56 protein-coding genes, 2 tRNA genes and 2 rRNA genes (1 of these 60 running past the window's edge) are annotated in these 57,671 nt (G+C 34.5%); 59 read left to right on the forward strand and 1 reads right to left on the reverse strand.

What is annotated here, in order from left to right; translation table 11 throughout:
- The 12 genes from LC076_RS21760 to rsmI all read left to right on the forward strand — a co-directional run.
- Window positions 1-96: ribosomal RNA gene (locus LC076_RS21760) — 23S ribosomal RNA — on the forward strand; the annotation flags it as partial.
- A 344-nt stretch (window positions 97-440) separates the two neighbouring features.
- Window positions 441-556, forward strand: a 5S ribosomal RNA gene (gene rrf, locus LC076_RS21765).
- A 233-nt stretch (window positions 557-789) separates the two neighbouring features.
- Window positions 790-1,008, forward strand: coding sequence for a sigma factor G inhibitor Gin (locus tag LC076_RS21770; protein ID WP_226671302.1), 219 nt, complete (start codon window positions 790-792; stop codon window positions 1,006-1,008).
- A gap of 211 nt (window positions 1,009-1,219) precedes the next feature.
- Complete coding sequence (locus LC076_RS21775) at window positions 1,220-2,662, forward strand: aminotransferase class I/II-fold pyridoxal phosphate-dependent enzyme (protein WP_226671252.1); 1,443 nt, start codon at window positions 1,220-1,222, stop codon at window positions 2,660-2,662.
- Window positions 2,659-3,288 carry a dTMP kinase gene (gene tmk / locus LC076_RS21780; RefSeq protein ID WP_226671303.1) on the forward strand — a complete coding sequence of 210 codons (630 nt, stop codon included), beginning with the start codon at window positions 2,659-2,661 and terminating at the stop codon, window positions 3,286-3,288. The genes LC076_RS21775 and tmk overlap by 4 nt, the downstream gene beginning before the upstream one ends.
- Window positions 3,289-3,368: 80 nt before the next feature.
- Window positions 3,369-3,698, forward strand: a complete 330-nt coding sequence (locus LC076_RS21785; protein WP_226671253.1) for a cyclic-di-AMP receptor — start codon at window positions 3,369-3,371, stop codon at window positions 3,696-3,698.
- Window positions 3,699-3,738: 40 nt separating this feature from the next.
- Window positions 3,739-4,179 carry a YaaR family protein gene (locus LC076_RS21790; protein WP_226671254.1) on the forward strand — a complete coding sequence of 147 codons (441 nt, stop codon included), beginning with the start codon at window positions 3,739-3,741 and terminating at the stop codon, window positions 4,177-4,179.
- Between the two features lie 13 nt (window positions 4,180-4,192).
- Window positions 4,193-5,185 carry a DNA polymerase III subunit delta' gene (gene holB / locus LC076_RS21795; protein ID WP_226671255.1) on the forward strand — a complete coding sequence of 331 codons (993 nt, stop codon included), beginning with the start codon at window positions 4,193-4,195 and terminating at the stop codon, window positions 5,183-5,185.
- Window positions 5,186-5,187: 2 nt separating this feature from the next.
- Window positions 5,188-6,015 (forward strand): stage 0 sporulation family protein, encoded by an 828-nt coding sequence (locus LC076_RS21800; RefSeq protein ID WP_226671256.1) that lies wholly within the window; start codon window positions 5,188-5,190, stop codon window positions 6,013-6,015.
- 13 nt (window positions 6,016-6,028) lie between these two features.
- Window positions 6,029-6,406, forward strand: coding sequence for a DNA replication initiation control protein YabA (yabA, locus tag LC076_RS21805; RefSeq protein ID WP_226671257.1), 378 nt, complete (start codon window positions 6,029-6,031; stop codon window positions 6,404-6,406).
- 119 nt (window positions 6,407-6,525) lie between these two features.
- Window positions 6,526-7,272 carry a tRNA1(Val) (adenine(37)-N6)-methyltransferase gene (locus LC076_RS21810; RefSeq protein WP_226671258.1) on the forward strand — a complete coding sequence of 249 codons (747 nt, stop codon included), beginning with the start codon at window positions 6,526-6,528 and terminating at the stop codon, window positions 7,270-7,272.
- Window positions 7,273-7,440: 168 nt separating this feature from the next.
- Window positions 7,441-8,319 (forward strand): 16S rRNA (cytidine(1402)-2'-O)-methyltransferase, encoded by an 879-nt coding sequence (rsmI, locus tag LC076_RS21815; RefSeq protein WP_226671259.1) that lies wholly within the window; start codon window positions 7,441-7,443, stop codon window positions 8,317-8,319.
- 44 nt (window positions 8,320-8,363) lie between these two features.
- On the opposite strand, the gene LC076_RS21820 is transcribed toward rsmI, so the two are convergent.
- Window positions 8,364-8,645, reverse strand: coding sequence for an AbrB/MazE/SpoVT family DNA-binding domain-containing protein (locus LC076_RS21820; protein ID WP_226671260.1), 282 nt, complete (start codon window positions 8,643-8,645; stop codon window positions 8,364-8,366).
- A 761-nt stretch (window positions 8,646-9,406) separates the two neighbouring features.
- Between LC076_RS21820 and metG the strand changes: the two genes are divergently transcribed.
- From metG to lysS, 47 genes are all read left to right on the forward strand, one after another.
- Complete coding sequence (gene metG / locus LC076_RS21825) at window positions 9,407-11,392, forward strand: methionine--tRNA ligase (RefSeq protein ID WP_226671261.1); 1,986 nt, start codon at window positions 9,407-9,409, stop codon at window positions 11,390-11,392.
- Between the two features lie 406 nt (window positions 11,393-11,798).
- Window positions 11,799-12,569 carry a TatD family hydrolase gene (locus tag LC076_RS21830; protein WP_226671262.1) on the forward strand — a complete coding sequence of 257 codons (771 nt, stop codon included), beginning with the start codon at window positions 11,799-11,801 and terminating at the stop codon, window positions 12,567-12,569.
- 242 nt (window positions 12,570-12,811) lie between these two features.
- On the forward strand, window positions 12,812-14,005 hold the full coding sequence (locus tag LC076_RS21835; RefSeq protein WP_226671263.1) for a ubiquitin-like domain-containing protein: 1,194 nt from the start codon (window positions 12,812-12,814) through the stop codon (window positions 14,003-14,005).
- A gap of 484 nt (window positions 14,006-14,489) precedes the next feature.
- On the forward strand, window positions 14,490-15,047 hold the full coding sequence (gene rnmV / locus LC076_RS21840) for a ribonuclease M5 (protein WP_226671264.1): 558 nt from the start codon (window positions 14,490-14,492) through the stop codon (window positions 15,045-15,047).
- Window positions 15,047-15,928 (forward strand): 16S rRNA (adenine(1518)-N(6)/adenine(1519)-N(6))-dimethyltransferase RsmA, encoded by an 882-nt coding sequence (rsmA, locus tag LC076_RS21845; RefSeq protein ID WP_226671265.1) that lies wholly within the window; start codon window positions 15,047-15,049, stop codon window positions 15,926-15,928. Before rnmV ends, rsmA begins: the two co-directional genes overlap by 1 nt.
- 598 nt (window positions 15,929-16,526) lie before the next feature.
- Window positions 16,527-17,408: a sporulation peptidase YabG gene (yabG, locus tag LC076_RS21850; RefSeq protein WP_226671266.1), complete on the forward strand. Its 882-nt coding sequence runs from the start codon at window positions 16,527-16,529 to the stop codon at window positions 17,406-17,408.
- Between the two features lie 658 nt (window positions 17,409-18,066).
- Window positions 18,067-18,336, forward strand: coding sequence for a biofilm formation stimulator Veg (gene veg, locus LC076_RS21855; RefSeq protein ID WP_146950566.1), 270 nt, complete (start codon window positions 18,067-18,069; stop codon window positions 18,334-18,336).
- Between the two features lie 209 nt (window positions 18,337-18,545).
- The gene (locus LC076_RS21860) at window positions 18,546-18,731 is read left to right on the forward strand and encodes a small, acid-soluble spore protein, alpha/beta type (protein WP_226671267.1); all 186 of its coding nucleotides are present in this window, start codon (window positions 18,546-18,548) and stop codon (window positions 18,729-18,731) included.
- 380 nt (window positions 18,732-19,111) lie between these two features.
- Window positions 19,112-19,981: a 4-(cytidine 5'-diphospho)-2-C-methyl-D-erythritol kinase gene (ispE, locus tag LC076_RS21865; RefSeq protein WP_226671304.1), complete on the forward strand. Its 870-nt coding sequence runs from the start codon at window positions 19,112-19,114 to the stop codon at window positions 19,979-19,981.
- Window positions 19,982-20,040: 59 nt separating this feature from the next.
- On the forward strand, window positions 20,041-20,886 hold the full coding sequence (gene purR / locus LC076_RS21870; protein ID WP_226671268.1) for a pur operon repressor: 846 nt from the start codon (window positions 20,041-20,043) through the stop codon (window positions 20,884-20,886).
- A gap of 1 nt (window position 20,887) precedes the next feature.
- Complete coding sequence (gene ridA / locus LC076_RS21875; protein ID WP_226671269.1) at window positions 20,888-21,262, forward strand: 2-iminobutanoate/2-iminopropanoate deaminase; 375 nt, start codon at window positions 20,888-20,890, stop codon at window positions 21,260-21,262.
- A gap of 595 nt (window positions 21,263-21,857) precedes the next feature.
- Window positions 21,858-22,148, forward strand: a complete 291-nt coding sequence (spoVG, locus tag LC076_RS21880; RefSeq protein WP_046517517.1) for a septation regulator SpoVG — start codon at window positions 21,858-21,860, stop codon at window positions 22,146-22,148.
- A 266-nt stretch (window positions 22,149-22,414) separates the two neighbouring features.
- Window positions 22,415-23,791 (forward strand): bifunctional UDP-N-acetylglucosamine diphosphorylase/glucosamine-1-phosphate N-acetyltransferase GlmU, encoded by a 1,377-nt coding sequence (gene glmU, locus LC076_RS21885; protein WP_226671270.1) that lies wholly within the window; start codon window positions 22,415-22,417, stop codon window positions 23,789-23,791.
- 19 nt (window positions 23,792-23,810) lie between these two features.
- Window positions 23,811-24,764, forward strand: a complete 954-nt coding sequence (locus LC076_RS21890) for a ribose-phosphate diphosphokinase (protein ID WP_226671271.1) — start codon at window positions 23,811-23,813, stop codon at window positions 24,762-24,764.
- 346 nt (window positions 24,765-25,110) lie between these two features.
- Complete coding sequence (locus tag LC076_RS21895) at window positions 25,111-25,737, forward strand: 50S ribosomal protein L25/general stress protein Ctc (RefSeq protein ID WP_226671272.1); 627 nt, start codon at window positions 25,111-25,113, stop codon at window positions 25,735-25,737.
- A 313-nt stretch (window positions 25,738-26,050) separates the two neighbouring features.
- Entirely contained in the window at window positions 26,051-26,608 is a 558-nt protein-coding gene (gene pth / locus LC076_RS21900) for an aminoacyl-tRNA hydrolase (protein WP_226671273.1), read from the forward strand.
- Between the two features lie 350 nt (window positions 26,609-26,958).
- On the forward strand, window positions 26,959-27,189 hold the full coding sequence (locus tag LC076_RS21905; protein ID WP_226671274.1) for an anti-sigma-F factor Fin family protein: 231 nt from the start codon (window positions 26,959-26,961) through the stop codon (window positions 27,187-27,189).
- Window positions 27,190-27,360: 171 nt separating this feature from the next.
- Window positions 27,361-30,891 carry a transcription-repair coupling factor gene (gene mfd / locus LC076_RS21910; protein WP_226671275.1) on the forward strand — a complete coding sequence of 1,177 codons (3,531 nt, stop codon included), beginning with the start codon at window positions 27,361-27,363 and terminating at the stop codon, window positions 30,889-30,891.
- A gap of 216 nt (window positions 30,892-31,107) precedes the next feature.
- Window positions 31,108-31,644 (forward strand): stage V sporulation protein T, encoded by a 537-nt coding sequence (spoVT, locus tag LC076_RS21915; RefSeq protein ID WP_226671276.1) that lies wholly within the window; start codon window positions 31,108-31,110, stop codon window positions 31,642-31,644.
- A gap of 279 nt (window positions 31,645-31,923) precedes the next feature.
- Complete coding sequence (locus tag LC076_RS21920) at window positions 31,924-33,510, forward strand: polysaccharide biosynthesis protein (RefSeq protein WP_226671277.1); 1,587 nt, start codon at window positions 31,924-31,926, stop codon at window positions 33,508-33,510.
- 9 nt (window positions 33,511-33,519) lie between these two features.
- Window positions 33,520-34,989 (forward strand): nucleoside triphosphate pyrophosphohydrolase, encoded by a 1,470-nt coding sequence (mazG, locus tag LC076_RS21925; RefSeq protein ID WP_226671278.1) that lies wholly within the window; start codon window positions 33,520-33,522, stop codon window positions 34,987-34,989.
- A gap of 2 nt (window positions 34,990-34,991) precedes the next feature.
- Complete coding sequence (locus LC076_RS21930; RefSeq protein WP_226671279.1) at window positions 34,992-35,255, forward strand: RNA-binding S4 domain-containing protein; 264 nt, start codon at window positions 34,992-34,994, stop codon at window positions 35,253-35,255.
- Between the two features lie 108 nt (window positions 35,256-35,363).
- Entirely contained in the window at window positions 35,364-35,675 is a 312-nt protein-coding gene (gene yabP, locus LC076_RS21935) for a sporulation protein YabP (RefSeq protein ID WP_226671280.1), read from the forward strand.
- A complete protein-coding gene (yabQ, locus tag LC076_RS21940; RefSeq protein ID WP_226671281.1) occupies window positions 35,672-36,307 on the forward strand; it encodes a spore cortex biosynthesis protein YabQ in 636 nt (211 codons plus the stop codon). The genes yabP and yabQ overlap by 4 nt, the downstream gene beginning before the upstream one ends.
- 11 nt (window positions 36,308-36,318) lie before the next feature.
- Window positions 36,319-36,687: an FtsB family cell division protein gene (locus LC076_RS21945; RefSeq protein WP_226671282.1), complete on the forward strand. Its 369-nt coding sequence runs from the start codon at window positions 36,319-36,321 to the stop codon at window positions 36,685-36,687.
- A gap of 90 nt (window positions 36,688-36,777) precedes the next feature.
- Window positions 36,778-37,260 (forward strand): S1 domain-containing RNA-binding protein, encoded by a 483-nt coding sequence (locus LC076_RS21950; RefSeq protein WP_226671283.1) that lies wholly within the window; start codon window positions 36,778-36,780, stop codon window positions 37,258-37,260.
- 338 nt (window positions 37,261-37,598) lie between these two features.
- Window positions 37,599-37,675: transfer RNA gene (locus LC076_RS21955), tRNA-Met, on the forward strand.
- 12 nt (window positions 37,676-37,687) lie between these two features.
- Window positions 37,688-37,759: transfer RNA gene (locus tag LC076_RS21960), tRNA-Glu, on the forward strand.
- A gap of 572 nt (window positions 37,760-38,331) precedes the next feature.
- On the forward strand, window positions 38,332-40,803 hold the full coding sequence (gene spoIIE / locus LC076_RS21965) for a stage II sporulation protein E (RefSeq protein ID WP_226671284.1): 2,472 nt from the start codon (window positions 38,332-38,334) through the stop codon (window positions 40,801-40,803).
- 167 nt (window positions 40,804-40,970) lie between these two features.
- Window positions 40,971-41,708 carry a vWA domain-containing protein gene (locus tag LC076_RS21970; protein ID WP_226671285.1) on the forward strand — a complete coding sequence of 246 codons (738 nt, stop codon included), beginning with the start codon at window positions 40,971-40,973 and terminating at the stop codon, window positions 41,706-41,708.
- Window positions 41,692-42,714: a serine/threonine-protein kinase gene (locus tag LC076_RS21975; protein WP_319005578.1), complete on the forward strand. Its 1,023-nt coding sequence runs from the start codon at window positions 41,692-41,694 to the stop codon at window positions 42,712-42,714. The genes LC076_RS21970 and LC076_RS21975 overlap by 17 nt, the downstream gene beginning before the upstream one ends.
- A 189-nt stretch (window positions 42,715-42,903) precedes the next feature.
- A complete protein-coding gene (gene tilS / locus LC076_RS21980) occupies window positions 42,904-44,286 on the forward strand; it encodes a tRNA lysidine(34) synthetase TilS (protein ID WP_226671287.1) in 1,383 nt (460 codons plus the stop codon).
- 23 nt (window positions 44,287-44,309) lie between these two features.
- On the forward strand, window positions 44,310-44,849 hold the full coding sequence (hpt, locus tag LC076_RS21985) for a hypoxanthine phosphoribosyltransferase (RefSeq protein WP_226671288.1): 540 nt from the start codon (window positions 44,310-44,312) through the stop codon (window positions 44,847-44,849).
- 84 nt (window positions 44,850-44,933) lie between these two features.
- Window positions 44,934-46,862: an ATP-dependent zinc metalloprotease FtsH gene (gene ftsH, locus LC076_RS21990; protein ID WP_226671289.1), complete on the forward strand. Its 1,929-nt coding sequence runs from the start codon at window positions 44,934-44,936 to the stop codon at window positions 46,860-46,862.
- Between the two features lie 213 nt (window positions 46,863-47,075).
- Window positions 47,076-47,843 carry a type III pantothenate kinase gene (locus LC076_RS21995; RefSeq protein WP_226671290.1) on the forward strand — a complete coding sequence of 256 codons (768 nt, stop codon included), beginning with the start codon at window positions 47,076-47,078 and terminating at the stop codon, window positions 47,841-47,843.
- A 48-nt stretch (window positions 47,844-47,891) separates the two neighbouring features.
- On the forward strand, window positions 47,892-48,767 hold the full coding sequence (gene hslO / locus LC076_RS22000) for an Hsp33 family molecular chaperone HslO (RefSeq protein WP_226671291.1): 876 nt from the start codon (window positions 47,892-47,894) through the stop codon (window positions 48,765-48,767).
- Window positions 48,768-48,797: 30 nt separating this feature from the next.
- Window positions 48,798-49,709, forward strand: a complete 912-nt coding sequence (locus LC076_RS22005) for a peptidyl-prolyl cis-trans isomerase (RefSeq protein WP_226671292.1) — start codon at window positions 48,798-48,800, stop codon at window positions 49,707-49,709.
- Window positions 49,710-49,812: 103 nt separating this feature from the next.
- Entirely contained in the window at window positions 49,813-50,736 is a 924-nt protein-coding gene (gene cysK / locus LC076_RS22010) for a cysteine synthase A (protein WP_226671293.1), read from the forward strand.
- A gap of 292 nt (window positions 50,737-51,028) precedes the next feature.
- Window positions 51,029-52,453, forward strand: coding sequence for an anthranilate synthase component I family protein (locus LC076_RS22015; RefSeq protein WP_226671294.1), 1,425 nt, complete (start codon window positions 51,029-51,031; stop codon window positions 52,451-52,453).
- A gap of 10 nt (window positions 52,454-52,463) precedes the next feature.
- A complete protein-coding gene (gene pabA / locus LC076_RS22020; protein ID WP_226671295.1) occupies window positions 52,464-53,048 on the forward strand; it encodes an aminodeoxychorismate/anthranilate synthase component II in 585 nt (194 codons plus the stop codon).
- A 4-nt stretch (window positions 53,049-53,052) separates the two neighbouring features.
- On the forward strand, window positions 53,053-53,913 hold the full coding sequence (gene pabC, locus LC076_RS22025) for an aminodeoxychorismate lyase (RefSeq protein WP_226671296.1): 861 nt from the start codon (window positions 53,053-53,055) through the stop codon (window positions 53,911-53,913).
- A 13-nt stretch (window positions 53,914-53,926) separates the two neighbouring features.
- On the forward strand, window positions 53,927-54,781 hold the full coding sequence (gene folP, locus LC076_RS22030; RefSeq protein ID WP_226671297.1) for a dihydropteroate synthase: 855 nt from the start codon (window positions 53,927-53,929) through the stop codon (window positions 54,779-54,781).
- Window positions 54,774-55,136: a dihydroneopterin aldolase gene (gene folB, locus LC076_RS22035; protein ID WP_226671305.1), complete on the forward strand. Its 363-nt coding sequence runs from the start codon at window positions 54,774-54,776 to the stop codon at window positions 55,134-55,136. Before folP ends, folB begins: the two co-directional genes overlap by 8 nt.
- Window positions 55,133-55,660 (forward strand): 2-amino-4-hydroxy-6-hydroxymethyldihydropteridine diphosphokinase, encoded by a 528-nt coding sequence (folK, locus tag LC076_RS22040; protein ID WP_226671298.1) that lies wholly within the window; start codon window positions 55,133-55,135, stop codon window positions 55,658-55,660. Before folB ends, folK begins: the two co-directional genes overlap by 4 nt.
- Complete coding sequence (locus LC076_RS22045; RefSeq protein ID WP_226671299.1) at window positions 55,612-55,815, forward strand: helix-turn-helix domain-containing protein; 204 nt, start codon at window positions 55,612-55,614, stop codon at window positions 55,813-55,815. Before folK ends, LC076_RS22045 begins: the two co-directional genes overlap by 49 nt.
- Window positions 55,816-56,011: 196 nt before the next feature.
- Window positions 56,012-57,013, forward strand: coding sequence for a tRNA dihydrouridine synthase DusB (dusB, locus tag LC076_RS22050; protein ID WP_226671300.1), 1,002 nt, complete (start codon window positions 56,012-56,014; stop codon window positions 57,011-57,013).
- Between the two features lie 91 nt (window positions 57,014-57,104).
- On the forward strand, window positions 57,105-57,671 hold the beginning of the coding sequence (gene lysS / locus LC076_RS22055) for a lysine--tRNA ligase (RefSeq protein ID WP_226671301.1). It continues 933 nt past the right edge of the window; 567 of the gene's 1,500 nt are visible here — the first part of the coding sequence; its start codon is at window positions 57,105-57,107; the stop codon falls past the right edge of the window.

A 57,671-nucleotide genomic window follows, 5' to 3' on the forward strand; every position in this document is an offset into this window, starting at 1 on the left:
TAAGATCCCTGAAAGATGATCAGGTTGATAGGTCTGAGGTGGAAGCGCGGTGACGTGTGGAGCTGACAGATACTAATCGATCGAGGACTTAACCTAAATAGAAAAGCGGAAGAAGCCCGCTTAAATCCATAGGGAATTGGAGCGATCGAGTAGAAGTCGTTCTTTGACTTCGTCCGAGAGAGTGAAATTACCGTAGGATTTGGCTTCTGTAGCTGGACAAAGTAAGAGCGAAAACTCAGTGAATTGAATTGTACAATCGTTATCTAGTTTTGAAGGAATATATTATTCCTTTTACTCTGTATAGAGTAAAAGGGTTTCGAGGAACGAACAGTTCAAGGAATCGATCAAGGAGACACCGGAGCGTACTTCAGTACGTGAGGATGTTGACGAAGATCGATGACGCAGAAATGTGAAGTTCATCGGAAGCCGTAAACCAATTATTTGGTGATGATGGCGAAGAGGCCACACCCGTTCCCATGCCGAACACGGAAGTTAAGCTCTTCAGCGCCGATGGTAGTTGGGGGTTTCCCCCTGTGAGAGTAGGACGTCGCCAAGTAAAGAGTGGAAAAGATCAGTAGAGATACTGGTCTTTTTTGTATAGATAAAAGAAAAGCGCTCTGTAAAGGTAAAATTAAAGGTAATCATCAAGTCGATGTAGTTTTACTTTTATTAAAATAAACAAGCACAACGATTAGCACGTAACCATACAGTACTAATATCCATATTAACTTAAACTATTAATTAACCAAATTGTGTATACAATATAGGAAAATGGTAAAACTAAAGAGTATGGAGGTGGAGATTTTGAATTCTACTAGCTTAGCAAGATCAAAAGGGGAAACATGTATTATTTGTGATAAAGAAAAAACGATAGGAATTCATCTCTATACAAGTTTTATATGTGTAGAATGTGAAAATGAAATAACAAGTACACAAACATCTGATGAAAAGTATAAATTCTTTTTAGAAAAATTGAGAAGGGTCAAAAATCCCCCACTCTATTCATAATAGAATAAATATTGAAGGGCTGACATTTGGGTTAGCCTTTTTTATCGTTTAGGATGTTATAAGTTTTAATAGGTAATTGTATTGCACATTTCTTATATTTTTCATTATATATTGCTTTGAATAATTGAAATATATATAAGACTATGTATATACTGTTTCATTAAAGTATTGTTATAATCATTAATATAAATAAAAGGACGTTGATCTATATATGCAAACTCCTCTCTTTACGGCTTTAATGCAACATGCAAAGAGGAAATCTCTGTCCTTTCATGTTCCAGGACACAAAAATGGAAAGGTATTTATGAGACAGGCCGAACAGATTTATAAGGAAGTATTATCTTTAGACGTGACAGAATTAACAGGTTTAGATGATCTTCACCACCCTACTGACGTGATCGCCGAGTCGCAACAGCTAACTGCTGATTTATACGGTGTGAAAAATTCATATTTTCTTGTTAATGGATCAACAGTTGGTAATATGGCCATGATATTAGCCTGTTGTAATGAAGGTGATGAGGTTCTTGTACAAAGAAATTCCCATAAATCCATTATCAATGCTGTACAACTAGCTGGAGCAAGTCCGATATTTTTAACACCAAAAATAGATGCAAATTATCATGTACCAAGCTATGTGGATATGGCAACAATTGAACATGCTATTGATTGTTATCCGAATGCTAAAGCTCTTATTTTATCAAATCCCAATTATTATGGATTAACAGTTAACTTAAATAAAGTTATTCAGCTTGCACATGAGCACCATATACCCGTACTTGTAGATGAAGCACATGGTGCTCATTTCATAGCTGGTAAGGGATTTCCTGCTTCAGCAATTAATGAAGGAGCAGATGTTATTGTCCATTCTGCTCATAAAACGTTGCCTGCAATGACAATGGGTTCTTTTTTACATTATAATAGCAATCTTGTTGACAAAGAGAAGTTAGAATTTTATTTATCGGTGCTGCAAAGTAGTAGCCCCTCATATCCAATCATGGCATCACTTGACTTGGCGAGAGCATATCTTGAAGATGTCATAGGAAATAACGGGACGAATAAAATTTTGAATACAATAAAACTAATAAAAGAACAAATAGAAAAAATAGATGGAATTGAAATTGTTCAGTCAGCAGATCCACTTATTTATACAGATCCATTAAAGTTAACTGTACGTTCAACTACTGGTTTATCTGGATATGAACTTCAGGAATGGTTTGAATGTCAAAACATCTATATTGAACTAGCTGATTTATTCAATGCACTATTAGTTCTCCCATTTGATCATAAAAGAGTTAATTTAGAGCATTTGAATAAAAAAACTCCAAGTACCTCTATATCATTTACTACTAATAAACGGTTACAATTACAATATAAGCAACATAATGGTATGAATCGTTTAGAAAAGCCATATTCATATTTAAAAACATGTGAAAAAGAATGCATTAGATTAGAAGATGCTATTGGTCATATTTCAGCTGAATCAATCATTCCATATCCACCTGGTATTCCGTTCATTATTATAGGTGAGACGATCACAAAAGACGTAATAGAACAATTAAAGGAAATGCTTGAAATAGATATTAATATACAAGGCGATGAAAATATACGTAAAGGAAACATAACGATTTATAGAATAGAAGGTGAGAGATGTTGATGGGGAAATTCATTACCTTTGAAGGTCCAGAAGGTGCTGGAAAAACAACTGTATTAGAATTATTGATGAAGGAATTAACGGAGGCAAACTCTGATATTGTTTTTACTAGAGAGCCAGGTGGTATTCTTATAGCTGAAAAGATCAGAGATGTTATTTTAAATAAAGATCATATAGAAATGGATTCAAGAACTGAGGCCCTTTTATATGCTGCAGCAAGAAGACAGCACTTAGTAGAAAAAGTCATACCAGCTATTAATAGTGGAAGAAATGTATTTTGTGATAGATTCATTGATAGTTCTTTAGCATATCAAGGGTACGCAAGGGGCTTAGGAATTGATGAGGTGCACTCAATAAATGAATTTGCAATTAATGGAGTTATGCCTGATTTAACATTTTATTTTAAAATAGATCCGAAAATTGGACTTGAACGAATTGCTGCTAGTTCCGAAAGAGAGAAAAATCGTCTTGATTTAGAGGATCTTACTTTTCACCAAAAGGTCCAAGAAGGCTACGAAAAGGTAATAGAGAGATATCCAGAAAGAATTGTCATCATCAACGCGGAAAAATCAATTGAGGAAGTAGTAGCTGAAGTAAAACAAGTATTAAAGGAAAATCAATTAATTTAAGGAACTAATCCATTAAATTACCATTAAAGATGCAATGAATACCATAGATGAACGTGTTACAATATAAGGAGGTTTTAATTATGAAGTTAATTATTGTTGTTGTACAAGATCAGGATAGTAATAAGCTATTAAATGCTCTAACTGATCATAATTTTCGCGTAACAAAATTATCAAGTTCAGGTGGATTTCTTAAATCAGGAAATACTACATTTATGATAGGTACAGATGATATTAGAGTAGATAAAGCATTAGACATTGTTAAAGATAACTGTAAATCCAGAGATCAACTTGTTGCACCTGTTTCACCAATGGGTGGTAATGCGGATTCTTTTATTCCATATCCTGTTGAAGTTGAGGTCGGTGGTGCAACCGTATTTGTACTACCTGTGGAACAATTTCATCAGTTTTAGAATATCTGCTGATTTTGAATTGACCATGGAGGGTTAAGTGATGAAGGTAAGTCAGGATATACGCTCAACAATAGAGAAACGGGGATTGGAGCAAAAGATTACACAATCTACCTCTAAAGGATTTCAAGATATGGTTACAAAACAAGGTGATAAGCTTCAAATGGAGCAGCTTAATAAGCTTTTAGTGAATATTGAGGATGCTGGAAGAAGACTATCAAAATCTAGAAATTTCAGTGATCTTTCTAAATATAAGCTTTTAGTGAAGAAATTTATTCATGAAGCTGTTGAATATGGCATGAACATGAAGCAATCAAGAAGTTGGGATTATAACGGAAATAGTCGGTCTTTAAAAATCGTTGAACAGGTAGATAAGTCTTTAATTGATTTAGCTGATGAAATTGTTAACAAAGAAAGCCCTTCAATTGATATCTTATCGAAGATTGGCGAGATTAAAGGCTTACTTATTAACCTTTATACGTAGAGAGTGATGTGCAATGAAAAAAAACTGGCAAGAGCTAGCTTCCTATCAGCCGCGTGTTACTAAACTATTAACAAATAGTATTGAGAAAGAACGTTTAGCACATGCATATTTATTTGAAGGAAAAAAAGGTACAGGAAAAAAAGATGTAGGACTTCTTTTAGCAAAAAGTTTTTTTTGTGAAGATCTTCAAAATTACATTCCTTGTCAAAATTGTAGAAATTGCAAAAGAATTGATTCTGGTAATCATCCAGACGTTCATATTGTTGAACCTGATGGTCTATCTATTAAAAAAGGGCAAATACAAGCATTACAAGAGGAATTTTCTAAGTCTGGTGTAGAATCGAACAAGAAACTTTATATGATTGTTCATGCTGATAAAATGACAATCAATGCAGCAAATAGCCTTTTAAAGTTTTTAGAAGAACCTAATGCAAATACGATTGCAATCCTCTTAACTGAACAGTATCATAAAATGTTGAATACGATTTTATCTCGCTGTCAGCTACTATCTTTTCACCCTTTACAACCAAAAGTCATTCAAGAAACACTTATAGAATCTGGTGTTTCTTCCAATATTGCAGCATTAGTATCACAATTAACAAATGATACTGAGGCAGCATTCGAACTTTCGAAAGATGATTGGTTTGCGCAAGCAAGAATGAAAGTGATAAAATTATATGAAGTGCTTGTTAACCGCAAAGGACAAGCTCCATTATATATACACACAGAGTGGATGATCCACTTTAATGATAAAGAAAAACAAGATACAGGTTTAGACTTACTATTATATCTTTATAAAGATATTTTATCTGTTCAAGTAGGAAACGACGATCAAGTTATTTTTCAAGACATGATTCAGCTTATAAAGCAGCATGCCCTTCAAATGACCCAAAGAAGTGTAACTGAGAAAATTACTTCTATATTAGAAGCTAAAAAAAGGCTTCATGCCAATGTAAATCCACAATTACTGATGGAACAATTGGTTTTAACATTGCAGGAGGGATAGTTTTGTATAATGTTGTAGGAGTTCGCTTTAAGAAAGCGGGCAAAATATATTACTTCGACCCAAGTGGTCTTCATATAAACGATGATGATTTTGTTATAGTTGAAACAATTAGAGGGATTGAATTTGGTAAAGTCGTCCTGAATAATAAAAAAGTTGAGGAACATGATGTTGTTCTTCCCCTGAAGAAGGTCATTAGATTAGCAGATGATAAGGATCGATTGATGGTTCAAGAAAATCTTGATGCAGCCACAGAGGCATATGAAGTTTGTCAGAAGAAAGTTTTAGAACATGGCTTAGATATGAAATTAGTAGATGTTGAATACACATTTGACCGAAATAAAGTAATTTTTTACTTCACAGCAGATGGTCGAGTAGATTTTAGAGAACTTGTTAAGGATTTAGCAGCTATTTTCAAGACGAGAATAGAGCTTAGACAAATTGGTGTTCGTGATGAGGCGAAAATGCTAGGTGGGATAGGTCCTTGTGGGCGAATGCTTTGTTGCTCTACTTTCTTAGGTGACTTTGAACCTGTGTCAATTAAGATGGCTAAAGATCAAAACCTTTCATTAAACCCAACAAAAATATCAGGTCTTTGTGGCCGTTTAATGTGTTGTTTAAAATACGAAAATGATGAATATGAATCAGCGAAAGAGAAATTACCTGATTTAGGTGAACAGATTGCTACTCCTAATGGTTTAGGAAAAGTCGTTGGTTTAAATATTCTAGAACAGGTTATTCAGGTAAAATTAGTTGAACAAGAACGCGTGGTAGAATACACTTGGGATGAATTGCAGAAAGAAGGCTTAGTTCCAATGCAATCCACAGACTGATGAGGTGGAACAAGTGGATAAAAAAGAGATATTTGAATCTGTCAGTAGTATGGAAGAACAAATAGGATCTTTATATACTCAATTAGGTGAGCTAAAGCAACATCTAGGTGAACTAATTGAAGAAAATCACCATTTGCAGATTGAAAATAGCAACTTGCGAAGACGGTTAGATTCTACTATTAATAGTACGAATCAAACTGTAAGAACAAAGAAAACGAAATCAAAGGAAAAGCAGCAAAAAAATCAAAAACAAGTTGTTGATGTTGGTGAAGGATACGACAATTTGGCTCGACTTTATCAAGAGGGCTTTCATATTTGTAATTTACATTATGGTAGTATTCGAAAAGATGGAGATTGTTTATTTTGCTTATCATTTTTAAATAAGAAATAATTAGGCTGACTCATGCTGTTTTGTCCCTCTTAGCATGTAATGAGGGATAAAACATTTTGCAAACGTGTCAGCTTTTTTTTAAGGTGAAAGTTATTGTTTTACATAAGGAGTAATGAATAATGGTTGATTTAATCGGTGATGAAAGACTAGATTATTTATTAGCAGAAGACTTGAGGATCATACAGAGTCCAACCGTCTTTTCTTTTTCATTAGATGCTGTTTTACTTTCAAGATTTGCCTATATGCCAATCCAAAAAGGGCAAATTCTAGATTTATGCACGGGGAATGGGATTGTTCCATTAATCTTAAGCACAAGAACTAAAGGTGAGATTACTGCTGTAGAAATTCAGGAAAGACTATATCATATGGCCGTTCGAAGTGTTCAATATAATAAACTTGAAAAGCAAATTCACTTAATTCATGGTGATCTTAAGGATATGCCAGAAAAGCTTGGACATAAAGAATTTGATGTTATTACCTGTAATCCACCTTATTTTGCTACATCACAGAAAGATGTACAAAATAGTAATGAACATTTTGCGATTGCTAGACATGAAATTCTTTGTACATTAGATGATGTAATAAGGGTTTGTAGTAAACTTGTTAAACAAGGTGGGAAAGTAGCCCTTGTTCATAGACCAGGTCGTTTAATAGATATAGTTGAGCAAATGAGGAAATATGATATTGAACCTAAGAGAATTCAATTTGTCTATCCTAAAAAAGGCAAAGAAGCAAATATCTTGTTAATCGAAGGTATCAAATTAGGGAAATCTGATCTAAAATTACTGCCTCCGATATTTGTTTATAATGAAAATAATGAATACACACCAGAAATAAGAAAGATTCTATATGGTGATAAGGAATAAAGATCTTGGGTTTAAACATCTTATATGATTGTAAAAAAAGCCCATGAACTCCCATCAACCAGTCGCAAACTGCTCTAGAGATCTGAGATTTCATAATCAATGAAACTAATTTACTTAGAGTGCAAATCATTAAAAATAAAGAATTGATAAAGAGTAGGTGAAGGTAGAGTGTTAACACAACAAAAGAGTTTTATAACTACTGATCACCATGTAGGTAGTTTATATTTGGTGCCAACTCCAATTGGTAATTTAGAGGATATGACATATAGAGCAGTTAATATTCTAAAAGTAGTAGACATGATTGCAGCAGAGGATACAAGACAATCGAAAAAGTTATGTAATCACTTTGAAATTGACACACCCATTTTTAGTTATCATGAACATAATAAAGAGTCAAGAGGGCATCGGGTGATAGAATTATTAGAGCAGGGGAAAGATATTGCATTGATTAGTGATGCAGGTATGCCAACTATATCTGATCCAGGAAGTGAATTGGTTAAACAGGTTTTAGCAATAGGTGGACATGTTATTCCTCTTCCAGGAGCTAATGCTGCATTAACTGCATTGATTGCATCTGGTATCGAGCCACAGCCTTTTTACTTTTTTGGTTTTTTAGATCGTCAAAAAAAGGAGAAGAAGAACCAGCTCGATTGGTTAAAAACAAAACCTGAAACAATCATATTTTATGAATCACCACACCGATTAAAAGAAACGCTACAACTATTGCATGAATATTTTGGAAATCGTTCAATTTGTCTTTCAAGAGAATTAACGAAGAAATTTGAAGAATTCATTCGTGGAAATGTAGAAGATGTGATTGCTTGGTCAGAGAATAATGATATACGCGGTGAATTTTGTATTGTTATAGAGGGAAGTGCTGAGGAACACTTGGTAGATACTCATAGTTGGTGGCAAGATCTTAGTATTGCAGATCATGTTGAACATTACATAACTAATGATTTTCCTTCTAAAGAAGCAATCAAGAAGGTTGCTTCAGATAGAAAAATTCAAAAACGAGAGGTTTATCAAGCCTATCATATTGATTAGAAAAACAAAAAAAGGATGAGCAATCATCCTTTTTTGTTTGTTTATTATTTTTCAACTAATTGACTTTGAATTTCAGATAAAATTTGTTCTGCACCTTCACGGCTTAAAACTAATTTTCCGTTTGCTAATGCAAGGTTGTTATCAGAAACTTCCCCAGTAACTTGGCAAGTCATATTAGGTTTATATTTTTTAAGGATGATTTTTTCATCATCAACATAAATTTCTAAAGCATCTTTTTCTGCAATACCTAATGTACGGCGTAATTCGATAGGAATAACCACACGGCCTAATTCGTCAACTTTTCTTACAATACCAGTAGATTTCATAATATTATAATCTCCTCTCAGATTTAACATATCTATATTTTTATATTTTGGTTAACTTCGTCAATATTCGACAAAAACTGATTTGCTTTTTAAGCATATCAGTGTTTCCAATTTACGTCAATCATTTTTATTATTTTTCCATATGAAAAAATTGTGAATATGTTAAAACCTTGTCTTTAAAGGATTTTAATTAATATATACCCTCAGATAAAGGAATTAAAACCTTATTTTGGAAGACGAAATATGTAAATTACATACATCTTTTTTGAAGCTTGGACTACCTTATTTCGACATTTATCCAATAATATTCGACAAAATACCATTTTCCTTTTGTCGAATTAATGTCGAATCAAATAAATATTAATTCTTTATGTATATATTCTTGATATTAGAGGCTAAGATGTTATCATAAAGAGTGTGAAAAGACGCTCTTAAGCCTGTTTTGTTAAACTTATTACCATATATATATCATTGAAAGATCTTAATGGATGTTAGTATTAGACCATGGGGATTGGCTGATTCTCATTCAATCCATTGAACGAAGTACTTACCGCTCTCGTCCTTAAGGGCGAGGGCTTTTTAAATGGGGAATTTTCATTTATAACTAAAGCTATACATATTAAGGGATCCCATATTCTTAATTGTGATCATGTAAATGCAGCGTTTCCGCGAATTTACATAACTAATCATTATTACGAATCAATTAAATAAATCAGTGTTTTACTAGGCTTGATCACGCTAATGCTCAGGGAGGTATCATAATGGAAAACAATCAAAATACATTTTATATTACAACTCCAATTTATTATCCAAGTGGAAAACTTCATATTGGACATGCTTATACGACAGTAGCAGGAGATGCTATGGCTCGCTATAAAAGAATGAGAGGATTCGACGTTATGTACTTAACAGGTACTGACGAACATGGGCAAAAGATTCAACGAAAAGCTGAAGAAACAAATGTTACACCACAGCATTATGTTGATGAGATCGTTTCTGGTATCAGAGATCTCTGGGGTAAAATGGATATATCATATGATGATTTTATTAGAACAACAGAAACTCGACATAAAAGTGTAGTAGAGAAAATATTCTCCAAGCTTCTAGAGCAGGGAGATATTTATCTGGATGAATATGAAGGCTGGTATTCTGTTCCAGATGAAACTTTTTATACAGAGTTACAGCTAGTCGATCCAATAAAGGAAAACGGCAAAATAGTCGGAGGGAAAAGTCCAGATAGTGGACATCCTGTTGAATTAGTAAAAGAAGAATCTTATTTCTTTAAAATGAGTAAATATGCTGATCGTCTTCTTGCTTTTTACGAAGAAAATCCGGAATTTATTCAACCTGAATCAAGGAAAAATGAAATGGTTAATAACTTCATTAAACCAGGCCTTGAGGATTTAGCTGTTTCACGTACTACTTTTGATTGGGGTGTAAAGGTTCCTGGTGATCCAAAGCATGTCATTTATGTCTGGATAGATGCTCTTTCAAATTATATAACTGCACTAGGATATGGTACGGACCAAGATGATAAATATAAAAAATACTGGCCAGCTGATGTACATATTGTAGGGAAAGAGATTGTACGTTTTCACACGATTTATTGGCCAATTATGCTAATGGCATTAGATTTACCGTTACCTAAAAAAGTTTTTGCACATGGTTGGTTGCTGATGAAAGACGGGAAGATGTCTAAATCCAAGGGAAATGTTGTGGATCCAGTAACATTGATTGATAAATATGGTTTAGATGCTCTTAGATACTATCTTCTTAGAGAAGTTCCATTTGGCTCAGATGGTGTTTTTACACCAGAAGGCTTTATAGATAGAGTAAATTATGACTTAGCGAATGATTTAGGGAATTTATTAAACCGTACAGTTGCCATGATAGATAAATATTTTGATGGTCAAGTTCCTGCATATATAGGTAGTAAAACAGATTTTGATCATGATCTAGTAGCGATATCAAAGAACACGATATCAAAATATGAAGAAGCAATGGATAAAATGGAATTTTCAATCGCTTTATCATCTTTATGGCAGTTTATAAGTCGTACCAATAAATATATCGATGAAACGCAACCATGGGTGCTGGCTAAAGATGAAGAAAGTCATGACAAATTAGGATCAGTTATGGTTCACTTAGCGGAATCTTTACGTATCACAGCTGTTTTACTAAAACCATTCTTAACAGAGACACCAGCAAAAATATTTAGCCAACTTGGAGTTGAAGACGAAGGAAAACAGAATTGGGAAAGCTTATCTACATTTGGTCAAATTAACAAAACAAAGGTTAATAAGCAATCCCCAATTTTCCCACGTCTAGAGGTTGAAGAAGAGGTAGAGTTTATCAAAGCACAAATGAAAGGATCTGCTCCTATTGAAGAAGAGAAAAAGGAACAGATACCACCTACTATAGAAGAAGAAATAATGATCGATGATTTCATGAAGGTAGATATGCGAGTGGCAGAGGTTATTCATGCTGAACCTGTGAAGAAAGCAGATCGCCTCCTAAAACTTCAACTTGATCTTGGTTATGAAAAAAGACAAGTAGTATCTGGAATCGCCAAATTTTATAAACCTGAGGATCTTATCGGGAAAAAAGTAATTTGTATAGTTAACTTAAAACCGGTAAAACTTCGTGGTGAGCTTTCACAAGGAATGATCTTAGCAGGTTCACAGGATGATGTTTTATCAGTAGCAACAGTGGATAACAGTCTTCCAAATGGATCCAAAGTAAAATAATAAAAAAGCCAAGTGTCTTGTTTTTTACAAGATACTTGTGTTTTTTAAAGGCTCTTTTCTGAAAGATTGTTGCTAATTTTCCCAATATTGCCGTTTAAACATTTATCTTATTGCATAATAAGTACTATTCTAATAAGAAAAGATGTCACGATGCTTGATAAAGTGCTGTTTACTTGGAGTGGTTAAAAACAACAAAGTTTGCGAAAACAGCCTTTTTAAAGAGTAAGTTTTCCGGGCAAGATCAACTCAAGGGGTCTAGCCAAATATGAACCTTATGCTTTTCGCCTAAAGCTAAGGTCCTGGAAGTTTTTTAGAAAAAAAGGTCTAAATAAAGTGTTCCACGTGTAACATTTTGTTGAAGTCCTTTTTCTTATGTCGAAATAAAATAAGAAAGTAGGAATTAATAATGCTTTTTGATACACATGCTCATTTAAATGCTATCCAATACGAGGAAGACTTGGAAGAGGTTATACAACGAGCTGTTTCTGAAAATGTTACTCATATTGTTGTAGTTGGATTTGATCGTCAAACAATTACAAAAGCAATGGAGCTTACGAATAATTACGATATGATTTATGCAGCTGTTGGTTGGCATCCAGTTGATGCGATAGACATGACAGATGAAGATTTAGCATGGATAAAAGAACTATCGTCTCACCCAAAGGTAGTAGCAATTGGAGAAATGGGATTGGATTACTATTGGGATAAGTCTCCAAAGGATATTCAAAAGGATGTTTTTCGAAAGCAAATTCAACTTGCTAAAGAAGTAAATCTGCCTATTATTATTCATAACCGGGACGCAACAGAGGATGTTGTAAGCATACTACAAGAAGAAAATGCAAGTGATGTTGGTGGAATCATGCATTGTTTTACTGGAAGTGCTGAAGTAGCAAAGCAATGCTTAGATATGAACTTCTACATATCATTTGGTGGGCCTGTAACATTTAAAAATGCGAAGAAACCAAAGGAAGTTGCTAAAGAAATACCAATGGATCGATTACTAATTGAAACAGATTGCCCATATTTAACACCACATCCATTTAGAGGTAAACGTAATGAGCCTAGCTATGTAAAATATGTAGCAGAGCAGATTGCTGAGCTAAGGGAAATGGATTATGAGGATTTTGCTCAAAAAACATCCGACAACGCAAGAAAAGTATTCGGCATAACTCGATAACGAACGGTGTCGAGTTGTGCAAAAGCTTGTCCAGATTATGAGTAAAATCAATTAGTTCTACATGTCTTTTCTTTTTCATAGGATAACTTTGTCGAGAACTCTTTCTTCCCTTTTTTCTTTTTGTTAAGCATAATAATGAGTACGTTGGAAAAATGAGACAACGTTAGAAGGGTTGACAAGATGAAAGATACTCTATATAATCCACGAGGAAGAAGGAGGCGTTTTTCATTTTATTTGAAAATGTGAAAAAACTGTTTTCCGAAAGGTTGAAAAAGAACAAAATTGTCCTATCTGCTACTAGTTTACTAGTATTAGGAGCTGGAACGGCCTATGGTACCTATGAGGGAACAAAGGAAACTGTTTCATTAACTATTGATGGTAAAGAAGAAAAGATCCGAACACATGCAGATACAGTTAATGATCTATTGGCTGAAAAAGATATAGATACCAGAAAAGAAGATGTAATATCACCAGCAAGCGATGAGAAAATCAAAGACAATATGAAGATTGTTTATAAAGCTGCTAAACCAATAAAGGTTGCAATAGGTGATGAACGAAGGACAATTTGGTCTTCTGCGGACACAGTAAAAGAACTAATCGAGCAAGAAAATCTAGATGTGACAGAGCATGATAAAATTAACCCAGCTTTAGATACTGCAATTAAAAAGGATTTGTCATTAACAATAGATAAAGCATTTAAAATTGCTCTAAACGTTGGCGAAACTAAACAACAGGTATGGACTACTTCGACTACGGTCGCTGACTTTTTAAAACAACAAAATGTTGAATTAAATGAACTTGATAAAATAGAGCCTGCTCTCACGGAAGAAATAAACGAAAAGAGTCAGGTGATTGTTACTAGAATAGAAAAAGTCACCGATGTAGTGGAAGAACCAATTGCTTTTGATGTTGTTAAGAAGAATGATAGCAGCATTGAAAAAGGGCAACAGAAGGTTATTGATACAGGTAAAGAAGGTAAACAAAAGAAGCATTACGAAGTTGTATTAGAAAACGGTAAAGAAATTTCCAGGGATTTAATTAAAACTGAAACTGTTGAGGAAAGTCAGGATCGAGTAGTTGCATTAGGAACGAAGGTTGTTCAACAAGCAAGTACAGCAACTGTTTCTCGTGGAAACGATTCTGTTTCAAAAGAATTTTATGCCCACTCAACAGCATATACAGCGAACTGTAATGGATGTTCAGGAAATACAGCAACTGGGATTAACTTAAGAGCAAATCCTAATGCGAAAGTTGTTGCGGTAGATCCAAGTGTTATCCCACTTGGTACAAAAGTATATGTCGAAGGCTATGGATATGCAGTTGCAGCAGATACTGGTTCTGCTATTAAAGGTAATAAAATTGATGTGTTTTTCTCATCAAAATCAGCTGCCTATCGATGGGGTTCGAAAAAAGTTAAGGTGAAAATATTAGAATGAAGTTTTACAGAGGGTTTATTAATCCTCTGTTTTTTTTAGGCTCTTTTCGTAAACTTTGTTGCTTTTTAAAATAAATTTCAAAAAATATCCCTGTAAGGATGGAAGAAAAGAGCTGCTCTCCCGATTCAGAAAGAAAATCCCTTGTATCCAGGGGAAAAATCCGGCTCCTGGGCTCCTGGGTTTTTTCCGAGAGCAACAATCTATGCGAAAACAACCTTTTTTTATAAGGTCAGAAAAAATAGGTTTGTTTCCATTATGTTAGTATCTTTATGCTTGAGCTAAGGGCTAACTGCCTTACGTTTTTCTTGAAATGTTACAATAATTAGAGCTAATCCTTTTGTTCAATTTTAATGAAGTATATACTTTTAGTATGCTTTACATACATAATATTGGAGAAACTAAAAATAGTGTAAAAGAGTTTAATTCTTTCTTCAGTATTTAGACGTATTAATGACTAGGAAAGTTTCATTATTTGGAGGAAAAAATGAAAATTAAAGAAATTATTGTTGTTGAGGGGAAAGATGATACAACAGCCATTAAACGAGCGGTAGACGCCGATACAATTGAAACAAATGGATCTTCTATTGGAGAGACTGTTATAGAGCAAATAAAGCTTGCTCAAAAAACTAGAGGTGTTATTTTATTTACAGATCCTGATTTTCCAGGTGAAAAAATAAGAAAAACAATATCTGATCAAATAGCTGGTTGTAAGCATGCATTTATACCTAAAAATGATGCAAGGCCAAAAAGAGGAAGAGGAATTGGTGTTGAACATGCATCACCTGAGGCAATTCGTTTAGCTTTACAATCTGTGAAAGAAGAAATGGAAGAATACATTAGCGATATTTCTTTTGATGATTTAGTTGATGCAGGTTTAATTGGCGGTAGCCGAGCAAAGGCTAGACGTGAAAAATTAGGAATTATTTTAAAAATTGGCTATACAAATGGAAAACAACTTCATAAAAGAATACAAATGTTTCAAATAACGAAAGAAGAATATGTTGAAGCAATAAACATAATCCTACAGGAGGAAAAGAATTAATGATGAAAGATATTGCAACTCCAGTCAGAACAAAAGCCATTTTAGAAAAGTATGGTTTTTCATTCAAAAAAAGCCTAGGTCAAAATTTTCTAATAGAGCCAAATGTTCTTTCTAGAATTGTTGATCATGCGGAAGTAACAGATAAAACAGGAGTAATAGAAATAGGACCAGGAATAGGTGCATTAACAGAGCAGCTAGCAAGAAGAGCTAAAAAAGTGGTTGCTTTTGAAATTGATCAACGTTTACTTCCAATTTTAAAGGAAACACTAGATCCTTATCCAAATGTTAAGGTGATTCATCAAGATGTTTTAGAGGCTAACTTACAGGAAGCTATTAGTGAAAATTTTAATGATTGTGAAGAGATTATGGTTGTGGCAAACCTGCCTTATTATGTGACAACACCCATTATTATGAAGCTACTAGAGGAAAAGCTACCACTTAAAGGTATTGTTGTTATGCTACAAAAAGAGGTTGCAGATCGAATTGCGGCAAGTCCTTCAACAAAGGAATATGGATCATTATCTATTGCCGTACAATATTACACTGAAGCTAAGACAGTGATGACAGTTCCTAAAACGGTGTTTGTACCACAGCCTAATGTGGATTCAGCTATTATTCGTTTATTAGTTAGAGAAAAGCCATTGGTTACTGTGAAAAATGAAGAGTTCTTTTTCCAAATCATACGAGCTGGTTTTGCACAAAGAAGAAAAACAATATTAAATAATCTTGTTCACTTTTTACCAAATGGAAAAGAGTCAAAGCTTAAAATTGAAGAAACATTAGCAGACATAAATATCGACAGTAGAAGAAGAGGTGAAACTCTGTCTATTGAAGAGTTCGCTTTATTAAGTGAAGCATTAGACAAGGGTTTAATGAAGTAAATATATAGAAGAAGATCGTTAATAGTAAAGAGGTTGGGACATAAGTATTTAAGCTGATGATAAACCCGAATTATTAGGTGATATGTCAATTAAACATTCGCCTAATAGTTCGGGTTTTTATTTGCCGTCTTCAATAGGTTTTTTGATTTTGTTTATCATTTTTAAGAACTAGTGGAATGGAGCGGAAGACACTAGACTCCTACGGGAATAGAGGAAAGGCTGAGACCCCGCAGGCGCTTGCGTCGAGGAGGCTCAGCTTCCTCCCCGTGGAAAGCAGTGTCTGCAGCGCAATGGAACGAACTTGTTTCTTTTAACTTAACTTAATTTAGAATTTATTCGTCTTTTTTATGACTTCTTTAATTATGTCCTAGCCTCTTTTTTGTTTGGTTTATTTTCTTGTAAAATTACGTTGAATGTAGAGAATCCTATAAAAGAGAAAACAACTACCATCTTTATCACCAAATGAGAAATATTTCATAGGCTAGAAAAGGATACTTTTTATACTACGGAACTTTGATATGAGGGATGTAGAGAAATATCCATTCTTTTATTATCAAAGCCAATCGTTTAAGTGAATCATTCATTGGAGTGATAGAATATGCACGTGAAAATCGGAGATGTAGTAGGACGGCAGTCTTATCAGCTAGATGTTTTATTTAGAGTCATTGATGTAAAAACAACTGCTGATGGTGAGCAGATCGCAATCTTATATGGTGATGAAGTAAGGTTAATTGCTGATGCGAATTGCAGTGATTTAGTCGTTATAGACGAAACTGAGAGAAATAGTCGTAAATTAAAGGAAAAAGAGCGGATTGATCAATCTTACTTTTTATTTAGACAGGATTATCAGTTACTAAGGGAAAAGCAGGAATATACAGCAACTTCAAGTTATAGCCATAATGAAGAGTTTTTTCATTTACCAGGAAGAGTGTTACATGTTGATGGAGATCCATTGTATCTACAAAAATGTTTATCTTTATATGAAAAGATAGGTGTACCAGTAAATGGTGTTCATGTTAAAGAAAAAGAAATGCCAGAAAAAATTGGAGAACTCCTTACTAAATATCGACCAGATATCCTTGTAGTAACAGGACATGATGCTTATTCAAAACATAAAGGAGAAGTTGATGATATAAATGCTTATCGTCATTCAAAACACTTTGTTCAAACGGTTCGCAATGCGAGGAACAAAGTACCACATCTTGATCAGCTAGTTATCTTTGCTGGTGCTTGTCAATCACATTTTGAATCATTAATAAGAGCAGGGGCAAATTTTGCTAGCTCTCCTTCTAGAGTGAACATCCATGCTCTAGATCCAGTGTATATTGTTGCAAAGATTAGTTTTACTCCTTTTGTAGAAAGAATTAATGTATGGGATGTTTTAAGAAATACGTTAACAAGAGAAAAAGGACTTGGTGGAGTAGAGACGAAAGGCGTCTTACGTACAGGTATGCCATTTAGAAAGCATTCATCACAATAATATTGGGCCGCTTACAACTATGAAAAATGTAAGTGGCTTTTTATATGACTCTTTTATATTTTATTGTTGATTTCCGTAATAGGCATTCACTATCCTAGAAAGAAGTTCATTTTTTCCTAGGTAGGAATAATGAAAATGTCCAATCACTTGCTTTTCAAAGGTCAATTCTTCCTGGGTCTGAGATCCTTACCGTAAGCTGTGCACCTGCGGTATAATCCTTTAACACGCTACTCTAAATAGGAATCTTCATATATTCAACTCCAATTAAATTAATTTAATTTCTTATTAAAACAGTGCCTTATAAAAAGATTGATATTAATAAATCATGATAAAAAAAACTACTTTTTTTGATAAATTACTACCTTCTTTCCTTCTTATATCTTATTGATCATTTACGTTTTTTAAAAGAATATAGTAAGAAAAATAAAGTGGAAGAAGAGTTTTTATATAAAAATCATGAACAATTTTAGTAATTAATTAAAAAACATTCATTTTTAGTACATAAAATGGGACAAGTATGTTCACACTATAACTGAAGAAATGAGAAAATTGTTGAAAATAATTTATTGACAGTGAGGAAAAAATACTGTTATAATTTAAATTTTATTTGACTTACATAGGCTCAAGGTTGTATAATTATACTAGTGAGGTGGATGCAATGGGAAAAACTCTAACGGATATTAAAAAATCCTTGGACGGTAATCTTGGCAGACGACTAACTCTTAGAGCAAACGGTGGTCGAAGAAAAACGATAGAACGCTGTGGTGTGCTTGCAGAAACCTATCCATCTGTCTTTGTTATTGAGCTTGATCAAGATGAAAATTCATTTGAACGTGTATCTTATAGTTATGCTGATGTGTTAACTGAAACAGTACAATTAACATTCTTAGAAGATGCAGCTGGTTCAATTGCAGTTAGTGGACAGTAGACAATAATTGTTTACTGTTTTTTCTTTTGTTTAGAATCTTTTCGAAAATTTATTGTTTAAGGCTGTTTGTCAAAGTCCATGAAGACAACCTCTTATAGACAAATTAACTTTTGTATAAATTACTCATAATCATCCAATAATATAAATGTTGCACGTTCTAAGCTTCTTTGAAGAATTCCTGCTTATCCTTTGAAAGGGTGTGTTTGGTAATGAGTAGACGTCGTGGAATTATGTCTGAAGGCTTTAAATATGAATTAGCGAAAGACTTAGGATTTTACGAAACGGTAAAAGAAGAAGGCTGGGGTGCAATTCGATCACGTGATGCTGGAAATATGGTGAAGCGTGCAATTGAGTTAGCGGAAATGCAGTTAGCGCAACAAAATAATAAAGGTTAATGAAAGCAATGGGGTTGACTAAAAGGCTTTGTATTTTCATACGATGCTTAATTTGGTCAGCCCTTTCTTTCTATTCATTTTGAATTCGTATTTAGTTCTAACAGGTAAAGACGTCAATTAGCAAAAAATGCCTTAAATAACATTTGTGTCGTGTGAAGTCAGGCGTCGGATCTAATGAAAATAATCGGACATGAAAGCTCAATTCTATTTAACAATAAGCTTGTTGTTTAAGCTAAGAGCCTGCTCCTTTAATCATAGTTTAACCTTACAAAAGGTAAAATCGAATAGTAGGATGTTGAATTGTCGAAAAAAGCAGTACGTTACAAGCTTTTGTGGTACAATGTTGATACAATTTTAGATCGTTTAAGTAGGTGATTATAATACGTGTTTTAGAAAAAGCACCAGCCAAAATAAATTTGTCATTAGATGTACTTCATAAACGCAAGGATGGGTTTCATGAAGTAGAAATGATTATGACAACAATTGATCTAGCAGATCGTGTAGAATTAGTTGATTTACCATATGAAGATATTCGAATTGTATCTCATAATCGATTTGTTCCAGATGATCAACGAAACTTAGCTTATCAAGCAGCTAAGTTGTTAAAAGAACGCTATAACATAAATAAGGGTATTTCGATTTCTATTACAAAGACAATTCCGGTTGCAGCAGGTTTAGCGGGTGGAAGTAGTGACGCAGCAGCAACATTACGTGGTTTAAATCGTCTTTGGAATTTAGGATTATCTCTTGATGAACTTGCTCAAATAGGAGCAGAAATTGGATCTGATGTTTCCTTCTGTGTATATGGAGGAACAGCATTAGCTACAGGTCGCGGAGAGATTATTCAACATATTGAGCCGCCGCCACATTGTTGGGTAGTGTTGGCAAAACCAACAATAGGTGTTTCAACAGCAGATGTTTATAGAAACCTTAAAGTTGATTCTATTAAACACCCTGATGTCAAAGGTATGGTTAAAGCTTTAAGTGATAGTGATTATGATGGCATTTGCAACTTGATGGGAAATGTCTTAGAAAGTGTAACTCTACATATGCATCCTGAAGTTGCGAATATAAAAGATCAGATGAAAAGGTTTGGAGCTGACGCTGTCTTGATGAGTGGAAGCGGACCAACTGTCTTTGGTTTAGTTCAATATGAATCACGCTTGGCAAGAGTTTATAATGGCTTGCGAGGTTTTTGTGATCAAGTTTTTGCAGTGAGAATGCTGGGTGATGTAAACAGCCTTGATTAAATACGGATATTAAGTTATATTTACTTTAATAATATTCGGATTTTGGAGGTTGCCCTTTTATGAAATTTCGTCGTAGTGGTCGTCTTGTTGATATGACAAACTACTTGCTTCATCATCCTCATTCTTTGGTACCATTGACATATTTTTCGGAAAAATATCATTCTGCTAAATCTTCAATAAGTGAGGATTTAACGATTATCAAGGAAACATTTGAACAACATGGCATTGGAACATTATTAACAGTTCCAGGAGCAGCAGGTGGAGTAAAGTTTATTCCAAAGGTTGAGCATAAAGAAGCAAAACAATTTGTTGATGAGCTTTGTGAATTAATTGCAAAACCAGAAAGACTCCTTCCTGGGGGTTATTTGTATTTAACTGATATCCTTGGAAATCCTTCAATAGTCAATAAAATTGGTCGTCTATTTGCGACTGCTTTTGGTAATAGAAAAATAGATGTCGTAATGACAGTTGCGACTAAAGGTATTCCATTAGCTTATGCAGTTGCAGCACAGTTAGATGTGCCTGTTGTTATTGTTCGTAAAGATAGTAAGGTAACAGAAGGATCTACAGTGAGTATAAATTATGTATCAGGATCTTCAAAACGAATTCAAACAATGCTTCTGGCTAAGCGCAGCCTAAAAGAGGGGTCTAATGTACTGATCATCGATGACTTCATGAAGGCTGGTGGTACCATAAATGGTATGATTAGTTTACTTGAGGAATTTAAAGCAAATGTTGCAGGTATAGGTGTTCTTGTAGAAACAGAAGGTGTTGAAGAAAGACTTGTAGACGAATATATTTCACTTGTAAAGTTGGCAGATGTAGATGTTCGTGAGCGTAATATTCAAGTAATGTCTGGGACATACTTTCAATTAGTTAAAGACAAAAAGATTGGAGAGAATTAGTATGAAAATTGTTAGCACTCAAAATGCACCAGCTGCTATCGGTCCGTATTCTCAAGGTATTATTGTCAATAATTTGTTTTATAGTTCAGGTCAAATTCCTCTAACTGCTGAGGGTGAGATGGTTACTGGTGATATTTCAGAGCAAACTCATCAAGTATTTAAGAATTTACAGGCTGTTCTAAAAGAAGCAGGTGCTTCTCTTGAAACAGTTGTAAAGGCAACAGTTTTTCTTGACGATATGAACACTTTTGCTGCATTTAATGAAGTATATGGTCAATATTTTGCAAATCATAAGCCAGCACGTTCTTGTGTTGAGGTGGCTCGTCTTCCTAAAGATGCACTTGTAGAAATAGAAGTAATTGCTTTAATTAAATAGACTCTTTTAAACTTTGTTGTTGATTTCCGTTACAGGCATTCGCTTTCCCGGGAAAAGAGTATATTTTTTCCTAGGTCCGGGAGCCTCCTCGTAAGCTGCGCGCCTGAGGGGTCTCCCTTTGAAACGCTTCTCGCGTAGGAGTCTCATATATTCACCTCCAATCAACAAAGCGCTGAAAATCAACATATTTAACATAGCCATTAAAGAATACAAAAAAACCAATTACGATCACTGTAATTGGTTTTTTTGTATTCTTAACAAGTTGAACCACTAAATACACGTAAGAGACACACTGTGTTTTAAATTCTAGTTCCAGAAGGCTTCATCTTTATAGAGAGGGTAGACTATCTTTTCAACAACTATAAGTAACTTGGCTTACGTTTTTTCTTATTCTATCAGACTTGTTTTTGATCATATTTCACTCATAATTATTTCAATAAGATAGCGTTTTCATCATTGGGAAGTTTTTAAAATATATATTGTCAATAAATTTGCTTATTTTGTAAATTTTTTTTTGAATATTGCAGGAATAATGAAAAATTTGTTGAATATGTAAACTAAAGTTTTTCATATGGGGGAAAAGGTGGTGAACAGAATGGAAGTTACAGACGTAAGATTACGCCGCGTAAACACCGAAGGACGAATGAGAGCTATTGCATCTATCACGTTAGATCATGAGTTTGTTGTTCATGATATTCGCGTTATTGATGGAAACAATGGTCTTTTTGTTGCAATGCCAAGTAAGCGCACTCCTGATGGTGAATTTAGAGATATAGCACACCCTATTAATTCTAATACACGCGGAAAAATTCAAGATGCTGTATTAGCTGAGTATCATCGTTTAGGTGAACTTGAGGTAGAATTTGAAGAAGCGGGTGCTTCATAAAATAAAAGTAAAGGACTTTGCGAAATATGCAGAGTCCTTTTTCACGTTTTAAAGACTTTTTGGAACTTTAATTTCTAAAAAAAATCTATGTGATTTTAAAGTGTTAATCACGATTAAATAAAAACTATGTTAAAATTAGAAAAATCATGTACTTTTGTTTGTTACCTTGAAATACATGATGTTTTAAGATATATTTTTCTATGGATAAAAAGGAATTATACATAAATCATAAAGATATAGTTCATCGATAAATTGGAGGCCTGAATATGGATAATCGGTATGCAGTTATTTTAGCTGCAGGTCAAGGTACTAGAATGAAATCATCATTATACAAAGTACTTCACCCTGTATGTGGAAAGCCAATGGTTCAACATGTTGTAGATCAAGTGTCTAAGCTGAATTTATCAAAAACTGTTACAGTTGTTGGTCATGGTGCGGAAAAAGTAAAATCTCAACTTGGAGACACTACAGAGTATGCTTTGCAAAGTGAACAATTAGGAACGGCTCATGCAGTTATGCAAGCATCTTCCTTTTTGGAAAAAGAAGAAGGAACAACTATTGTTATTTGTGGAGACACACCATTGATTACAGCTGAAACAATGTCTGACTTATTATTACACCATCAAGAAACAAAGGCAAAGGCGACAATCTTAACTGCTAAGGCTGATGATCCAACAGGATACGGGCGTATCGTTCGAAGTGCTGAAGGAACGGTAGAAAAGATTGTAGAGCATAAAGATGCAAGCGAGGCAGAGAGAGAGTTAACAGAAATTAATACTGGTACATATTGCTTTGATAACCAAGAGTTGTTTAAAGCGTTATCAAATGTATCAAATGATAATGTACAAGGAGAATATTATTTACCTGATGTCATTGAAATTCTACAAAAAGAGGGTAAAATAGTATCTGCGTATCAAACAGGTTCTTTTGATGAAACATTAGGAGTAAATGATCGTATCGCCTTATCTCAAGCTGAGAAAATTATGAAGCAAAGAATTAATAAAGAACATATGAGAAACGGTGTTTCAATTATAGATCCAGATCACACGTACATCTCTGCTGAAGCAATTATTGGTAGAGATACAATCATATATCCAGGAACAATGATACAAGGTGACACTGTAATTGGTGAAGAATGTATCATTGGACCAAATACAGAAATTAAGAATTGCAAGATTGAAAATCAAACAACCATACGTCAGTCTGTTGCACATGATAGTGAAATTGGTAATAGTGTTGCGATTGGACCATTTGCACATATTCGTCCTTTATCTACGATCTCTGATGAAGTAAAGATCGGAAACTTTGTTGAAATTAAAAAGTCAGTCATGGGTAAAGGAAGTAAGGCCTCACATTTAAGCTATATTGGTGATGCTGAGGTTGGAGCAGATGTAAATCTTGGATGTGGATCAATTACGGTAAATTATGATGGTAAAAACAAGTTCCTCACAAAAATAGAGGATGGAGCTTTTATTGGATGTAATTCAAATTTAGTTGCTCCGGTTACTATTGGTAAAGGCGCATATGTAGCTGCAGGATCAACCGTTACAAATGATGTACCAGAAAAAGCGTTATCTGTAGCAAGGTCACGACAAGTAAATAAAGAAAATTATGTTGACCGATTAAATAATAAAAAATCCTAATGGAGGTTTTCACTTTACCATGCCTAATCGTTATAGTGATTCTAATTTAAAAATATTTACGTTAAACTCTAATCCAGCTTTAGCAAAGGAAATCGCAGATGTTGTTGGTGTTGATTTAGGAAAATGTTCTGTTACACGTTTTAGTGATGGTGAAATTCAAATTAATATTGAAGAAAGCATCCGCGGAAGTGATGTTTATGTTATTCAATCAACAAGCGGCCCGGTTAATGAACATTTAATGGAGCTTTTAATCATGATTGATGCACTAAAGCGTGCTTCAGCAAAAACAATCAATATCGTTATTCCTTACTATGGTTATGCGAGACAAGATCGTAAAGCAAGAGCGAGGGAACCTATTACAGCTAAGCTTGTTGCAAATCTTTTAGAAACTGCAGGGTCAACACGTGTAATCACATTAGACTTACACGCCCCACAGATTCAAGGATTCTTTGATATTCCAATTGATCATTTGATGGGTGTACCAATTCTTGGAGAATACTTCCTAGGTAAAAATCTAGAAGACATTGTTATTGTTTCACCAGATCATGGTGGAGTAACAAGAACGAGAAAGCTTGCAGATAAACTTAAAGCTCCAATCGCAATCATTGATAAAAGGCGTCCAAAACCAAATGTTGTTGAAGTAATGAATATTGTTGGTAATATTGAAGGGAAAACGGCTATTTTAATCGATGATATCATCGACACAGCTGGTACAATAACTTTAGCAGCTAATGCGTTAGTAGAAAACGGTGCTAAAGAAGTTTATGCTTGTTGTACACATCCTGTCTTATCAGGTCCAGCAATAGATCGTATTCAAAACTCTAAAATTAAAGAGTTAGTTGTAACAAATTCAATTTTATTACCTGAAGAAAAACGAATTGATAAGTTAGTAGAACTTTCTGTGGCACCATTAATTGGAGAAGCCATTATTCGTGTTCATGAAAAACAATCTGTTAGTTTATTATTTGATTAAGGGTCTTTTCTAAAGAATGTTACTTATTAACGTACGACAACTGACTTGATTAAGAATAAAGCTTATTTGTTCCAATCTCTACAACAGTGTAGAGATTGGATATAAATAAGCTTTTTTATATGGCACTTTTAAAATTGAAGGAAACAGCAATGTATATGTATAAAGACTAGTGGCATCTTTGCTGCTAGAAACGTACCATTTATACGCTGAAAAGACTGTTCTCAATGGATAAATTAAGTCGAGTAGCAACAATCTTTCAGAAAAGAGCCTTGAATTATGTTTATACTACTTAACTTATGGGAAAAACAATGATAAGGAATGAATCTCATATTAGGAAGGTGTATATATGACGACAATACAAGCAGTAGAAAGAAAAGAATTTACAAACTCTGCAAAAAGAAAAGTACGTGAATCTGGTAAAGTACCAGCTGTAATATATGGTAAAAAGATAGAGAGTAAACCGATTGCATTGGACAGTATAGCACTTATTAAAACCCTTAGAGAAGAAGGTAAGAATACGATTATTCAATTAGATATAGATGGAGCATCACATGCAGTTATGCTGTATGATATGCAAACAGATCCACTTAAAAATGAACTTGTACATGCTGATTTCCATGTAGTGGACATGCAGTCTGAAGTGGAGGTAGAGGTACCTATCCATCTAAATGGTGAAGCACAGGGTGTTAAAGATGGTGGTGTTTTACAACAACCACTACACGAATTAACGATTGCTGCTAAACCTGGTAAAATCCCTCAAACTATTGATGTAGATATCTCAAGTTTAGGTGTGAACGAGACAATCTTAATTAAGGACATACCAAATCATGGAGATTATACATATGTCCAAGATGAAGAACAAGTGATTGCTTCAATTCTCCCTCCTAAACAAGAAGAAGAAATTGATAGTGGAGAAGAACAAGAACCAGGGACTCCCGAAAATGAAGAGGGTCGAGAGCATAACGAAGCTTAATATATATAATAATTCTTTAGTGTCAGTTCTCCTTTGTACGATGAAAAGGAGGACTGACACTTTCATTTTTGGTTATACTAATTCTAGCTAGATGGCATAAGGCAAGAGACGAAATGAATAGGTAATTTTCGTAGAATGTATTAATTCTAAGTTGAAAGGTGAATATTTTTAGAAAAAGTGATGATTTTGTCAAAATTAGACATGATCTAACAACATGTTTTATTTATGGTTTGTCTCTTTTATGATATTGTAAAGAAGATAGAATTTTTATGTACATAGTAACAGTGAAGTTTGTTAGGAGGGTTTCACATTTATGAAACTCATAATAGGATTAGGTAACCCAGGTAGACAATATGAAAAAACAAGGCATAATGTCGGTTTTATGGTGATTGATAAGCTTGCAGATGATCTTTCTATTTCCCTAGATCGTCAGAAATTTAACGGGATTTATGGAATAGGACATATATCTGGAGAGAAAGTCATATTATTAAAACCACTCACATACATGAATTTGTCTGGTGAGTGCATACGACCTCTGATGGAATATTATGAAGTTAATGAAGAGGAGATAGTCGTTGTATATGATGATCTCGATTTGCCTGTAGGAAAAACGCGTTTACGAACAAAAGGTAGTGCAGGCGGTCATAATGGCATCAAATCGATGATTCATCATTTGGGTACTCAAGAATTTAACCGAATAAAAATAGGTATCGATCGCCCTACAAATGGGATGAAAATATCAGATTATGTTTTAGGTCAATTTACTGAAGACGATAAACAAGGAATAACAGAATCCATTAATACATCAGCTTCTGCATGTGAAAAATGGCTTACTCATTCTTTTGTTCAAGTAATGAATGAGTTCAATTGATTTTTTAATATAGGCTGTTTTCGCAAACTTTGTTGCTTTTAAATACCTGAAGCAATCAGCACTGTATGAAGTCTAGTGACATCTTTTCTTCAAAAAATAGTACCCTTATAGTGAAAAAACACTGTTTTCACTACAAATTGTGGTTACATAGCAACAATCGTTCAGAAAGAGCCTTAATATATAAGAAGTTTTTTGAATTAAGTTTATTTTTAAAGATTAAAAGTGAAAATTAACAAGTGAATTTACCTGAAATCTTAATAAATACGTAAATTAGGTATTTTTTCTGACGTATAGCAGATCTTGAAAAGGTACATACTATAAGTAAAATAAACCTTTTCAGGAGGCGTGTTATGGCTTTGCATTATCATTGTAGACACTGTGGTGTGAAGGTAGGTAGCCTTGATAATAGTTTAATTTCTAGTGAACAGCTAGGGTTTACTACCTTAACAAATGCTGAACGCCAAGAGATGATTACTTATCAACAAAACGGTGATATACATATAAAAACAATTTGTGAAGACTGTCAGGATGCATTAAACAGAAACCCTGATTTACACCAATATGAAAGTTTTATTCAGTAAGAGCTTTGGGAGACAGCCCAAAGCATTTTTCTGTTTTAAATTCGATCCTTTAAAAATGATATCTTCAGTTGAGTGATTTTTTATGATTTAAATGATAGAGGTAACAGTGAAAACGAAAACAATCTAAAAAACAGCCATTTATAAAGACAGAACTTGAGAGGGGGGCTGAGCTTGAATAGTTTACAGAAATATTTTTATGAAAATGATGATTTTAAAACAATCGTGTCAGGTATTGAAGAAGGATTAAAAGAGCAATTAGTTGCTGGCTTATCTGGTTCAGCAAGGACTGTATTTACTGCAGCCCTTTACCATGACTTAAAAAAATCTCTATTAATCGTTACACACAACTTATACCAAGCTCAAAAGGTGTATGAGGATTTATTAAACTTACTTAAAGAAGATGTTTATCTTTATCCTGTAAATGACTTAATTGCAGCTGAGGTTGCTGTAGCCAGTCCTGAATTAAAGGCGCAAAGAATTGATGTATTAAATAAGCTAGCACAAGGCAAACCATCAATTGTCATTGCACCAGTTGCAGGTGTAAAAAGGCTTTTACCACCAAAGGACCATTGGAAGAAAAATCAATATAAGTTAACAGTAGGACAAGATATTGATGTAGATAACTATATACATCAGTTTGTATTACTTGGTTATGAACGGGTAGATATGGTTAGTTCACCTGGTGAATTTAGTGTTCGTGGCGGAATCATTGATATCTATCCTCTAACAGAAGATCACGCTGTGAGAATTGAGTTATTTGATACAGAGATAGATTCAATACGATCTTTTAATATTGAAGATCAAAGATCAATAAGTATGTTAAAAACAGTCACAATTGGACCTGCTGTTGAAGTGATTATTAATGAAGAGTCCAAAATACGTAGTATTGAAGCGATTGAAACAGGGTTAGCTAAAAGTCTTAAGAAAATGAAAAATGATCAACAAAAAGAACTTCTAGTTGAGAACATTCAATATGATCTTGAGCGGATGCGAAATAACCAGTTTAGTCAAGATATCTTTAAATATTCATCTCTGTTCTATGAAACGCCTGCTAGTTTACTAGACTATGTACCAAAGGATTCTATTATCGTTTTGGATGAGGTAAGTAGAATTCAAGAGACGTATGAACAGTTGGATCGCGAAGAAGCTGAATGGTATACACATTTACTTGAAGAGGGAAAGATTTTTCAGGATGTAAAGATATCACACTCATATGTTGATGTGATGACAAAGTCAAAGCAACCCTTGATTTATATGTCTCTATTTCTTCGACATGTTCCACATACGAGCCCACAAAATATATTGAATTTATCATGCAAACAAATGCAGAGTTTTCATGGGCAAATGCATTTATTAAAAACAGAGTTGGAAAGATGGCAGAAATCACAGTATGCTGTTGTTTTTTTAGGTGTGAATGAGGAACGAGCGAAAAAATTAGAACTTGTATTAGAAGATTATGAAATCAATGCCACGATTCAGAAAAATACAAATGTGTTAACTAGCGGTGGCATTTCAATAATAGAAGGCGATTTACAAACAGGGTTTGAGCTCCCAATGCAGAAGCTGGCTGTTATTACAGAAGAGGAGCTTTTTAAGAAGCGTGTTAAAAAACAAGTGAGAAGGCAAAAGCTCTCGAACGCAGAAAGAATCAAAAGTTACTCTGAATTAGAGATAGGGAACTATGTTGTTCATGTTAATCATGGTATTGGTAAATATGTTGGTATTGAGACCCTTGAGATTAATGGTATCCATAAAGATTACTTAAACATCAAATATCATGGTAGTGATCAACTTTATGTACCTGTTGATCAAATTGACCAAGTTCAGAAATATGTTGGTTCAGAAGGAAAGGAACCAAAGATTTATAAGCTTGGAGGAAGTGACTGGCGAAGAGTTAAAAAGAAAGTTGAATCATCTGTTCAAGATATAGCTGATGATTTAATTAAACTTTATGCAGAGCGTGAAGCGAGCGAAGGGTATGCGTTTTCTCCTGATGGAGAAATGCAAAAGGAATTTGAATTAGCATTTCCATATCAAGAAACTGATGATCAAATTCGCTCAATAATAGAGATTAAAAAGGATATGGAACGAATTCGACCAATGGATCGCTTATTATGTGGTGATGTTGGGTACGGAAAAACTGAGGTGGCTATTAGAGCAGCATTTAAAGCAATTGCAGATGGAAAACAGGTGGCATTACTTGTACCAACAACCATTCTAGCTCAACAACATTTTGAAACAGTGAGAGAAAGATTTCAAGATTACCCGATTAATGTTGGTCTTTTAAGTAGATTTAGAACGAGAAAAGAAATTACGGAAACGAATAAAGGTCTTAGCAATGGAACGGTTGATATGGTAATTGGTACACATCGTTTGTTATCAAAGGATATCAAATATAAAGATTTGGGTTTACTAATCATTGATGAGGAACAACGATTTGGTGTAACTCATAAAGAGAAAATCAAGCAATTGAAGGCAAATGTTGATGTTCTCACGTTAACAGCAACACCAATTCCAAGAACCCTCCATATGTCCATGCTTGGAGTAAGAGATTTATCAGTTATTGAAACACCTCCAGAAAATCGTTTTCCGGTACAAACCTATGTTGTTGAATACAATGGAGGATTAGTAAGAGAATCGATTGAAAGAGAAATGGCTCGTGGTGGCCAGGTGTTCTTCTTGTATAACAGAGTTGAAGACATCGAAAGAAAAGCAGATGAAATCTCTATGCTTGTACCTGATGCAAGAGTGACATATGCACATGGGAAAATGACAGAAAATGAGCTTGAGTCTGTTATGTTGGGCTTTCTTGAGGGTGAATATGATGTACTCGTCAGCACAACAATCATTGAAACAGGTGTTGATATTCCTAATGTTAATACGCTTATCGTGAATGATGCAGATAAAATGGGCTTATCACAGCTTTATCAGCTGCGCGGGCGAGTTGGACGTTCAAATCGAATTGCATATGCTTATTTCACATATAGAAAAGATAAAGTATTAACTGAAGTAGCAGAGAAAAGACTTCAAGCAATTAAAGAGTTCACAGAATTAGGTTCAGGATTTAAAATTGCTATGAGAGATCTTTCCATAAGAGGAGCTGGAAACCTGCTAGGTTCTCAACAACATGGATTTATTGATTCAGTAGGATTTGATCTTTATTCTCAAATGCTAAAAGAAGCGATTGAAGAAAGACAAACAGAAGCACCTAAAGAAAAACCGATCGATGTTGAAATAGATTTACCATTAGATGCTTATTTACCTCAGGATTATATTGTGGACGGACGTCAAAAGATTGATATGTATAAACGATTTAGATCTATATCATCAATCCTAGAGCTAGAAGAATTACAAGAAGAAATGATTGACCGATTCGGTGAATATCCGGTAGAGGTTGGTTATTTATTCTCTATTGCAAGGCTGAAAGTATTTGCAATGCAAGAAAGAGTAGAAAGTATTAAGCAAGAAAAGGAAGTTATTTCTATTCTGATTGAAGAAGCCGCTAGCAATCGAATTGATGGTCAAAAGTTATTTGATCTTAGTAATAAATACAATCGAATAGTGGGCCTTGGTATGGAAGGTAGCAGGTTGAAAATGACAGTGGCCACAAAAGATCTTTCGGCTGAAAGATGGCTAAATATTATAACAGAATTATTAAATGGTCTTGCTCAAGTGAAGAAAGAAGAAATAACTGCTAAATAGCTTTAAGTTATCGTGATAAGCAAACACTAGTAAGGAAAATCAGGGATTTATCAAAAAAACGCTTTCAACATGTATATTACATCACTTGTGAAGGATACTAAATTTAACAAATGGTGATTGTTACATAAACAACTAGCTCCTGTTAAATAAACCATTCTTCAGGAAAAAACAATCATCTTTTTTTCCTATCATCCGATGAAAGTGAGGCAACGTAAGATGAAAGCAACTGGTATTGTTCGTCGCATTGATGATTTAGGTCGAGTAGTTATTCCAAAGGAAATCCGTAGAACTCTACGTATACGAGAAGGAGATCCATTAGAAATATTTGTGGATCGTGATGGTGAAGTTATTTTAAAGAAATATTCACCAATTAGTGAACTAAGTGATTTTTCTAAAGAATATGGAGATGCCTTATTCGATAGTCTAGGTCATCAGGTGTTAATCTGTGATAGAGACACATTCATTGCTGTTTCAGGTGGTTCTAAAAAAGAATACCTTAACAAAAACATTGGTGAAGTTGTCGAACAGGTTATGGAGGAAAGAAACTCCGTTTTAAAAACTGATGCCGGAGACACTCAGATTGTCTCAGGCTTTGATGAAGAAATTAAATCGTATACGATTGGACCAATTGTGGCAAATGGAGATCCTATTGGAGCAGTTATTATCCTTTCCAAAGATCAATCAATTGGCGAAGTTGAACATAAGGCAGTAGAGACTGCTGCGGGATTTCTAGCAAGGCAAATGGAACATTAATTCATGTAAAAGAGGTAGCGACTTCGCTACCTCTTTTATTATGGGGGAAGAAAGTTTTTACATATTGTTGGTGTCTAACTCCAGCGCCATTATGTCTAGGTTCTAGTTAAATAGGAATTGAAACGATTGTGCGCCATCTATTCCTTTTAGACTTAAATTTGCACCCTAAGGCCAAGCTCCTTGCACTATTCTTAGTGGATAATTCAACTAAAGTTAAAAGCAACTTGAGAATGTTGTATATGTTATAATTTAGGATAGAAAAACTTGAGAGGAGTAGGTATGAACATCCAGAAAAACAATGTTTATCTAGCTATGCAAGGAGCGGTAATACTAACAATTGCTGGGTTAGTCACAAAAATATTAAGTGCAGCATACCGGGTTCCTTATCAAAATATTGTAGGAGATATAGGGTTTTATATCTACCAACAAGTTTACCCTTTTTATGGGATGAGTGTTATTTTAGCTACATCAGGTTTTCCTGTGATTATTTCAAAGGTTATGCTAGATCATAGTTATGAAAAACCCTATCATATACGCTCTAAAGTTATGACTGTTTCTGTACTTTATCTCCTTGTTATTGGTTTATTAACATTTTTTCCTTTATTTAGTTATTCTGTTCAAATTGCTAATCATATGGGAGACAGTCACTTAGCATCACTCATTAAAGTGACATCTTTTTCATTTTTACTTATTCCTTTTGTATCGATCATAAGAGGTTTTTTTCAATCTGAGCAGAACATGAGTCCAACTGCTGTTTCACAAGTTATCGAGCAAGGAATAAGAGTGTCCCTTATTTTAGCAACCTCTTATTTTATGCTACGAATGGGCTTTGATTTATATGCTACAGGTATTGGAGCTCTTTTGTCATCAATAGTTGGAAGTGTAGCTGCATTTATCTTTCTATTGGTTTTATGGTATAAGAAAAGTCAACAATTAAATATAGGTTGGAATTTAACAGCACCTATTAGGTCAATAAGTATTGTAAGATCTCTAGTGAAATATAGCATAACTATAGGTCTTAGTAGCTTATTGCTAATCTTTATTCAGTTAATCGATGCGCTCAATTTATATTCTTTACTCGTTTCTACAGGTATGGATGAAACATTGGCAAAAAAAACAAAAGGGATATATGATAGAGGGCAACCACTTATTCAATTAGGAACTGTAGTCGCAACGTCATTAGCGTTATCACTAGTTCCTGTGCTTGCTAATGCAAAGGCAAAAAAAGATAATGAATTTATACAAGAACAACTAGAGTTGTCACTGAAATTATGTATTGTCATTGCAGGTGGTGCAGCAGCCGGTTTAATGGCAATCATGAAACCAACGAATATTATGCTATTTACAAATGAAGCTGGAACTAATGTGTTAATCGTGCTAAGTTTTTCAGTTTTATTTACATCGCTTGCTTTAACTCAATTTGCGATTTTACAAGGACTTGGTTATACCTTTTTCCCAGCAGTTTCTGTGTTACTAGGAGTGGGTATAAAATATTTATCAAATGTATGGCTTATACCAGAAATGGGTGTGAGTGGTGCTGCATTTTCAACTGTAGTTGCCTACGGAGTTGTAGTTGTTATGACACTAATTTATATGCTTAGTAAAGGGTATCATTTCCCGGCATTTAAGCATTTGTTAAAGGTTGTCATTTCAATACTTGTGATGGTGCTTTGTTTATCGGGCATTTTACAGATAATTGAAAGTTACTTCAGCTTTGATAACAGGCTGTTTGCTACCTTAATTTCTCTAGCAGGAGTTGTTATTGGTGGTAGTGTTTATGGCATGATGATTTTAAAACTGAATGTTTTTACTAAAACAGAACTTGTAAATATTCCAATAATTAATAAAGCGATAAAATTGAAATGAGGTACATAGATGGGTAAAAAAATAACAATTGTTGGCTTAGGGGCTGGAGATTTAAATCAGTTACCTTTTGGTGTCTATCAATTGCTTAAAAACACAAAGAATTTATATTTACGTACTAAAGAACATCCTGTTATAGAGGAATTATCAAAAGAAATAAAATATGAGGCCTTTGATTTAATTTATGAGCAACATAACGATTTTGATGATGTTTATTCAACTATTGCAAGCGTCCTTTTAGAAAAGGCAAATGATGAAGATATCGTATATGCTGTTCCAGGGCATCCTCTAGTTGCTGAGAAAACGGTACAAATCTTATTAACTGAAGGAAGACAAAAGGGCTATACTATTTCAATTGAAGGTGGACAAAGCTTCCTAGATGCAACTTTTCAAGCGCTGGAGGTTGATCCTATTGAAGGTTTCCAGCTTGTTGATGCCTTTGGGTTACAAAGTGCTAAACTTCAGTTAAGAGGCCATGTCGTCATTACACAAGTGTATGATCAAATGATAGCATCTGACGTTAAATTAACCTTAATGGAACAGTTACCAGATGATTATAAGATTAAGATCGTGACAGCAGCTGGAAGTAGTTCACAAATCATAAAAGAAGTAGAGTTATTTGAACTAGATCGTGAGACAACAGTAAATAATTTAACAAGTGTTTATGTCCCTCCCGTAAAAAATGGAGAGTTGCTCAACCATCAGTTTGATTCGCTACGAAATGTGATTGCTGAATTACGTGGTCCAAATGGGTGTCCTTGGGATAAAGAGCAGACACACTCATCACTAAAAAAGTATCTAATTGAAGAGTGCTATGAGTTAATTGAAGCGATCGAAAAAGATGATATTGACCATATCGTTGAAGAACTTGGGGATGTTTTATTACAAGTTGTTCTACATGCACAAATTGGTGAAGACGAAGGAATGTTTTCTATTGATGATGTGATTAAAGGAATAGCAGAGAAGATGATTCGCAGACATCCACATGTATTTGGACAACTTACTGTTTCTGATACAGAGGAAGTACTGTCAAATTGGGATGAAATAAAAAGGGCTGAAAAGGAAGATAGAAATGAGACATCAATTCTCGATTCAGTAGCCAAAACGTTACCTGCTCTCTCGAAAGCTTTTCATCTACAAAAAAAAGCAGCAAAGATAGGATTTGACTGGCCTTCTGTTGATGGGGCATGGTTAAAAGTAAAAGAGGAAATAAAAGAACTTGAAGTTGAATTTGCAAAGAACCAAGATAACCCCTTACTGCTAAAGGAATATGGTGATGTGCTTTTTGCTCTTGTTAATGTAGGTAGACACTATAAACTAGAACCAGAGGAAGCGTTAACTTCTACAAATATAAAGTTTTATGATCGTTTCCATTATATTGAAAAAAAAGCAATAGAAAATAAAAAGCAGCTTCATGATCTGTCTTTAGAAGAAATGGATAATTATTGGAATGAAGCAAAGAAAATAGAAAAAGAGGGCTGAATATGAGATTAGATAAATTTTTAAAAGTATCGAGAATCATTAAAAGAAGAACTTTAGCGAAAGAAATTGCCGATCAAGGAAGAATTAGTATTAATGGTACTCCAGGAAAAGCAAGTTCAAATGTAAAAGTTGGGGATGAGCTTTTGATTCGTTTTGGTCAGAAATTAGTGACTGTAAAGATTGAAGACCTAAAAGAGACGACAAGGAAAGAAGAAGCAACAAATCTTTATCAAATTCTTAAAGAAGAAAGATTAAATGAGGAATAAGTTCTCATCGTAATCTGTCTTTCCTTTTCATAGAGGCTTGTTCTAAACCGTATTACTTTTACATAAACATGTAAAAGAAAATCCTTTATTAGAATGCGGGGGTAGAACATGAATCAATACTATGATAATAATTCGTCTGTGCATAAAGGCACTGTTCAGGAACATGATGTGATCATGAGAGGCAGAAAATTATTGGAAATTACAGGTGTAAAGCAAGTTGAAAGTTTTGATAATGAAGAATTCTTATTAGACACTGTTATGGGTGCTTTAGCTATCAGGGGTCAAAACTTGCAAATGAAAAATTTAGATGTTGATAAAGGTATTGTCTCAATTAAAGGGAGCAGGATTTATGATCTTATCTATTTAGATGAGCAGCACGCGGAGAAAGCTAAAGGACTCTTTAGCAAGTTATTTAAATGAGTTTAACAACGCAGTTTTATACAATGCTTGCAATGTTTGGGATGGGAAGTTGGGTTGGGGCAGCTCTAGATACATATGGTCGCTTTTTAAAGCGGCCATTAAGAGCTAGATGGGTTGTATTTATCAATGACTTACTGTTCTGGATCATGCAAGGCTTGATCCTATTTTACCTGTTGTTGCTCGTAAATGAAGGTGAACTAAGAGTCTATATATTTCTAGCTGTATTATGTGGGTATGCTGCTTATCAAAGTCTTTTAAAGACAATCTATTTGCGTATTCTTGATCAATCAATAAAGACAAGCATTAGTATATATCGCATTGTCATCAATATTGGCCAAGCAATAATAATTAAACCTATCGTGTTATTATTTCAGTTAACTATCACTATTTTATTAGGAATTTTAAAATTTCTTTGGAGTTTAACAAAATGGGCTTTCCAAATCCTTTATTCTTTCGTTAAAATAATAGTAGCGCCATTTTGGCTAATAGTAAAACTTTTGTGGAAACTTATTCCGATGGGTATTCGGCAGTTTATCATAAAGAATATCAGTAAATTAGCAGGAATTAACAAAAAGATAAAGAATATAACTATTAATATAAAATTATGGTGGCAACGGATAAAGAAGAGGTAAGGAGGAAAAACATGAGTCTCGAAAGATCGAAGAAAATAACCGAACTACAATCACAATATATGATGCAGCAGGAGAGACAGCAACAAATATCGAAAAGACGCAAAAGAGGCTTATTTAGAAGGCTCGTAATGTTTGGGATTTTAGCTATTATCTCTTCTGCCATTATGCTAACCACCATTTTAAGTCAGTCAAATGCTATTGATGAAAAGCTAGAAAAAAAGCAACAGCTTAGTGAGGAAATAACGAGTTTGCAAAAAGAAGAGAAGATTTTAAGGGAAGAAATTGTTAAACTTAATGATGATGAGTATATTGCAAAAATTGCAAGAAGAGACTATTTTTTATCAGATGATAACGAGATCATCTTTAATATAAAAGAGTAGCCTTGTTGACACTCGATTTTTTATTTATGTATAATAAGATATAATGGATTTGAATGATTTTTTATTTGTTTAAGGAGGAGCATTATTTTTATGTCGATAGAAGTTGGCAGCAAGTTACAGGGTAAGGTGACGGGCATTACAAATTTTGGAGCATTTGTTGAACTTCCAGGAGGTTCTACAGGTCTCGTACACATCAGTGAAGTTGCCGATAATTATGTGAAGGATATTAATGATCACTTAAAAGTCGGAGACGAAGTTACAGTTAAAGTTATAAATGTTGAAAACGATGGTAAAATTGGTTTGTCAATAAAAAAAGCAATTGACCGTCCAGAGCGCCCAGAACGTCCAGAACGTCCAGATCGTCCGAGAAGCACAGATCGTCCAAGAAATACAGATCGCCCAAGAGGTGGTTCAGATCGTTCAAGACCAAGAGGAAATGAATTCCGTAGCAATCCAAAAGAAAACTTTGAACAAAAAATGAGTCGTTTCTTAAAGGATAGTGAGGATCGTTTATCTTCATTGAAGCGAAATACTGAATCAAAACGCGGTGGTCGCGGAGCAAAAAGAGGATAGCTTGCTGCTTTCATATACATGTTACTTAGAGGAAAACATCTTTTATCGATGTTTTCCTTTTTGGTTTTTAAAAAGTATGAAATAGGCACTTAGTTTCTGTGCCTAGCTCAAAGCTTATCATTGAAGCTCATAAGATTATTAGGAATGATTAAAAAAAATTCTCTACATCAAATGGCTGCCTGGAGGGGTAATCAAAACTTTACCGTATTTCACAAACAGTTTTATTCGGATTAAACATTTATATTTTTAAATATGTATTGACGAATCTGTCTATCGATTGTATTATATTTCTTGTGCCTTAGAAAGGCATTCTGGAATATTAAAGTTATTTTAATTATGGCGGTGTAGCTCAGCTGGCTAGAGCGTACGGTTCATACCCGTGAGGTCGTGGGTTCGACTCCCTCCGCCGCTACCATAATTTAATCATGGCCCGTTGGTCAAGCGGTTAAGACACCGCCCTTTCACGGCGGTAACACGGGTTCGAATCCCGTACGGGTCATAGAAAAAACTAGTTGCTTAGCAACTAGTTTTTTTATTGAGCTTTTTTAAGTGAACTTTATTGTTATTAGAATCCTGATGGACACAACACTGTATAAAATCTAGTGGCATCGTTTCTTCTAGAAAGTATATTTATGAGGAAGAAAACTCTTTCAGAAAAGAGCGTTAATTAAATATGAATTTTTTATGTGTCTAGTTCTAGCAATAGCAATTAGCGGATCTGAGGCTTAACAAGACACACATGTTGTTCCTATCATATGTAACTTTATGTTAATACCTTTCCAAGTTGTTTTATTCCTCTTGTAGTGGCTCAAACTATGCATTTTTTTAATTCATCTCTACTGACCAATCATCTTACCGCTTGTTGTGATGAACAAAGTGTTATTGCTTTTCTAACATGTTTCTCAATATTTTGACGTATGTTTTAAGAAAAGGTTCAGATCTATTAGATATTTGTCGCTTTCTTCAAAAACAGTCGAACTGTTTTTCATTTAAGCTACCTTCTTTTGACAAAATCCTTTTTATTCCTTCGATATAATTACAAGCAATATGAACTAAGTGGGGGAATGAAAAATGGAAAAAGTAGAAAGAAGGTTAATGGAACCAATTTCTGATTTTGGCATGCAAAAAACCCATCAAGTGTTTAATCGGTTTTTTCAAAAAATTTCATCGAGATTACAGCTTTTCCTCTTACATAAAGGACTTGTATATGCTTTGATCGGATTTTTATTAGGACGAGCTATTATTTTATCGGAGGTTCTACCATTTGCGCTTCCTTTTTTTGGAGCCGTTCTGTTAATGAAGCGGGACAAGGCGTTACTCTCGAGTTTGTCATTAATTGCTGGGGGAATGACACTTTCTTTTGAAGTCTCACTTCTTATTACAGTTTCCATCATATTATTTATCTTATTAAATCGGGTTGCATCAACATTTTTTAAAGATCCTGTGAAGATATTGCCCTTTGTTATTTTAAGTTCGGTAGCTCTGACGAGAATTGGTTATTCTTATATGATCAAATCATCTTTAACAATATATGATTATATGATGGCAGGTATAGAGTCAGGCTTGTCCTTTATTTTAACGTTGATTTTTTTACAAAGTATTCCATTGATATCAGCTCGTAAATATAAACAATCATTAAAAATTGAAGAGATCATCTGCATTATGATCCTACTAGCTTCTGTTATGACTGGTCTTGTTGGTGTATCTTTTCAGAATCTTCAATTAGAACATATTTTTTCACGATATATTGTTTTGTTGTTTGCTTTTATTGGTGGATCAAGTATTGGATGTACAGTTGGTGTAGTGACAGGGTTAATTCTGAGTTTAGCGAATGTAGGAAATTTATATCACATGAGCTTACTTGCTTTTTCAGGACTTTTAGGAGGACTTCTAAGAGAAGGACAAAAGCTTGGGACAGCCATTGGACTGTTAGTAGGTTCTGTTCTCATCTCTCTTTATGGACAAGGTTCATCAGACTTAATGACAACACTGATTGAATCCATGATTGCCATTGTATTATTTTTGTTAACTCCTAAGGCGATAACAGGTAGATTGGCTAAACATATACCAGGTACAAGCGAACATGCACAAGAACAACAACAATATGTTAGAAAAATTCGCGATGTTACAGCACATCGTGTTGATCAATTTTCACAGGTTTTTCACGCTTTGTCAGAAAGCTTTGCTACATTTTATGATAAAGACGAAACGAATGAAGAACAACGTGAAACAGATTTGTTTTTAAGTAGCATTACTGAAAGTACTTGTCAGCATTGTTTTAAGAAGGAAAAATGCTGGGTAGAGAACTTTGATAAAACATATGATTTAATGCAGAATATTATGCATGAAAATAGACAAAATACGTATCAAAATAATATGAAATTAAAGAAGGAATTTGATCGTCATTGTTCAAAATCTGCAAAAGTAGAAGAAGCTATTGAACAAGAAATTAATTATTTTCAAGCAAACCAGAAATTAAAGAAAGAAGTCCAAGAAAGCAGAAGACTTGTTGCTGAACAATTGTTAGGTGTTTCAAATGTAATGGAGGATCTTTCGAGAGAGATCAAAAGAGAGAGAGAAAATCATTTTGTTCAAGAAGAACAAATTTTAGATGCATTACAAAACTTTGGGATTGAAATTGTTAATGTTGAAATTTATAGTCTTGAGCAAGGAAGTGTGGATATAGAAATGAGTATTCCATACTGCAATGGACATGGAGAATGTGAAAAAATAATTGCTCCAATGCTTTCTGATATTTTAGAGGAATCGATAATCGTGAAAACAGAGGAGTGTGCTAATTACCCAAACGGATACTGCCATGTTTCATTCGGATCAGCCAAAAAATATCGCATTGAAACAGGTGTTGCACATGCTGCTAAAGGTGGAGGTTTGGTTTCTGGTGATAGCTATTCAATGATTGAGTTGGGTCTTGGTAAATATGCAGTCGCTATTAGTGATGGTATGGGGAATGGGGTTCGAGCACATTTTGAAAGCAATGAAACGATCAAACTACTTCAAAAAATCCTTCAGTCTGGTATTGAGGAAAAGGTAGCAATTAAAACAATCAATTCAATATTATCCTTAAGAACAACAGATGAAATATTTTCAACGCTAGATCTAGCGATTGTTGATTTGCAGGATGGCCAAAGTAAATTTTTGAAAATAGGATCAACACCAAGCTTTGTTAAGCGTGGAGACAAGATAATAAAAATTCAAGCTAGTAATTTACCAATGGGAATTATTGATGACTTTGACGTAGATGTAGTTGGTGAAAAGTTAAAGGCTGGAGATCTTCTAATCATGATGAGTGATGGTATTTTTGAAGGACCTAAACATGTGGAAAATTATGATTTATGGATGAAACGTAAAATTAGTGAAATCAAAACAGAAGATCCACAGGAAGTAGCAGACATAATTATGGAAGAAGTGATTAGAACAAGATCTGGAAAAATTGAAGATGATATGACAGTTGTTGTATCAGCCATTGAACATAATACACCTAAATGGGCTAGTATTCCTGTTTCTTCAAAGAAAATAGGATAAATCAATAAACACGTATAAATTACCCTCCTTTTGGAGATAAATGATAATAATTTACAAGCATGATGCTTACTAGTAAGAATTTATTAAAAAACTATTTTTGTTGATTATCGTTTATGACAAAGGGAAAGCAAGGAGATTTATAGATCTCTATAGGAGGGTAATTAAGTATGGAGAAGGGTCATTTAAAACAAATCTTATTAATTACTGATGGGTACTCAAATCAAGGGGAAGATCCAATCGCGATGGCGGCATTGGCTCAAGAGCAAGGAATAACTGTTAATGTAATAGGGATAATGGAAGAAAATGTGATAGATCAAGAATCGATGAGAGAAATTGAAGGCATTGCCATGTCAGGTGGTGGAGTTCACCAAATCGTTTATGCTCACCAACTTTCACAAACAGTTCAGCATGTTACAAGAAAAGCTATGACACAAACTCTTCAAGGTGTTGTTAATAAAGAACTACAGCAAATTCTTGGGAAGAGTACTTCTTTGGAAGAATTACCTCCAGAAAAACGTGGTGAAGTAATGGAGGTTGTTGATGAACTAGGAGAAACGGTAAGTATGGAAATACTTATATTAGTTGATACAAGTGCTAGTATGAAACCAAAACTACCAACTGTTAAAGAATCTCTTTTAGATCTTTCAATCAGTCTTAATTCAAGAATGGGTAAGAATTTATTTTCTGTATCAGTATTTCCTGGGAAAAAGAGCGAAGTTGAGAAGGTGCTGGATTGGACACCTAAGCTTGAATCATTATCTTCTATTTTTCCAAAGTTAACTACAGGGGGTATTACTCCAACAGGACCAGCAATAAGGGAAGCCATTCAGCATTTTAAAAAGAAGCGCTCTTTAAAGAATTTATTAAGAAATGAAGAAGAGTACTATGATGAATCAGGCATGTAATTTTTCCCCTGGTTCACGAATTATTGGTAAATGGAATGGAGAAAGCTATACAATTGTAAAGCTCCTTGGCCAAGGTGCAACTGGAAATGTTTATTTAGCTGATAGTGGTCGTGGGAAGGTTGCCATGAAACTTAGTGAAAACAGTATGGCAATTACGTCTGAGGTAAATGTGTTAAAGCATTTTTCGAAGGTCCAAGGTACTTCTCTTGGGCCTTCTTTGTTAGATGTTGATGATTGGAAATCTGGCTCTCAGAAGATGATTTCATTTTATGTTATGGAATACATTCAAGGAAAGAACTTTCTCGATTTTATCAGTGAAAGAGGGCTAGAGTGGACAGATGTCTTAGTATTACAGCTTCTATCTAATTTAGAAGTGCTTCATCAACAAGGGTGGGTCTTTGGTGATCTTAAACCGGATAATCTAATTATTTCTGGTCCACCACCTAAAATAAGATGTATAGATGTAGGTGGAACAACACAACAAGGACGATCAATCAAGGAATTTACCGAATTCTTTGATCGTGGGTATTGGGGTTTGGGTTCAAGAAGAGCAGAACCAACATATGACTTATTCTCGGTTGCAATGATTATCATAAATGCAGCTTATCCTAAGCGCTTTTCTAGAAAAAGTGATGGAGATGGAAAAAATCAGTTGTTAACCATCATTCAACAACACCCTTTTTTACTTAAACATAGAGAGGTTTTGAGAAAGGCAATATTGGGGAATTATATAAGTGCGAACGAAATGAAATCGGACTTTATTGAATTATTGTCAGAAAAAACGAAGCAGCCCGCACAAAAGCAACAAACGTACAAGACGAAGGTGCCTAAGCAAAGTAGCACAACAAACACAAGTAACAAGCAAAAGGTACAATCTAGTCAAACTAGAAAGCAAGTAAAGATAAAGAAAAAACGAAAAAAGTCCAGTGGCTTTGTAGAGACACTTATTATATTAATAAGTGTGTGTGTAATTTATTCTTTATATGTATATCACGTTTTATTATAAATTTTTTGCTTTAATTCCTTGTCTTTCTAAATTTGTTGTAAGCTTAGAAACATTAAGAGGATAAAAAACAAAATTTCTCATGGGTAAAGTTTGATTAATCTGTGAACTGTTGCTTCACCTTTGTTGTTCAATATAAATTAGTGGTAGGATAGAGGTATGTTATAACAATAGTCAAAAGAGGGGAAAGAATTGAGAGATGTTTATACCCTTATAAAGAAAAAGAAACTACTAGAAGAAGGTTCAACAGTTGTTGTAGGTGTTTCAGGTGGCCCTGACTCATTGGCTTTATTACATATGCTATATCGATTGCAAGAAAAAATGAATATCAAAATAGTAGCTGCACATATCGATCATATGTTCAGAGGTGATGAATCAAAAAATGAAATGGATTTTGTTATAAGGTTTTGCCAAGAACATAACATTGTTTCAGAAGCAAAACAAGTTGATGTAAGCTCTTATGCAATTAAGAACAAAAAAAGCACACAAGTAGCTGCAAGAGAATGTAGATATCAGTTTTACCAAGAGATATTAGATAAGCATGAATCAAAATTTTTGGCTCTAGGACATCATGGTGATGATCAAGTAGAAACAATCTTAATGAGATTAGTTCGTGGTAGTACAGGGGATTCACTGGCAGGGATGAAAGTGAAGAGACCTTTCCATAATGGAGTGATTATTAGACCTTTACTAACTCTTACAAAAGAACAGATTCTTTTATATTGTGAAGAGAATAAGTTAAATCCTAGATTTGATCCTAGTAATGAAAAAACAGATTATACGAGAAACCGCTTTAGAAAATATGTTTTACCTTTTTTGAAGAAGGAAAATCCGCAAGTACATGAGAAATTTCATCAATTTAGTGAAACCTTTATAGAGGATGAAACGTATTTACAGGTATTAACTCAGCAACAAATGAATAAAGTAGTCAAAAGACAAGAATTGTCGGCTGTGGAAATTGATATCAAAAGGTTTTTAAACCTACCTTTGCCTTTACAAAGAAGAGGGATTCAACTAATATTAAACTATCTATATGTAAATATTCCATCTTCCCTTTCTTCTATACATATTGAGAGCTTGCAGGCTTTGCTCTCACAAGATCATCCATCAGGTTCACTTGATTACCCAGGCGGGCTTAAGGTGATTAAATCATATAACACCTGTTTGTTTACTTTTGAGCATAGTGAATTGGAGACATACCGTTTTGAATTAGAAATCCCCTCTAGTATTGCCCTTCCAAATGGTTTTGTCATTTCGTGTAAGGTAACTAGGGATGCTCCCAAACATATAAAAGGGAATAACACATTTATAATGAGTTATGAAGCGGTAACAAAACCTCTTATCATTCGATCAAGGGAACAGGGAGATAAAATGAAATTGAAAGGCATGAATGGAAGGAAAAAGGTAAAAGATATATTTATTGATGAAAAAATACCATTACATAGCCGACATTCATGGCCAATAGTAGAAGATGGGAATGGAAATATCCTTTGGGTTCCTGGCTTGAAAAAATCAATATATGAAGACGAAGGAATTCATAAGGGTGAATTTGTCATATTACAATTAATGGTTTAAATCTTCTAGGGGGCACACTTTTAATGAGACAAGATATTGAAGAAATTTTAGTTTCAACAGAACAAATTAATGAAAAGGTTAAAGAGTTAGGTAAGACTTTAACTGAAGAGTATCAAGATCGCTTTCCTCTTGCGATTGGTGTTCTAAAGGGTGCAATGCCATTTATGGGTGACCTTTTAAAGAACATTGATACATATTTAGAAATGGACTTTATGGATGTTTCTAGCTATGGTACATCTACCGTTTCTTCTGGGGAAGTGAAAATTCTTAAAGATTTGGATACTTCTGTAGAAGGTAGGGATATCTTAATTATTGAGGATATCATCGATAGTGGTTTAACACTAAGTTATTTAGTGAAGTTATTCCGTTATCGTAAAGCAAAATCGATTAAAATTGTCACATTGCTAGACAAACCAACAGGAAGAAAGGCTGATATCCAAGCAGATTATGTTGGATTTGAAGTTCCTGATGCATTTGTTGTTGGTTATGGATTGGATTACATTGAGAAATATCGTAATCTTCCTTATATTGGTGTACTAAAACCAGAGATTTATCAAAAGTAATCTCTATAGCTAATTTGTTGTGTTACCATGATTTTCTATGATACTATTTAAAATAGTCGTGTTTACTGTGGGAGGAGGTAAGGAATGAATCGGATCTTCCGTAATACCATATTTTATTTACTAATATTTTTAGTCATCATTGGGGTTGTTAGCTTCTTTACAGGTGCTAATCCTAAAACGGAGCAAATCACTTACAATCAGTTCATTTCTGACTTAGATAATGGGAATGTAACAAAGATGACGGTCCAGCCAGTTCGAGGTGTATTTGAAGTTCGAGGTAAAATGAAAGGTTATGCAGAAGATGAGACCTTTTTGACATACATACCAACTGAACAAGGGCTAAATCGTGTTGATCAGGCAGCTGCAAATGTGAAAGAATTAGATGTAGCTCCAGCAGAAGAAACAAGTGGATGGGTGACTTTCTTTACGTCAATCATTCCATTCGTTATCATCTTTATTTTATTCTTCTTCTTACTTAACCAAGCTCAAGGCGGCGGTGGAGGCCGTGTTATGAATTTTGGTAAAAGTAAAGCTAAGCTTTACAGTGAGGAAAAGAAAAAGGTTAAATTTAATGATGTAGCAGGTGCTGATGAAGAAAAGCAAGAGCTTGTCGAGGTTGTTGAATTCTTAAAAGATCCTCGTAAGTTTGCTGAATTAGGTGCAAGAATTCCTAAAGGTGTCTTACTAGTTGGACCTCCAGGTACTGGTAAAACTTTACTTGCGAGAGCTGTAGCTGGTGAAGCAGGAGTACCTTTCTTCTCAATCAGTGGATCTGATTTCGTTGAGATGTTTGTCGGAGTCGGTGCCTCACGTGTTCGTGATTTATTCGAGAATGCGAAAAAGAACGCTCCATGTATTATCTTTATTGATGAAATTGATGCCGTTGGTAGACAACGTGGCGCAGGTTTAGGTGGAGGACACGATGAACGTGAACAAACTCTTAACCAATTACTTGTAGAGATGGATGGTTTTGGTGCAAACGAAGGTATTATTATCGTTGCTGCTACAAATAGACCAGACATTCTTGATCCAGCTTTACTACGTCCAGGACGTTTTGATCGCCAAATTACAGTTGATCGTCCAGATGTAAATGGACGTGAAGCGGTACTACAAGTACATGCTCGTAACAAACCTTTAGATGAATCTGTTGATTTAAAAGCTATTGCAGCTCGTACTCCAGGTTTCTCTGGTGCAGATTTAGAAAACTTATTGAATGAAGCAGCACTTGTTGCAGCTAGACAAGATAAGAAGAAGATTGATAACACTGACCTTGATGAGGCGACAGACCGTGTGATTGCAGGTCCAGCGAAGAAAAGTCGTGTTATTTCTAAGAAAGAACGAAATATTGTTGCCTATCATGAAGCAGGCCATGTGATTATCGGTGTTATTTTAGATGAAGCTGATATGGTGCATAAGGTAACGATTGTACCTCGTGGTCAAGCTGGTGGTTACGCAGTAATGCTTCCTAAAGAAGATCGTTACTTTATGACAAAACCAGAGTTACTTGATAAAATTACAGGTTTACTTGGTGGTCGTGTAGCAGAGGAAATTGTCTTTGGTGAAGCAAGTACTGGAGCTCATAATGACTTCCAAAGAGCAACTGGAATTGCAAGAAAAATGGTTACTGAATACGGTATGAGTGAAAAGCTTGGACCATTACAATTCGGTCAAGCACAAGGTGGTCAAGTGTTCTTAGGCCGTGACATCCATAATGAGCAAAACTATAGTGATGCCATTGCTCATGAAATCGATATGGAAATTCAACGCTTTATTAAAGAAAGCTATGAACGTGCACGTACGATCATAACTGAAAATCGTGAGAAGCTAGAATTAATAGCTCAAACGTTATTAGATGTTGAAACACTTGATGCAGCGCAAATTGCTAGCCTTGTTGAAAAAGGTAAGCTTCCGGAAAGACCTGTAATCATTGAAAGCAAAAATGATGAACAATCTGAAGATGTTAAAGTTAATATTCAGTCTAAAAAAGAAGAAGACTCTTCAGAAAAAGAATAATTTAAAAAAGGTCGGTGATTTCCATATAAATCATCGACCTTTTTTGTATCTTAAAGTTCCGTAGGATTGTCAAAATCATAAGAGCTTTGCATTTATCTTAGTCTAAAATTGGCTTAGCAGTTTTCTAGGGTAGGGTAATATTGGAACTTTATGATAAAATGAAGTGGTATGGAAATACATACAAAAAAGAACAATAATAAAGTGGTGATCCTTATGATTCTTGTATTGGACGTTGGTAATACAAATACCGTATTAGGGGTATATGAAAATGATGCTTTGAAACATCATTGGAGAATAGAGACAAGCAGAAATAAAACAGAAGATGAGTTTGGAATAGTTATTAAAAATCTATTTGAACATGTTAATCTTGCTTTTGATAAGATAGATGGCATTATTATCTCATCTGTTGTTCCACCAATTATGTTTGCGCTAGAAAGAATGTGTGTTAAATATTTTGCTATTAAACCACTAGTGGTTGGCCCAGGAATTAAAACTGGACTAAATATTAAATATGAAAATCCACGAGAAGTTGGAGCGGATCGGATTGTTAATGCTGTGGCAGGTATTCAAGATTATGGAAGTCCACTCATAATTGTCGATTTTGGAACGGCAACTACCTACTGTTACATTAATGAGGACAAGCAATATATGGGTGGTGCCATTGCTCCAGGGATTAATATCTCAACAGAGGCCCTTTATTCAAGAGCAGCTAAATTACCAAGAATAGAAATTTCTAGACCAGATCATATTATTGGAAAGAATACAGTTAGTGCGATGCAGGCTGGAATTTTATTTGGTTATGTAGGTCAGGTAGAGGGAATTGTTAAGAGAATGAAAGACCATTCAAATCATGTTCCAAAAGTTATCGCAACAGGTGGTTTAGCAAGTTTAATTGCGAAAGAATCAGATAGTATTGATATTGTTGATCCATTTTTAACATTAAGAGGATTACAACTTATCTATGAAAGAAACAGTAATTGATATAGATGATGCTTCATTATCAACGGGCTTGGAAGGAGATTAAACAACATGGATTATTTAATAAAAGCACTCGCATATAATGATCAAGTTAGAGCCTATGCAACAAGAACAACAGATACAGTGGGTGAGGCTCAAAGAAGACATCAAACATGGCCAACAGCATCTGCAGCTTTAGGGCGCTCAATGACAGCGGGTGTTATGCTAGGTTCGATGCTTAAGGGTGATGCAAAGTTAACAATAAAAATTGATGGTGGGGGTCCATTAGGTCCTATCCTTGTAGATAGTAATTCTAAAGGTGAGGTAAGAGGATATGTTACAAATCCTCAAACACATTTTGATTTAAATAATAAAGGAAAGCTTAATGTAGCTAGAGCAGTAGGTACAGAAGGGAATTTGACTGTTGTAAAAGATCTAGGCTTGAAGGAACACTTTTCTGGACAAGTACCTATTGTTTCTGGTGAGTTAGGGGAAGATTTTACATATTATTTAGTTACTTCTGAACAAATCCCTTCTTCAGTTGGTGTAGGAGTATTAGTTAATCCAGATAATACAATATTGGCTTCAGGTGGATTTATCATTCAATTGTTACCTGGTGCTGAAGAGGAGACTATTACAAAAATCGAACAAAGGTTAAGCACAATTGAACCAATCTCAAGGTTAATTCAACGAGGCTTAACTCCTGAGGAAATATTAGAGGAAGTCCTTGGTAAGGGAAATGTAAGAATCTTAGAAAAGCAACCTATTCAATTTAAATGTCAATGCTCGAAAGAACGTATTGAGAAAGCGATTGTTAGCCTTGGGACAGATGAAATTCAGGCGATGATTGATGAAGATGGTCAAGCGGAAGCACAGTGCCATTTTTGTAATGAGCTATATCACCTTAATAGAGAAGATCTAGAAGAATTAAAGAGAGCAGCGGAATAGTCATTTTGCTATTTGTGGGAGTTGGAAGAGTTGGATCGTAATAAAACGCTTTGGATTATTATTTTTAGCTTACTTATAACTAATATTGTAACAATTGGTTACTTTTCTTTAACAGATCAAGACCAAGGCCAAGGAGCTATTCCTGTATCGAGTGTGGAGCAAAACAATGAAGTGATAGCTACTATTGGAGAAAAGACAATCACTAGAGAACAATGGATGAATAAGTTGGAAGAACAATTCGGAAAAGAAACATTGAGGGAATTAGTTAACTTTCATGTAGTAGAAGAACTTGCAAATAAATATGAGATCACTGTTTCTGACGAAGTAATCCAACGAGAATTAGCTGTCTATAAATCAATGTATAACTCTTTAGATGAAGAGCAATTCGGTAATGAGCAAAACTGGGAACAACAAATTCGTTATAGTATTTTACTTGAAGAGCTATTAACACGTGATGTATCTGTTTCAGAAGAAGAGATAAAGAAGTTCTACGAAAGTAATAAAGAGTTATATGATATAGATGAGACCTTCCACTTATCTCATATTATTGTGAAAACAGAAAAAGAAGCAAATATGGTTATTAAAGAACTAAATGGTGGATCAAATTTTGAAGCTCTAGCTTTAGAAGTATCAACTGATGAATTCACAGCAAACCAAGGTGGAGATATAGGGTTTATATCGACGAACAATGAATATGTACCAAGTGCTTATCTAGAAGAAGCACCGAAACTGAAAGTGGGAGAATGGAGTGGCGCTATTAAAGTTGACACAGGTTATGCTGTCATTATGCTTCATGAAAAGATAGAAGGTAAAGATTATGCCTATGAAGACGTGAAAAACCAAATTCGTAGACAAATCGCCCTAGAGCAGATGGAAGGTTCTGTTACTGTTGACCCATTGTGGGATGAATTAGGAGTTACTTGGTTCTATGAAAATAAGTAAGAAAAATAAGTCAATAGAAGTAAAATGTTTTGACAATTAAGAAAAGAATTGCTATATTACTTATAAATCCAATAAAATTACTCGGGATAGAGGGGGAAATTAGATGGCACGCGTAGCAAATTCTATACATGAACTAATCGGGGAAACTCCTATTGTAAAATTAAACAGACTTGTTGATGACAACAGTGCAGACGTATACTTAAAGCTTGAATTTATGAATCCAGGAAGCAGTGTTAAAGATCGTATCGGTCTTGCGATGATTGAAGCTGCTGAACAAAAAGGTGATTTAAAGCCTGGTGATACAATTATTGAACCAACTAGTGGTAACACAGGAATTGGTTTAGCGATGGTTGCTGCAGCTAAAGGAATTAAGGCAATCTTAGTTATGCCTGATACAATGAGTATGGAGCGTAGAAACCTTCTTCGTGCATACGGTGCTGAACTAGTCCTTACACCTGGTGCTGAGGGAATGGGTGGAGCAATTCGTAAAGCTGAGGAGCTTTCTAAAGAACATGGTTACTTTATGCCTCAACAATTTAAAAATGAAGCAAATCCAGAGGTTCACCGTTTGACAACTGGTAAAGAGATTGTTTCTCAAATGGGTGATCAATTAGACGCATTCATATCTGGTATTGGTACTGGTGGTACAATTACTGGAGCAGGATCAGTTTTAAAAGAAAACTATTCAGACATTAAGATTTATGCAGTAGAACCTACAGATTCACCAGTTCTTTCTGGTGGTAAGCCAGGTCCTCATAAAATCCAAGGAATTGGTGCAGGTTTTGTTCCAGACATCCTTAATACAAATGTCTATGATGAAGTAATTACGGTAAAAAATGAAGAAGCATTTGATACAGCTAGAAGAGCTGCTAAAGAAGAGGGAATCCTTGGAGGGATTTCATCAGGTGCAGCAATCTTTGCAGCACTGAAGGTAGCAAAAGAGCTTGGAAAAGGTAAAAAAGTACTTGCTGTTATTCCAAGTAATGGTGAGCGTTACTTAAGTACTCCACTTTATCAATTTGATTGATTTTAATACAAGAGAAAGAGGTTTGACTTTTGTCAGCCTCTTTTTTTATGGCTCTTTTCTGAACGATTGTTGCTATGTGACCAATTTTGGAGTGAGAAAGAGTTTTTTCACTATAAGGGTACTAGACATAATACAGTGTGGATTGCTTCGGGTATTTAAAATTGTGAAAACAGCCTTTTTTATACAAAAAGTTTAAAACTTTGTATTTTCTTGCTGTAAAAAGTAAATTATTATGTTATCTTCATCACATTTATGTAAAATGGTAGTAAGAGTTTTAAAGGAGAGATAACAGATGCAGCAAAGAAGGACTTCGTTAAGCATACAGTTTGACTATGAAGGTGACTTTTTTGATCAATATAAATATCTAACACAGCATGAAAAAGAACATGCCTTCTTAGAAAGTGCTCGCGGAGGAAGGTATAGTATAGCAGGAATTAAACCATTTGCATCTGTTAGAGGCAAAGGTGAGGTGCTTTCTATTACAGATAGAGAAGGCATCACTCAAATGATCGGAAAACCACTGGATCTTTTTAGAGATTGGTTTAAGCAATACTATACAAAACCAGACCCGGATTTACCTGATTTTCAAGGTGGAGCAATCGGATTTATTAGCTATGATTGTGTTAGGCATTTTGAAAAACTACCTATTGTGGCAGAAGATGATTTGGATACTCCAGATTTGTACTTCCTACTTTTTGATGATGTTGCTGTATATGATCACCAACATTCAAAGTTGTGGCTTATAACTCATTACTATGATGAACAAGACCAGGATTTAAAAGAGGCAAATCAGAGATTGCAAATAATGAAGAAAAATTGGACAGAGAATAACAAGGGTGAAAGTTTATTAAAAGATAATCCTGTTATACCTAAACATAAAACGCCAATTACTTTCTCTAAAGAGGCCTTCAAAAAGGCTGTTGAAACAATTAAAGAATATATCTCTCAGGGCGATGTATTTCAAGTAAATCTTTCGGTAAGACAGCATTTTCCGTTAGAGAATACACCTGTAACAATCTATGAAACGTTACGAAAAATTAATCCATCACCATACATGGCTTACTTGCATTTTCCAGAATTCCAAATTGTCAGTGGTTCACCAGAGCTGTTAGTAAAAAAGCAAGGTGATCTTGTTAGTACTCGTCCGATTGCCGGTACAAGATCTAGAGGTAGGAATGAAGAAGAAGATAAAGAGTTAGCAAACGAGTTAATACAAAATGAAAAAGAACGAGCAGAGCACGTTATGCTTGTTGATCTTGAACGTAATGATCTAGGTCGAGTTTGTGAATATGGAACAGTACATGTTAATGAATTTATGGTGATTGAAAAGTACTCCCATGTGATGCATATTGTTTCAAATGTTCAAGGGAAATTAAAAAATGAAGCAAATTATTCAGATATTATCAAAGCGACCTTTCCAGGTGGTACAATAACAGGAGCACCAAAAGTAAGGACGATGGAAATCATCGAAGAATTAGAACCATCAAGACGAGGGATCTATACAGGATCAATAGGTTGGATTGGGTTTGATGAAAATATGGAGCTAAATATAGTTATTCGTACTTTGTTTGCCAAAGATGGTTATGGGTATGTTCAATCTGGTGCTGGAATCGTTATTGATTCTAATCCGGATTATGAATATAAAGAGTCCTTAAAGAAAGCAAGGGCTTTAGTTAAAGCAATTGAGTTGAGTAAAGAAGAGAAAATTTCAGGCTGAGGTGAGTATAGTGATTTTAATGATTGATAATTATGATTCCTTTACGTTTAATTTAGTTCAGTATTTAGGTGAGCTTGGCGAAGAGTTGATGGTAAAAAGAAATGATGAGATAACTATTTCAGAAATTGAGCAGTTAAACCCGCAATTTCTAATGATATCACCTGGACCATGTAGTCCAAATGAAGCAGGTATTAGCATGGAAGCGATTGAATACTTTGCAGGTAAGATTCCAATTTTTGGTGTGTGTCTTGGTCATCAATCGATTGCACAGGTTTTTGGCGGAGATGTTATACGTGCCGAACGATTGATGCATGGAAAAACATCGCAAATTAATCATAATGGTGAGACAATCTTTAAAAACATGGAAAACCCATTTACTGCAACGAGATATCACTCACTTATTGTAAAAAATGAAACGCTACCTGACTGTTTAGAAGTAACTGCATGGACAGATGAGAATGAGATTATGGCTATTCGTCATAAGACATTGCCGATCGAAGGAGTTCAATTTCATCCTGAGTCAATTATGACTTCTTTTGGAAAAGAATTATTAAAGAACTTCATTGACCGGTACAAATTAGTAGAAAAGAGCTAAATCTGTGTATATATATATAAATCAACAATTTATAAAAGATACTGAAGCCACGATTTCTCCATTTGATCATGGCTTTCTTTATGGATTAGGTGCATTTGAAACTTTTAGAGTTTATAAGGGCTTTCCTTTTCTCCTGGAAGACCATCTAATACGGCTTCAATCAGCAGTTGATGAAATGGGGATTAGTTATCATATCGATAGTGAAGAAATTAAAAATATCCTCGAACAATTATTAAGGCTTAATCAATGCACAAATGAGGATGTAACAGTCCGTTTAAATATCTCAGCAGGAAACGGAGAGGTAGGTAAACTACTTCAAACATATGATAAGCCAAATCTTCTTTGTTTCATTAGAAAAGCCCCACCTTTAAATAAAGAGGAAAAAGATACTGTTCTCCTTGATATACCAAGAAATACACCAGAAGGACCATATCGATTAAAGTCTCATCATTATTTAAATAATATTTTAGCAAAAAGAGAAATTCAGAAAACACCTGAAAAAGAGGGGGTATTTTTAACAGCTGAAGGATATGTTGCTGAAGGTATAATATCAAACATATTTTGGGTTAGTCATCAGGCTGTTTACACCCCAGCGGTTGAAACAGGAATATTAAATGGAATTACGAGACAGTTTGTTATAAAGTGTTTGAGAAAACTTGATGTTCCTGTAAATGAAGGGTTTTATACAAAAGAGCAGTTGCTAGAAGCAGATGAAGTCATCCTTACAAATTCTTCGCAAGAGATCTTAGCAGTGAAAAAAGTTAATGATTATGTTTTTAACGGTAATGATGGCATAATTGTAAAAAAGTTAAGAGGCTTGTATGATCATTATAGGAAAACACTATTAAGTAAAGATGAGTTATAAAGGGCTGATTAGAATGAAACTTAAGGCTGACAAGCGGCATTATATAAATTGTGGTGAATATTCACTTGATGTTGAAAAAAAGACATTAGTGATGGGAATCTTAAATATAACACCGGACTCTTTCTCTGATGGTGGAAATTATATAGATCTTGATTTAGCTATTTATCATGCAAAAGAAATGGTTAAAAATGGTGCAGATATAATAGATATTGGCGGAGAATCGACTAGACCAGGATTTAAGCCAGTTTCAGTTGATGAAGAATTAGCAAGAGTAGTCCCTGTTATAAACAAGTTATCAAATGAATTAGATGTTCCAATATCTATTGATACGTATAAAGCAGAGGTTGCGAAACAAGCAATTGAAGCAGGTGCTTCAATTATAAATGATGTTTGGGGAGCGAAGGCTGATCCCGAAATGGCAAATATAGCAGCAAAGTATCATGTGCCAATTATCCTCATGCATAACCGTCATGATCGAAACTATGATCAAATCATCCCAGATATGATTGCTGACTTGCTAGAATCTGTTACTATTGTGAAAAATGCTGGAGTAACAGATGATCAAATCATTTTAGATCCTGGTATCGGCTTTGCTAAAACAATAAATGATAATTTACATGTTATGAGAAATTTAGATGCATTCACTCAGTTGGGATATCCAGTTCTTTTAGGAACATCTAGAAAATCATTCATTGGAAATGTTTTAGATTTACCACCAAATGAGCGGATGGAAGGTACCGGAGCTACCATATGTTTAGGTATCGAAAAAGGCTGTCATATTATTAGAGTTCACGACGTGTTAGAGATGTCAAGAATGGCTAAAATGATGGATGCTATGCTAGGGAAAGGGGATGAAAGTCATCGATAAAATTTTTGTAGAAGGTATGGAATTTTACGGATATCACGGTGTTTTCAAAGAAGAGAACAAATTAGGGCAACGCTTTAGAGTTGATCTAACAGTGGAATTAGACCTGAAGAAAGCCGGAGAACAGGATGAATTAGACCAAACAATTAATTATGCATCACTTTATAAATGTTGTAAAAATATTGTTGAAGGTAAACCGTATAAGTTGGTTGAAGCGGTGGCTGAAAATATTGCTCAGACTGTTTTAGCAGATTTCACATCTATTCAAAATTGTACAGTTAAGGTCATTAAACCAGATCCCCCAATTCCAGGGCATTATAAAGAAGTGGCTGTAGAGATTAAAAGGGGAAGATCATGAAAAATGAAGTTTATATAGCACTTGGTTCAAATATTGGGGATAGAGAGAAATATCTAATGAATGCCATTATAAAGATTAATCAGCATCCTTCTATTTGTTTGGTAGATATTTCCTCCATTTATGAAACAGATCCAATTGGTTATACAGATCAAGCGCAATTTTTAAATATGGTGATCAAAGCAAATGTTGAATTATCAGCAGTTGAGTTGCTTTTTGCTTTGCAGAAGATAGAAAAGGAATTAAATCGAAAACGTGAAGTGAAATGGGGGCCGAGAACTTTAGACCTTGACATTTTACTATTTAATCATGAGAATATTGAAACAGAAGAACTAATTGTTCCTCATCCAAGAATGCATGAAAGAGCGTTTGTTTTAGTTCCGTTATATGAATTAGACCAAACGATGAAATTAGCTACTATAGATCAACCAATTAAAACAATCATAGATCAATTACATGATAAAGAAGGAGTACGAATATGGAAGCAGAAAAATGGGGTAGACGTATTCGCGCTTTTAGAAAATTAAAGGGCTTTACCCAAGAGAGTTTTGCAAAAGATCTTGGTGTGTCTGTTTCTGTATTAGGAGAAATAGAAAGAGGCAATCGTGAACCCAATGAACAATTTATAAAAGAGGTAGCGAAAGCTCTTAATGTGTCGATCGAAGAGCTAACTCCTAATTAGCTTAATGTTGATTTTAAACAGTCTGTTGATTGGGAATATATTACTCTGGAGTTGTTCCTTTTAGAAAAATAGTTTTATTGAAAGACGGTAGTTGGACTTCTTCTATATTTTCTCGCGGAAAGCGATGTTTGTAACGGAAACAACATCCATTTTTAACTGAGCCAATTAATCAAGAGAAGAAAAGGAGGGTGAAAATATGTTTAAAATTGGTGATATTGAATTAAAGAATAGAGTTGTATTAGCGCCAATGGCAGGAGTGTGTAATGCTGCCTTCCGTTTAACAGTTAAAGAATTTGGTGCAGGTCTAGTGTGTGCCGAGATGGTTAGTGATAAGGCGATTTTAATTAACAATGCAAAAACTATGGGCATGCTTTATATTGATGAACGAGAAAAACCTTTGAGCCTACAAATCTTTGGTGGAGAAAAAAATACGTTAGTTGAAGCTGCTAGTTTTGTTGATAAAAATACGACAGCTGATATTATTGATATTAATATGGGATGTCCTGTACCGAAAATTACAAAATGTGATGCAGGTGCAAAATGGCTATTAGATCCAAATAAGATATATGATATGGTTTCTGCTGTTGTAGAGGCAGTTGATAAACCTGTAACAGTTAAAATGCGTATGGGTTGGGATGACGATCATATTTATGCTGTAAAAAACGCACAAGCAATTGAACGTGCGGGTGGAAAGGCTGTTGCACTTCACGGTCGTACGCGTGTTCAAATGTATGAAGGTACAGCAAATTGGGATATCATTAAAGAAGTTAAGGAATCTGTGAATATACCTGTAATAGGTAACGGAGATGTCACTACACCTGAAGATGCAAAGCGTATGCTTGATGAAACAGGTGTTGATGGAGTTATGATCGGTCGTGCAGCATTAGGAAATCCATGGATGATTTATCGTACAGTAAAGTATTTAGAAACTGGTGAATTAATGGATGAACCAGGTGTTCGTGAAAAGATGGAAGTTTGTAAACTGCATTTAGATCGTTTAATACAGCTTAAGAATGAAAATATCGCTGTTAGAGAAATGAGAAAGCATGCTGCGTGGTACGTAAAGGGTATCAGAGGTAATGCAAAAGTAAGAAATGGAATTAACTTAATGAACACAAGAGATGAATTTTTTACTCTATTAGATGAATTTGTATTAGAAATAGAAGCTAAACAAGAGAGTGCTAGTCAAGTCGGTTAAATGAACGACTAACTTACCATATAGCTGTAAAACTGCCAGAAGCGATGGCAGTTTTCTGCTAATAATTTTGCAATTGAATAGGAGTGCTATTATGAGTCAAGAAGAAATGAATCAAGAAGAATTAAGTGATCAAATAAAAGTAAGAAGAGAGAAATTACATAGTTTACGTGATAAAGGTTTAGATCCATTTGGAAAGCGATTTGAAAGAACTCATCAAACGGCTGAGATCATTTCTGCTTTTGATGAAATTGAAAAAGAAGAGCTAGATGAAAAAGAGATATCAGTAACAATAGCGGGCCGTATTATGACAAAGCGAGGCAAAGGAAAAGCTGGTTTTGCACATATTCAGGATTTAGCTGGCCAAATTCAAATTTATGTACGTAAAGATGCTATCGGTGAAGAAGCATACGAAATATTTAATACAGCAGATTTAGGGGATATCGTAGGTGTGACTGGTGATGTATTTAAAACGAAAGTAGGGGAACTTTCTGTTAAGGTGAAATCTTTTGAACTATTAACAAAGTCTCTTCGCCCATTACCAGATAAGTTCCACGGCTTAAAAGATATCGAACAACGTTATCGCCAAAGATATGTAGATTTAATTATGAGTCAAGAAAGTAAGAATACGTTTATTACTCGTAGTAAAATTATTCAATCC

The organism is Metabacillus litoralis (assembly GCF_020524045.1).
Taxonomy (GTDB): Bacteria; Bacillota; Bacilli; order Bacillales; family Bacillaceae; genus Metabacillus; species Metabacillus litoralis_C.

Coding starts and splice junctions, on each gene's coding strand:
- LC076_RS21970 (WP_226671285.1), top strand. CDS start 40,971: ATGGAGAAGGGTCATTTAAAACAAATCTTATTAATTACTGATGGGTAC.
- LC076_RS21995 (WP_226671290.1), top strand. CDS start 47,076: ATGATTCTTGTATTGGACGTTGGTAATACAAATACCGTATTAGGGGTA.
- yabQ (WP_226671281.1), top strand. CDS start 35,672: ATGAGTTTAACAACGCAGTTTTATACAATGCTTGCAATGTTTGGGATG.
- hslO (WP_226671291.1), top strand. CDS start 47,892: ATGGATTATTTAATAAAAGCACTCGCATATAATGATCAAGTTAGAGCC.
- LC076_RS21775 (WP_226671252.1), top strand. CDS start 1,220: ATGCAAACTCCTCTCTTTACGGCTTTAATGCAACATGCAAAGAGGAAA.
- metG (WP_226671261.1), top strand. CDS start 9,407: ATGGAAAACAATCAAAATACATTTTATATTACAACTCCAATTTATTAT.
- spoVT (WP_226671276.1), top strand. CDS start 31,108: ATGAAAGCAACTGGTATTGTTCGTCGCATTGATGATTTAGGTCGAGTA.
- LC076_RS21860 (WP_226671267.1), top strand. CDS start 18,546: ATGAGTAGACGTCGTGGAATTATGTCTGAAGGCTTTAAATATGAATTA.
- LC076_RS21770 (WP_226671302.1), top strand. CDS start 790: ATGGAGGTGGAGATTTTGAATTCTACTAGCTTAGCAAGATCAAAAGGG.
- rsmA (WP_226671265.1), top strand. CDS start 15,047: ATGATGAAAGATATTGCAACTCCAGTCAGAACAAAAGCCATTTTAGAA.
- LC076_RS22045 (WP_226671299.1), top strand. CDS start 55,612: ATGGAAGCAGAAAAATGGGGTAGACGTATTCGCGCTTTTAGAAAATTA.
- LC076_RS21810 (WP_226671258.1), top strand. CDS start 6,526: ATGGTTGATTTAATCGGTGATGAAAGACTAGATTATTTATTAGCAGAA.
- LC076_RS21950 (WP_226671283.1), top strand. CDS start 36,778: ATGTCGATAGAAGTTGGCAGCAAGTTACAGGGTAAGGTGACGGGCATT.
- LC076_RS21890 (WP_226671271.1), top strand. CDS start 23,811: ATGCCTAATCGTTATAGTGATTCTAATTTAAAAATATTTACGTTAAAC.
- LC076_RS22015 (WP_226671294.1), top strand. CDS start 51,029: ATGCAGCAAAGAAGGACTTCGTTAAGCATACAGTTTGACTATGAAGGT.
- LC076_RS21790 (WP_226671254.1), top strand. CDS start 3,739: ATGAAGGTAAGTCAGGATATACGCTCAACAATAGAGAAACGGGGATTG.
- LC076_RS21820 (WP_226671260.1), bottom strand. CDS start 8,645: ATGAAATCTACTGGTATTGTAAGAAAAGTTGACGAATTAGGCCGTGTG.
- pth (WP_226671273.1), top strand. CDS start 26,051: ATGAAACTCATAATAGGATTAGGTAACCCAGGTAGACAATATGAAAAA.
- folP (WP_226671297.1), top strand. CDS start 53,927: ATGAAACTTAAGGCTGACAAGCGGCATTATATAAATTGTGGTGAATAT.
- ftsH (WP_226671289.1), top strand. CDS start 44,934: ATGAATCGGATCTTCCGTAATACCATATTTTATTTACTAATATTTTTA.
- spoVG (WP_046517517.1), top strand. CDS start 21,858: ATGGAAGTTACAGACGTAAGATTACGCCGCGTAAACACCGAAGGACGA.
- dusB (WP_226671300.1), top strand. CDS start 56,012: ATGTTTAAAATTGGTGATATTGAATTAAAGAATAGAGTTGTATTAGCG.
- LC076_RS21905 (WP_226671274.1), top strand. CDS start 26,959: ATGGCTTTGCATTATCATTGTAGACACTGTGGTGTGAAGGTAGGTAGC.
- mazG (WP_226671278.1), top strand. CDS start 33,520: ATGGGTAAAAAAATAACAATTGTTGGCTTAGGGGCTGGAGATTTAAAT.
- LC076_RS21785 (WP_226671253.1), top strand. CDS start 3,369: ATGAAGTTAATTATTGTTGTTGTACAAGATCAGGATAGTAATAAGCTA.
- folK (WP_226671298.1), top strand. CDS start 55,133: ATGAAAAATGAAGTTTATATAGCACTTGGTTCAAATATTGGGGATAGA.
- LC076_RS21975 (WP_319005578.1), top strand. CDS start 41,692: ATGAATCAGGCATGTAATTTTTCCCCTGGTTCACGAATTATTGGTAAA.
- veg (WP_146950566.1), top strand. CDS start 18,067: ATGGGAAAAACTCTAACGGATATTAAAAAATCCTTGGACGGTAATCTT.
- holB (WP_226671255.1), top strand. CDS start 4,193: ATGAAAAAAAACTGGCAAGAGCTAGCTTCCTATCAGCCGCGTGTTACT.
- hpt (WP_226671288.1), top strand. CDS start 44,310: ATGAGACAAGATATTGAAGAAATTTTAGTTTCAACAGAACAAATTAAT.
- yabG (WP_226671266.1), top strand. CDS start 16,527: ATGCACGTGAAAATCGGAGATGTAGTAGGACGGCAGTCTTATCAGCTA.
- spoIIE (WP_226671284.1), top strand. CDS start 38,332: ATGGAAAAAGTAGAAAGAAGGTTAATGGAACCAATTTCTGATTTTGGC.
- LC076_RS21920 (WP_226671277.1), top strand. CDS start 31,924: ATGAACATCCAGAAAAACAATGTTTATCTAGCTATGCAAGGAGCGGTA.
- LC076_RS21895 (WP_226671272.1), top strand. CDS start 25,111: ATGACGACAATACAAGCAGTAGAAAGAAAAGAATTTACAAACTCTGCA.
- LC076_RS21930 (WP_226671279.1), top strand. CDS start 34,992: ATGAGATTAGATAAATTTTTAAAAGTATCGAGAATCATTAAAAGAAGA.
- rnmV (WP_226671264.1), top strand. CDS start 14,490: ATGAAAATTAAAGAAATTATTGTTGTTGAGGGGAAAGATGATACAACA.
- yabP (WP_226671280.1), top strand. CDS start 35,364: ATGAATCAATACTATGATAATAATTCGTCTGTGCATAAAGGCACTGTT.
- cysK (WP_226671293.1), top strand. CDS start 49,813: ATGGCACGCGTAGCAAATTCTATACATGAACTAATCGGGGAAACTCCT.
- LC076_RS21945 (WP_226671282.1), top strand. CDS start 36,319: ATGAGTCTCGAAAGATCGAAGAAAATAACCGAACTACAATCACAATAT.
- glmU (WP_226671270.1), top strand. CDS start 22,415: ATGGATAATCGGTATGCAGTTATTTTAGCTGCAGGTCAAGGTACTAGA.
- purR (WP_226671268.1), top strand. CDS start 20,041: ATGAAATTTCGTCGTAGTGGTCGTCTTGTTGATATGACAAACTACTTG.
- ridA (WP_226671269.1), top strand. CDS start 20,888: ATGAAAATTGTTAGCACTCAAAATGCACCAGCTGCTATCGGTCCGTAT.
- LC076_RS21830 (WP_226671262.1), top strand. CDS start 11,799: ATGCTTTTTGATACACATGCTCATTTAAATGCTATCCAATACGAGGAA.